The sequence below is a fragment of the Mycobacterium sp. D16Q13 genome, from assembly GCF_002013375.1.
GTDB lineage: Bacteria > Actinomycetota > Actinomycetes > Mycobacteriales > Mycobacteriaceae > Mycobacterium.
Map to the genome: position 1 here is coordinate 1 of NZ_MAEW01000019.1, position 57,671 is coordinate 57,671.

Sequence of the window (57,671 nt, forward strand, 5' to 3'; positions counted from 1 at the left end):
CGGCAGGTGAGGCCGGTGCGCTCGGGGCCGACGTTGCACTCGAACCACCGGACAGTGGGGCTCCGCCGCCGGTTCCGGGCATTCCGCCCATCGCAAATGCCTGCTGCTGAGGCGAATTGCGCGCGATCTGTGCCATTTCCTGTGCCGGTTCCTCGCCGGGTACATCGGCGTCGACTGGAACAGGGTTGACAAGCTGGGCCAGCCCGACCAGTAGCAGAGGGAGCCACAGTGGTGCGGACAACATGATGCCCCAGGCGGTGAAGCCGAAGGGGATGAAAAACGCCTCGTACGCGATGAAGAACAACAGCGGACCCCAGGCCACGAGTGCCTCGAGGGGATTGCGCATGAAGTCCTGCAAGATCCGTTGCAAGGTACCGAGTGGGTCGGTGAAGAACTCCTGAATCTGTCGCATGAGCTTCTCGAAGAAGCTCTCGCTGTCATCCAGCGCGGTGCCGGATTCTGCCGCCTGTGCCTGCGCGGCCATCCCGGACATGTCGGCGGCCATGCGCGACATTTCGCCGCCCGGCGCCATGATCATCGGCGCGGGCTGCGTTGGCGCGACCGACATCACCGCGGCGGTGGAAACACCTTGGTAGATGCCCATGGTGGTGGCGGCCTGGACCCACATCCGGATGTAGTCGGCCTCGTTGAACGCGATCGGAATGGTGTTGATACCAAAGAAATTGGTGGCCAGCAGCACGCCGTGGATCAGGTGGTTGGCGGCCAGCTCGGCCAGCGTGGGCATGGCGGCCAGCGCCGTGGTGTACGCAGCAGCGCTGGTTTCATGCAGCACGGCATTGGTGGCGCTCATCGCGCTCTGCTGAGTCAGCCAGGCCAGGTAGGGCGTATGGCTGACGACATACTGGGTGGCGCTGGGCCCCTGCCATGATCCGGCGCTGGTGGCTGCGAGCAGCTGCGTCAACTCCGTTGCCGCAGTGGTGTATTGCGCGGAGAGCGCCTGCCACTGGGCGGCTGCCGCCAACAGTGCTCCCGGCCCGGGCCCAGCGCTCAACAGCGCCGAGTGCACCTCGGGGGGGAAAGCCATCCAGATGGGGGCGCTCACCGAGTTAGCCTCGCGCGATCATGTATGTGACGGCGGCTTGCATATCTCCGGTGGTGTAACTGGCCGCGGACTCCGAGACGCCCAGCCCGGCCCGGCCCAATTCCTCGACGGCCAGGGCCGCCACACCGGAGTGCTCAATGCCGCGGGCGCTGAAGCCTGCCGCGGTCTCCAGTGACACCGGGTCGGCGGCGGGCGGGACCACGGCACCGATCACCGGTGCGGCCGCCGCATGTGCGGCGGCCAGGCGCGCGGTCAGCGCCTCGATGGCCGCGCTCGTGGCGGTCAGACCTTCCGGAACGACGTTGAGATTCATCGCGGGTACTCCCTTCCTTGAGCAGCATGCTCACTGACGAGTGGATTGACGGTCTGTACATATGTCGGAACATCGTTATCTGACAACAGGACTCCGCGACCCGCGGGCAGACGCTCGAAACGATGTCCACGGATACGGCCCCCGTCCTGCGGGCTGCCGCTCAGCATCAGGGTGTTGGCCTGCAGCTCGTGGAAGCGACGCAACATGGGGTTGGTCATCAGTATGTGACCCGAACCGGTGGCCCGCGCGGTAATGATCACCCGCAGGCCGAGCTCACGTGCCTCGGCGAGCAGACCCGAGATCGGATTCCAGGGTCGCTGCCCGATGTACGGACCGCTGACGGCCGGTGCATCGGGAATCTGGTCGACATCGTCGATGATGAGGTAGTGCCGCTGTGCCGTCACTCCGCGTGACACCCAGTTGTGCAGCTCCTCGGACGACAATCCGGCGGGTGGCCGACGCTTTTCCAGGAGGGCACCCAGGCCCAGCATCGCCGGGGTGATCCGATCGATATTGGGGGTGTACTCGTTGTCGGGGAACAGCGGTTCGTCGACGAGATGTAGACGCCGGTCCAGAACCGTGAACGCCACCTCGTCGGATGTCGAGTGTTCCCGGACGGTGCGGATGATGTGTCGCAGAAGCGTCGTCTTGCCGGAGCCGGTATCGCCCAACACCATCAGGAGCGGGTTGTGGGCGAAATCGAGCGCCACCGGCGCGAGATCTTGCTCGCGCTGGCCGATGACTACCTGTTCGCGTCCCGGGTACAGCGGACCGATGGCGTTCGGTGCCAGGTCTGCCGGCAGTAGGCGGACGGTGGGAGCCTTCGCACCGGGGTACTCGGCGTTGACCGACTCCACTGTCTTGGCATCGGAGGCCGCGAACAGGAAGTGCTCTGCCTGCATGGTCAGGCCGCGGCCCGGCTGATCGTGCGGCACGCTCTCGGCGGGGCGGCGCAGTGCGCCGGGTACCCGCACATTGCTGTCCGCCGAGTCGTGCAGCTTGAGTTCGAGGCGCAGCCCGAGAGCATCGCGCATCGCCAGCGGCACCTCGATCCAGTTCGGTGTCGTGATCACGACGTGGATGCCGTACGACAGCCCGGCATTGGCCAGCTCGGTAAGCCTGGCCAGCAACGGGTTTCGGGTGTTGAACTGGTCGGTGTTGTCGCGACTGAACGCATACAGGTTGTCCACGAGAAGGAACGTCTCGCCGTAACCGTCGTCCAGCGAGCGGTCGCCGTCGCGCAGTGCGCGCAGCTGACTTACCGAGGCGATGCCGCGGTCACGGAACAGACGCTGGCGATAGGCCAGGAGTTGCTCCAGCTCACCGAAGGTGCGTCGGATGCGCTCGGGCTCCAAGGCGCTGGCCACACTGCCGACATGCGCCAACCCTTCGAGCGCGTGCAGTTGTCCGCCGCCGTAGTCGATGCAGTAGAACGTGACGTCGCGCGGGGAGTGCGACGCAGCGGCCGACAGCATGAACGTCTGCAGAGCCGTCGACTTTCCGGACTTCGGGCCGCCGTGAATGATCACGTTTCCGGCCGCCGATGTCGCATCGAAGATCAGCGGATCGCGGCGCATCTGGAACGGCTTGTCGATCTCACCGAGCGGCCAGCGCAGCTGGCGTGCCGGGATCCCGGTCTGGCTCAGCACATCCGCCAGCGGGATCGCGGTGTCTAGCGGCGGCAGCCAGAGCTGCGGTGCGCGCGGACCGACCTTGGCCAGCTGGTCGCCGACGGTCGTGACCAGCTTGCGCGCCGGCTGCTGTGGCCGGTCGGATCCACCCTTGACGATCACGGTGGTGGGATCGGAGGCCACCGGCAGCGCGGTGAACTGCCTGGGCTGCGGGGTGGCGTGGATCTCCACGGTGGTGGTCGTTGACGGCGGCTGGTAGACACCGTCGACATAGGTGCTGCGGAACTTGATGGGTACGGCGCCCGGTGCGGGAACCAGGAACCCCACGCCCTTGTGGTCCTTGCCTGATTCGATGTGGTACGCGTCCTCGGTCCCGATGATCTGCCGGGATGCGCTGGGACTGGCCACCTTCAGGCCGATGCGGTATGAGGTGTTCTTGTCGATGTCCTTGATCTTGCCGACGTCCAGGGTCTGCGACGCGAACAGGATGTGGATGCGGAACGAGCGGCCCTTGCGTGCGACGTAGTCGAACAGTTCGGCGTACTCGGGGTGGTCCTGGAGCATCAGGGTGAACTCGTCGGCCACCACGAACAACGTGGGGATGGGCGGCAGGTCGTGACCGGCGGCGATCGCTTCCTCATACTCGCGGACCGAGTTGAAGGCGCTGCCCTGCACATCGCGACCGGCCTGCTTCAGCAGGTTCTCGCGCCGGGCGACCTCGCCACGCAAGGTATCGGCAAAACGATCTGCCAAGGAACGCTTCTCGGCCATGTTCGAGATCACGGCGACAACCTGCGGGAAGTCGCGGAAGATATCGGCCCCGGCCTCACCCTTGAAGTCCGCGTAGATCACGATTAGGCGATCGGCGGAATGGGTCGTCAAGAGCGACAACAGGATCGACATCAGGCTCTGCGACTTACCGGAGCCGGTCATACCGATCATCAGGCCGTGCGGACCCATGCCGCCCTCGGCCTCGTCCTTGAGGTCGAACATCAACGGCTCGCCGGAGGCGGTCACGCCAATCGGCACGCGCAGCTCCTCGTCACGCGCACGCGGCGACCACAGGGCGGGAACATCCAGCTGGGATGCATCCTCGATACCGAGCAGCGAGGTGAACGTCGCACCACCGGTTGCCGCAGACCGCAGGCCCGGATGTGTTGGGTTCGAGTCCCAGCGGGAGAGCCGGCGGGACAGGTGCGAGGCGGTTCCGACCGTGAGCTGATCGGCCTCGTCGATGTACGGCTGCCAATCGTTGCCATTCCAACGGGCGACGCGTGCACTCACGCCGTTCCGACTAACCCGCAGCACAGGGCGCTCTGGGTTCAGGTAGTCCGGAAGCTTGGCGGAGCCGTCGGTTCCGTCGAGCCGCTGGATAACGGTGACGCCGTCCAGTCCGGTTGCCGGGATGGGCGAATTCACGCCGTTCAGGTCGTACGTCGGGTCATCGAGAATGATCAGCAGGTGCTTGTGCGCACCGGACTCGGCCCCGAACAGCGCACGCTCGGAGAGCACGGGCTTCAATGCTTCGAACAGTTCGGCACCCGTGCGGCGCAGGTAACGTGCCGGGCCGACACCGTCGACCTCGCCGCTGATGTCCACGTGGGGAAGCCATTTGAGCCAGGACCAGTCGGCGTCTTCGACACTGGGGCCGGCCATCGCCACGGTGAGGAGCGTTGGATCGTGGAAGGTGGCGGCCTGAGTCACCCACGACCGAATGGAGGCGCGGGCAACGTCATCATCACCGAGCACCGTGATCCGCGAAACCTTGTTCAGGTCGATGCCCGATGGGGCGCTGCGCACCGTGCGCTGGGTGTCCAGTAGCCCACGTAAAGCGCTGTGGCTCACCGGTTCCAGATCGATCTCATCAGCGATGTCCTTGACCCGTACGACACTGGCCAGCGGAACGTCATGGCGTCCGGCGCGTACCACCAGGTAGTCGTCATCGCCGGGGTCTCGCTCCCACTGGCGGCGCGTGCCGGGAACCGTGGTCAGCTCCTCGGGATCGGGGTGCGACCATTCCAGGGCCTTGCGCTGCTGGGTGGCGTGGGTGCGCAGATTCTCGCGGACCACTGACAGGTAACGCAGGTAGTCGGCTCGTTCGGCGTCGACCTCCTCGGTGCGGACCTTATCGCCATTGCCGCGATACAGCGCGGTAGCGGCCAGCAGCAGCACAAAGGGGAAGAACAGGGTCTGCGGGGAGATGAGGCGGATGCCCGAGGCGACCAGTGCCACCACCATGCCGACAATCAGAATGACGATCACGACCGGCATGGCCCGCCGCAGGAATGACGGCGGCACCACGCGGGGCAGCTGCGGAGGCGCCTCGACGGTCACCGTGGCATCGGGTATCGCCGGAGGCGCTACACGCCGATGGGGTTCGAAGATGAGACGGCTCAACGGGACTCCTGTGCCTGAGCAGATGGGTTGTCGGTCTGGATGCGCGTGGCTTGCCGATCGCTCGGGGCCAGGCCGTCACGCGCCAGTAGGGCGTCGGCGCGTGAGAGCGACGGCCCGGACGCGAACAGATCCAGAATCGACGAAGGGATGGTGAGTGCGGGCTTGTGCAGGCCGAGTGCCTCAAGAGTCTTGTCACCCTCGGCCTCGGTGTCGATGCCGTAACGCACACCGGTATCGGATATCCACTGGTATCCGCCGCGGCCGTCCGGTTGCACCAGGTAACCGATTCCGGGAGTGATGGCGACCCGGGTTGCGGCGGGGGAGACCAGCTGCACGGCGTGCACCGAGTCAGAAAGCGGCAGTACCGAACCCGCGAGCAAGGACCACGAATCCGAGGCAGCGTCGGCCGTCTTGGTGAACCGTGTGCACAGCACCGGGTCCTCGTTGGTGGCCAGCGGCTTGATGGCCGCATTCGGGAACACCCTGGTATCGATCGCCGATGACGTCGGCAGGTGCGCGATCTGATCGGCCGTCAGTCGTGGCGGTTGCTCCAGACCGTAGGAGTTCGCGTTGCGCAGCGCGGAGGCGATTACCGGTGAAACCTGTTGTACGCCATCGGCGAGCACCGCGTAGTACACCGGTGTGTTGTCGGTGGACGAGCTCACCAGCACCGAGCCGATGGGCGCGGCGACGGGCAACGGGTAGGCAGTGGGTGTCCCGGCTCCCTGGATGGCGGGAACCACAAGTGCCGGAGTCTCGGGAATCGCATTGAGCAGGCTGGCCGTCACGGGGCGCACGGCGGGCGGGGCGGTGAGGCCCAGGGCGCTCGTGACGGCGATATCCCCGAGGTTGAGCGCACTGCGGTGCCCGTCCCAGAGCAGCCAGGTGCCCGAGTCGGAGGACACCACGACAGCGCGGTCACGGGTGAGCTCGGTGGCCTTGTCGCCGCCGGTCTCCAGGGCCCCGGCGATCACGGTGACGACGCGGGTATCGGCGGACTCGCACACCGCCCAGGCGGCGTCGGTGCTCTTGGCCTGCACCATGCGCTCCGGCGCGCCCGGAATGCCGATCAGGTTTCCGCGCGGAAACTGGTCAAGCTGAGTGCTTTTGACCATCGTCGGGTCCACAGCCTTGCCGGCGATGAGACGGGCCGAGGTGAGGTTGAGCACCGGGTGCAGATTGTCGCCCACCCGAACATAGAGCGCGGCGGTTGACCGGTCGGCGAGCACCGGGTCGGTGCCGGCGATGCCGGAGGGCCGCAGCAGGCTGAAGACGAAGCATCCGACCAGGCCGGTCACGACGATGACGGCACCCATGCTGAATGCCCGGGACTGACTGCGCAGCGGATCCACCAGCATCCGGGCGTCGTGTAGTGCCACGCCGGATGCGATCCGCCGCATGACAAATCGCCATCCGGTGACCTGGTGCCCGGTGACGAATCCGCGGCGGTACTTCAGCGGTTCGGGATTCTCGCTGGCCGGGGTGCGTGACGCGAAGGCCCGGCGCTCGGAGTTTGCGTTGTTCTCTCGGTTATCGCTCATTTCGTGACCGACGCCCCCGGAGCCGACAGTCCGAGGCCCGCGACAATGGCCTCCACTGATGCCTGCACGTCCTCGACGGTGACGGTCATGAGGTCGTCATCGCTGAACTCTTCGACGCCTGAGTTATCAAGGCGGTGTTCACGTTCCTCCTCGGAGCGTTCGACGACGTTACGGACGAAGCGACCGTTACCGGCGACGTCGATGCTGCGGCGTGCGATACCACGAGTATCGGGAGCCTCTGCGGCACACATCGCGGAGAAGGCGGTGAGCAGCGCGGTGGCAGCGCCCTCGTCGAACTTGCTGTCGCGCACGGATGCCATCGCCGCCGCGATCTCGACGAGTTCGGGCGGTGCGTACGAAGGAAATTCGATGGACCGAGTAAAACGGGAGCGCAGACCCTCATTGGTATCGAGGAACTGGTCCAGCTCGGCGCGGTACCCGGCGACGATCACGACCAAACGGTCACGGTCGTTTTCCATCCGGGCCAGCAGGGTGTCGATGGCAACCAGACCGAAGTCGTTCTTGGCGCCGGTGGACACCAACGCGTAGGCCTCGTCGAGGAACAGCACGCCGTCGAGCGCGCTGTCGATGACGGCGTTGGTCTTGGCCTCGGTCTCACCGATGTGCTGACCGATGAGGTCGGCACGGTGCACCTCGCGGACGTTCTCACGCTTGAGAAGTCCCAAGCCGCAATAGATCTTGGCGACGACACGGGCGATGGTGGTCTTACCGGTACCGGGCGGGCCCGCGAACACCAGGTGGTGAGTGCGGTGGCCCACGGCGAGTCCGCGGTCCTGGCGCCGCAATGCCATGGCTACGGAGCTCTTAAGCCGTGAGACCTGGTCCTTCACCTGCTCCAGGCCGATGAACTCGCTGAGCTGCTGCTCGGCCTCGGCCAGCAGGATCGCCTTGCGCTCATGAGCCTCAGGATCGATGAAATCCTCTTCGGTGGGCTCGGTTTCGGGGTCCCAGGGATCGGTGCGGGCGGCGATACGCGCGGAGGTCGTGGTGTGCAGACCAACGCTCGGATCGGTCAGCGCATGCTCGATCTCGGCGTTCTCCGGATTGCCCGCGTACAGATCCTGGAGCACCTCGGTGGCGGTCTCTTCGTCACCATGGTGACGAAGGTTCAGCGCCTTGGCGAGTGCGCCGTCGGTGGCAGCCACTTCGATTGGCCCACTGGGGTCTTCGAGGTAAGACAGGGCGGGATTGACCATGCCTAGCTTGGCGAGCGCGATGCCGAGGGTTATCCGCACGGCGTGAGACGTGGTGGCATCCAGCGACGTATCGGTGACAACTGGGGTCAGCAGCGAGACGACATCGGACCAGCGTTCGGCCCGGTTCTGCATGGCGACGGCGCCCCAGCGGGCGTTGAACCATCCGGGGCGTCGCTCGGTCACGTCGGCGATCAGCCCGGCAGCCTTGACGTAGTCGCCCTTGTCCACGAGGGCCGCGGCGTAGGCGAGGTGATAGTCATCGGGCCCGCTGGCGCGGAACTCGAGATAGAGCCCGGAGTCGTACGTGAAGGTGAGATCACCCGGGTGCAGGTTCACCGCATGCTGAAGGTGTCCGGCGGTGGCCGAGGTCTCCGAGATGGCTTCCAGGACGTCGATGGTGGCGCCCCCGGAGGCCGCCAGACCGACCCAGACATCACAGTGATCTTGAGCGGTCCGGCACAGCGAAGTGAAGCCGTAACGCGCCGCTGGCAAATCTGCGGGACGTCGCCTGTCATTGACGGAGAGACCAAGAGCCCGGCAACAGGTTGCGAATCGGCTCTCTAATTCGGGATCTATGCGCGGCACTGGGGCCGTTGCCGTGGCCACACGCTCTAGCTGGCCCACTCGTTCACGAATATCCACTTACAGTTACAGCCCTTCGCCCGATCGATATGCTCGCTGATTGGAGTAGTCGGCTCGCGAACTTGATTGGTTCCTGACAATGCTCTGTTGCCGAGCCAGCGAATCTGTCATAGGTCGCCCGCATCGCCTCGACTGCTCCCCGATGCGGAGCGCAGGGCTAAACCGGCGTGGCGGTCAACGGCGCGGCGTCTGGGTGTGACTACCGACACATCCGGGCATCCGAGTTGATCGACTCGTTCGCGAGTACTCATCTACCGCCTTTATTCCTGGCACCGTTGCTTGCTCGGCAAGAGATTAGCATTCCCTTACCTAAGTGTCGATAGCTAACCCTAGCCTTATGCAGGTCAAGATGTTTAGGCTAGCCTAAACTAAAAGCGCACTCAGCGAATCGAGGAGGGTGTAATGCCGAGCACAGTGACGCAACCGACACGCGGATGGCAGGGCACGGTTCTCAAATTGTTCCGCGCCGGCGACTATCAGCTAACACTGACCGGTCGGCAGGAGCTGACCGATCACTATTTGAGGCTCAGCTTCTCGGCAGGTGGTCTGCTGCACGGTCGTGACGTTCATCCGACCATGTGGATCCGGCTGTGGTTCTCGGATGGGGAGAAGCTGCACCAGCGTGGATACACACTGGTCAATCCCGACCCGCAGGCCGATACCGTCGATATCGAGTTCGCGCTGCACGACGGGCTGGCCGCGCGCTGGGCACAGTCTGCCCAGGTCGGCGACACCATCGAGGCGACGGTGCTGGGCAGTCATTTCGAGCTCCCCGATCCGGCCCCCCGTGGATACGTCATCGTCGGTGACACCGCGTCCGTGCCGGCGATCAACTCCCTGCTGGCGGCGATCGGCGACAGTCCGGCCACGGTGTTTCTGGAGGCCGCACACGAGAGCGACAAAACACTGCCGGTCGGCGCCGATGCGGTCTGGGTGGATCGCGATGGCGAACGCTCGCTCGCCGACGTCGTGCGTGAGGGAGCCTTCGATGCCCCCGAGTTCTTCGGGTGGGTGGCATGCGACACGCGGACCACACGCGAGGTCTCGCACGTCCTCAAGGGCCACTACGGCATCGCGCGCAGGTCGATCAAGGCCCAGGCTTACTGGATGGCGTAAAGGGAAACGGCCTGATGGAACGGTCGATGCCGGCTACGAGGCGAGCCGCAGCCTCGGCATCTGCCTACCCGCCGCGTCCAGGATGGTGGTGACGGTGCCGAACCGGTCCGTGGCACGTCGGCAGAGTTCGCGCAGCTGACGCGGATCGGTGGCATCAGCGGCGATGGCCATCACCTGATCCGCCCCGTAGCCGTGGAGCGTCCTCGTCAGATCGGTGGCATGTCTGCCGCAGACGACGACCCGATGCCCGTTGCGCACCAGAATCCGGACGATCTCACGCCCGCTGGGGTCATCGGCATTGAGGACGACGACAACATCGGGTTCCGAGTCGTCGGTGCCGGAGGTTGGGTTCTGGTGCATGTCCCTATTGAGCCAGCGATTCCTGGGGCCCGGATGTGAGCGCCATGTGGATTGCTTGGATGACCTCCACTGTTGGTTCCATTCATGCCGAGTCGGCGGGTCAGGCCCTCGTGCGCTGCCGATATGACCGCGCCGCCTTTTCCAGGCCCTCCGCAGACTCCTCGCCCCAGGACCGCAGCATCGCGCGGTTGGCCAGCACTACATCGCGTGTGGCCTGGATCCGCTGGGCCTCATAGGCTGCCAAGCCGAGTGCGAAATCGCCGGACGACTCCGACAGTGCGTGCGCCAACACCCGGGCGTCGACGACGGACTGTGATCCACCGTTGGCCCCTAGCGGATACATGGGATGTGCGGCATCGCCCAGCAGCGTGACTCGGCCGCGGCCCCACGAGGGCAGCGGGTCGCGGTCCACCATCGGGTACTCGACGATGCGTCGGGTGCCGCGCACCATTGCGCCCACATCCAGCCACCCGAAATCCCAGCCGGGGAAGTGGCCCAGCACCTCATCGGCGTTGACGGGGTCATTCCACCGTGCGCTGTCGGGTAGCTCCCCGGGGGGATTGGTGCGTGCGAGTGCCACCCAGTTCACGGTGTGTGCGCTGATCGGGTAGGCGATGAGTTCGTGATCGGTGTCGTCGTGCGCGGCGACCATGGCCTTCCCGGTGAGGAAGCGGCCGATATCGGCCACCCCGCGCCACATTCGCACACCCGACCAGCGCAATGGATCCACCGGATGAAGTTGTGCGCGTGTCGCCGAATTCACGCCGTCGGCGCCTACCAGAACGGCTGCCGCAATATCGCCGTCGGCTGTACGTACGCGGACACCCGCATCGTTGCCCTCGAATCCGAGAACCCGGCAGTCCGTCCGAATTGCTTGTGGACCAAGGCGTTCCCGCACCGCATGGAGCAGCATGAGTTGTAGACGACCGCGGTGCACCGAGATTTGTGGGTACGGGTAGTCACCCGCGCGTCCCCGCGGCTCGCTGTACAGGACGGTGCCGTGCTTATCGCAGAATCGAATCTCTGTGGTAGCGATGCCCATGCCGGCAAGCTCGTCGCCCAGTCCGAGTTCGGTGAGGACGCCCACGGCATGCGGAAGCATGTTGATACCGACGCCCAGCGGCTTGACCTCGCGTGCGCTCTCCAGCACCGCGGCGTCGAAGCCCGCGGCATGCAGGGTCAGGGCTGCGGTAAGCCCACCGATGCCGGCACCGGCAATCACGATTTTTGTCGTGTTCTCACTCATAGCATTCAGCATCGGCCGACGGCATTCAGAAGTCCAAGATCTATCTATTCACGGTTCTATAATTAGTACTTATGGAGATGCACCAGCTCCGGTACCTGCTGGCGGTGGCGGACGCGGCGAGTTTCACCAGAGCTGCGGCTTCTCTCCGCGTCGCGCAACCGGGGGTGAGTGCCCAAATCCGCCTTCTGGAACGTGAACTGGGGCAGGAACTGTTCGACCGATCGGGCCGCCAGGTCCGACTTACCGACGCGGGCAAAGCGGTGATTCCCTATGCGCGAGCCGCTCTGGCCGCGGTCGACGGAATCCGCGAGGTGGCCGATGAGATCGGGGGACTGCTGCGCGGACATATCGCATTCGGCACCGTCACCTCGCATGGCGCTGATCTGCCCGCGCTCCTCTCGGCGTTCCATCGCGACCACCCCGCGATCAGCATCAGCCTTGCCGAAGCGCGGTCGGACAAGCTCATCGCAGGGCTGCGTGAGGGTCGGCTGGACGGCGCCATTCTCGCCCTGGGGGCCGGGGAACCGCAGGAGCTGGGGTTGCGCATCATCGATGACCAACCTCTGGTCGCCGCGGTTGCGGCCTCCGATCCGTGGGCGAAACGGCGCACGGTGACACTGGAGATGCTCTGTGAGCGCATCCTGATCTGCCTACCCACGGGCAGCGGTATTCGTTCGATTCTGGAATCCGCGTGCCAGGCCGCGGGCCTCACTCCGAATGTGGCGTTCGAAGCGAGCTCACCGCGGTCGTTACTGGTCCTCGTCGAACAGGGGCTTGGTGTGGCGGTGGTGCCCGCTCCATATCTACGGACCCGGCCAGGCGTGGTTGCACTGGATATCCAACCCGCATTACGAGGTCGGCTCGCGCTGGCGTGGCGCCTCGGCGGCCCGACGGGGCCGGCGGCGCGCACCTTCCTGGAGCGGGCCCGCACCGTCCTCTGACCCGCCGTTCCGATCACCTTGAATCCAATCCCGGCCGTCGCGCGGCGGTGGCGCAATGGTGTGCATCCGACGGTGCGTAGCAGGTAGGAGTGGGGTAGCGACCGGCGCAATGAAGCAGACCTGACAGATATCGATTTCATTCGCCGGATGGCCGTTGAGCTGGCCTTTAGCGTGTTGGCGAGGTTGTCTCACGTCAGGAGAACTCGTGGCCGCTGTCGAGCCCACACCATTACGCCGTCCGCGCGCCGATCAGGCGCGGCTGGTCGCGGATGTGCTGCGCCACCAAATCCACGCCGGGGGATACACCGACGGCGGCCTGCCGAGCGAACAGGAACTGGCCGCGGAGTTCTTTGTGTCCCGCAATACGGTCCGGGAGGCGCTGACGACGCTGAAGGAAGAAGGCCTCATCGAGCGTGGACCTCGTACCGGCACTCACGTTGCGTTGCGCAAGTACGAGCACGGATTGGACGCGCTGCTCGGGCTCAAGGAGACCTTCAAGGGATACGGCGAGGTCTGGAATGAGGTCCGCGTCATCCAGGAGGTGAATGCACCGCCGGCGGTGGCGCACAGGTTGCGACTTGAGCCCGGCGCGCGCGTCATCTTCATCGAGCGGCTGCGCTACCTCGGCGATCTGCCACTGAGCCTGGACAAGACCTATCTCACCGCCGATGTGGGGGAGGCGGTCATCGAGCACCAGCTCGAGACCAACGACGTATTCGCCCTGATCGAGCGTGTGACTGGACGCAGGTTGGGATCGGCCAATCTGGCGCTGGAAGCCGTTGCGGCGGATTCACATTCGGCGGCGACATTGCAAGTGCCCGACAGTGCGCCGCTGCTGCTGCTGGAGCGACTGACCCACCTCGATGACGGGACCCCCGTCGACCTCGAGTACATCCGGATGCGCGGTGATCGAATCACGTTGCGCAGCAATCTATTAAGGGATATCTGAGGACTCTCATGGCATTGGTCAACAACCGTATCGACGTTCCGGTCACCATCGACGAATCGCTGTGCATCGAAGGCTGCACGCTGTGTGTGGACATCTGCCCACTGGATTCGCTGGCGATCAATCCAGAAAACGGCAAGGCCTTCATGCACGTCGACGAGTGCTGGTACTGCGGCCCGTGCGCGGCTCGCTGTCCTACCGGTGCCGTCACCGTCAACATGCCCTATCTACTCCGTTAAGTCAGGACACCTCATGAAGAGAACAGCCCTTCTCTCCGCTTTGCTTCTTACCCTCGTCGCCGGCTGCTCCCTGGACTCCGGGTCCGGCTCGGCGAACGAGGTGACCGTCGTTGTGGGGTATCAATCGAAGACCATCAACACGGTGACCGCAGGCACGCTGCTGCGCTCTCAGGGATACCTGGAGAAGCGGCTCGCGGAGGCCGGTTCGCGCACCGGAAACAAGTACACCGTGCAGTGGCAGGACTACGACACCGGAGCGCCGATCACCGCACAGATGCTCGCCGAGAAGATCGACATCGGCTCGATGGGCGACTATCCGTTGCTGATCAATGGATCTAAGACTCAGGCCAACGAGAAGGCTCGCACCGAGCTGGTATCGATCACCGGGTACAACGCCAAGGGCGCGCTCAACATGGTGGTGGTACCACCGAACTCGCCAATAACCACACTTCCCGAATTGAAGGACAAGAAGGTGTCCGCGAGTGTGGGCTCGGCCGGGCATGGCACGTTGGTGCGCGCGCTGCGCAACGACGGCCTGGACCCGGCCAAGGATATCGAGGTGCTGAACCAGCAGCCGCAGGTTGGTGCCTCGGCCCTGGAATCCGGTCAGGTGCAAGCGCTGTCACAGTTCGTGGCCTGGCCGGGCCTGCTGGTCTTCCAGAAGAAGGCCAAGCTCCTCTATGACGGTGCCGAGCTAAATGTTCCGACCTTTCACGGCGTGGTGGTGCGCCGCGACTATGCCAAGCGGCATCCGGAGGTGCTCGACGCGTTCTTGCAGGCTCAGTTGGACGCCACCGATTTCATCCACGAAAAGTCTCTCGAGGCGGCTCGCATCGTGGCCGAGGGCAGCGGCCTGCCCCAGGAAGTGGTGTACCTCTACAACGGGCCGGGCGGCACGTCGTTCGACGCCACGCTCAAGCCGTCACTCATCGAGGCGTTCACAAGCGATGTGCCCTACCTGAAATCAATCGGAGACTTCGCTGATCTCAACATCAACGAGTTTGTGCAGGATGGTCCGCTGCGTCAGGCTTACGCGACACGTGCGAAGAATTACGAAGCCGAGTTGGCCGCTAAGGTCAATCCGCTGGTGCTGCACCCTGCCGACGGGGCTGACCCGGGTCGTGCCGCCGAGATCTGGTTCGACGGTAAGGATTCCACGCAGGTGTACCCGACCGCGCAGGAGCTGCTAAAGGCCGTCAACGCAGCCAACGCGGCCGGTCAAAAGGTCCGTGCCGCCTACGTCGCCGATGCCGAACTAGGCACCCGGTGGTTCGCCGACCATGCCTGGTGGGTCCGGGATTCGGCTGGGTTGCACCCGTTCACGACGAGTGCGGGCGCTAGCCGGTACATCGCCAGTCATCCCGATGCCGCTTCCCTGGATTACACGCAGGCACTGGCGGCCGCATCGTGAGCAGCCTGCCGATCCTGGAAGCCAGACCGCGAACGGTCGGGGTTGCCGCCGCCGAGGGGCAGGTCCACGTGGCTGCGAATCCTCGGCGACAGGGTTCGCGGTATCTCGCCTGGGGTATCCGGGCGTCGTCCGTGGCCGCTGCCGTGTTGCTCTGGCAGCTCTTGACCGCCAACAAAGTGCGGTTCGGGCTTCGATTCGACACCCTTCCCACAGTCACCGAGATCGTCTCCGCGCTCGCCAAGCGCATTGGTACCGAGCAATACTGGCTAGATCTCGGCCAATCCACCATCCGGATCCTCACCGGGTTCGGCCTCGCCGCGGTGCTCGGTGTCATCACCGGTATCTGGCTGGGACGTTCTCCGCTGTTCGCGAACATCTTTGGCCCGCTCACTGAATTGGCCCGCCCGATTCCCGCGATCGCGATTGTGCCGGTTGCCATCCTGTTGTTTCCCAGCGATGAGGCCGGGATCGTGTTCATCACCTTCCTGGCGGCGTATTTCCCCATCATGGTGAGTACGCGCCACGCGGTGCGCGCACTGCCCACGCTGTGGGAAGAATCGGTCCGCACACTGGGCGGCGGTCGCTGGGATGTGCTGTTGCGAGTGGTGTTGCCCGGCAGCCTCCCCGGTGTGTTCGGTGGGCTGTCCGTCGGCATCGGTGTGGCCTGGATATGTGTGATCTCCGCCGAAATGATCTCGGGCCGTTTGGGAGTCGGATATCGGACCTGGCAGTCGTACACGGTGTTGGCCTATCCGGATGTGTTCGTGGGGATTATCACCATCGGGGTTCTCGGTTTTCTGACGTCGGCAGCCGTCGAGCTGATCGGGCGCCGGGTGACACGGTGGCTGCCCCGCGCTGAGGAGGCACGTTCATGAGTGCCTCAACCCTCGTGCTGGATGGGGTCACCCTCGGCTATGGCGGACGTACAGTGGTGGACCGCCTCAGCCTGACCGTGCGCCCCGCTGAGATCCTGGTCCTCACCGGGCCCTCGGGCTGTGGAAAGTCCACCGTGCTGCGCGCACTGGCCGGGCTGCTCCCGCCAGATTCCGGCACCATCCGCGCCGACGGCGAAAGGGTTGTCACCACCTCACGCCATCGGGCCATGGTGTTCCAGGACAATGCTTTATTGCCTTGGCGCACTGTGCAATCAAATGTCGAGCTGGCACTCAAGCTGGGCGGTGTGCCTCGTGCGGGGCGGCGTGCGGCGGCGCAGACCTGGATCGATGATGTAGGCCTGACGGGCTTCGAGGATTACCTGCCCAAGAGTCTCTCGGGCGGCATGCGCCAACGTGTCCAGTTGGCCCGCGGCCTGGCGGGTGCTCCGCGCGCGGTCATGATGGACGAGCCCTTCGGAGCGCTCGATGCCCAGACTCGAGCCAGCATGCAGCGCCTCTTGATCGATACCTGGCGCAGTCATCCCACCACGGTGGTGTTCGTGACCCACGATGTCGACGAGGCCTTGCTACTCGGAGACAGAATCGCGGTCCTGGGCCGCGCCGGCCACCCGCTGCGCGCACTGCTGGATGTTCCCAGTCCTCGCGAGCCACTGAGCGATCGGAGCGCTTTACGCACCGAAATTCTTGCCGCACTGAATCATACGGAGCTTGTTGCCTGATGCAGATCCCTGAACTCGATAGCACCATCCGGCTGGACTGTGATGTCCTGGTGATCGGTGGCGGAACCGCCGGGACCATGGCGGCACTGACGGCGGCTGAGAACGGTGCCCAGGTGATACTTCTGGAGAAGGCGCATGTGCGGCACTCCGGTGCGCTGGCAATGGGTATGGACGGTGTGAACAACGCAGTCATCCCCGGCAAGGCCGAACCGGAGGACTACGTCGCGGAGATCACCCGCGCCAACGACGGGATCGTGAATCAGCGCACTGTCTATCAAACCGCGACACGCGGATTCGCGATGGTACAGCGACTGGAACGCTACGGGGTCAAGTTCGAGAAGGACGAGCACGGCGAGTACGCGGTGCGACGCGTGCATCGATCGGGCGCCTATGTGTTGCCGATGCCCGAGGGCAAGGACGTCAAGAAGGCGCTGTACCGCGTGCTGCGGCAGAAGTCGATGCGCGAGAAGATTCGCATCGAAAACCGGGTCATGCCCGTGCGGATCCTCACCGAAGACCTGGGTGCGGGAACCGACGGGATATCAAGGCGCCGTGCGATTGGCGCCGCGGGTTTCAACACCCGCACTGGTGAGTTCGTCACGGTCGGCGCGAAGGCGGTGATTCTGGCGACCGGGCCATGTGGTCGCCTGGGTCTGCCGGCATCCGGGTATCTGTATGGCACCTACGAGAATCCGACGAACGCGGGGGACGGGTACGCCATGGCGTACCACGCCGGGGCCGAACTGTCGGGGATCGAGTGCTTCCAGATCAACCCGCTGATCAAGGATTACAACGGTCCGGCGTGCGCGTATGTGGCCAACCCCTTCGGCGGCTACCAGGTGAATGCGCAGGGGGAGCGTTTCGTCGACTCCGACTACTGGTCCGGCCAGATGATGGCGGAGGTCAAGAACGAAATCGAGTCCGCGCGCGGTCCCATCTATCTCAAGGTGACCCACTTGCCGGATGAGACGTTGACGGCGCTGGAGAGCATTCTGCACACTACCGAGCGCCCCACCCGTGGCACGTTCCACGCCAATCGCGGGCATGATTACCGTACCCACGATATCGAGATGCATATCTCGGAGATCGGCTTGTGCAGTGGTCATTCCGCATCAGGGGTGTGGGTGGACGAGCATGCGCGCACCACGGTGCCGGGCTTGTACGCGGCCGGAGACCTGGCGTGCGTGCCGCACAACTACATGATCGGCGCCTTTGTGTACGGCGATCTGGCCGGGGAGCACGCGGCCTCGACACTCTCGAAAACACCCGCACCGCTGGAGTTCCCCGTTGACCAGGTCAAGGAGGCGCACGAGCTGATCTACCGCCCGCTGCGCCATCCGGACGGCCCGCCGCAGCCTCAGGTCGAGTACAAGCTTCGCCGGTTCGTCAACGACTATGTGGCCCCGCCGAAGACGGCGGCCAAGTTATCGCTGGCCGTGCAGACATTCGAGCGGATGGCCGACGAGGTGAGCCAGATCGGTGCGCGTACCCCCCATGAGTTGATGCGGGCTGCCGAGGTGTCGTTCATCAGAGACTGTGCCGAGATGGCGGCGCGTTCGTCATTGACTCGCACCGAATCGAGGTGGGGTCTCTACCACGACAGGGCGGACCTCCCGGATCGTGACGACGTGAATTGGCGTTATCACTTGAACCTGCGCAAGACCGTCGACGGCGGCATGGACTTCGTGAAACGGCCCGTGGCACCGTATTTCGTTCCGGTTCCCGGTCTCGACGACCTGCCGTCAGGGGAGACCGATCCGATCCCGGTGCATCAGCCCGAACTGATGGGCGGGAAAGCGCCGGCCGCCCGGATCTCGAATGTCGTCGCCGCGGAAGCCGAACAGCCGCCGTCCCCGCGGATCGCCGCGGTGCTGTCGCTGGAGGCTCCCACCGTCGAGGAACTGCTGCAGTACCTCACCGATGATGATCCGGGGGTGCGCCGCACCGCGATCGCAGCGCTCACCGAGCACATACCCGCGGGTTACGAGGATGCCTTGTTGAATGCGCTGGGGGACAGCGATGCGTCCGTGCGTCGTACTGCGGCCGATGGCGTACGGGAGCTCGTCGAGGTTCTCGAGGATCCTGCAGCGATCCGTGATCACGTCAGCGCGCCCGACCCCCTGGTGCGCAGTACCGCGCTGTATGTGGCGAGTGCCCGGAAGGTCGGTGATCCTGCCGCTTATGTGGCGGCCGTGCGCGACTCCGATCATCGAGTCCGCATCGAAGCCGTACGCGCACTGGTGTCGGTGGACGATGCGGTGTCCATTGCCACCGCCGCCGCCGATGAGAACCGCGAGGTACGCATCGCCGTAGCCAATGGGCTAGCGAAGTTGGCAGCCGGCGCTTCGGCGGTTCGGGTGCTGGTGCGTGATCGTGATCCGCTGGTGCGGGCAGCGGCGTTGACGGCCGTGGGTGCGCTGGGGGTCGACGACCAGATCCTCGATGCCGTCGAGGAGGCACTGAAGGCTCCGGCCTGGCAGATCCGTCAGGGTGCGGTACGCGCCTTGGCCGGAGCGCGTCCGGGGCAGGCTGTACCGCCGCTGGCGCGGGCGCTGGACGATCCGCATCTGGATGTCCGCAAGTCGGCCGTGTTGAGTCTGAGCCAATGGGCCTCGACGGAGCCCTCCGTTCGTGACGCACTGACCGGCGCGCTGCAAGATGGTGATGCGGATGTGAGAGCCTATGCGCGACAGGCACTTGCGGCCGGCTGACAGGAACGCCGAAGCACACTAGATGGGGCCTGGCAACGTGGCGGAGGTCATGTTACGGGCGGGTACCAGGGCCACTTAGCATAGGCTAGGCTTACTCAGGTGTCGAAGATGAGTACGGTCGTAGATCCCGATACCGGCGCCCAGACCTGGGTTTCTGTGCAGGAGGGGCTGCCGGACGGTTTTGCGCCGGCCGACCTCGCCAGTGTTCTCGCGCAGGAAATCCCCGAGCGCAGCGGCGATGAATACCTGATTTACGAACGTGACGGCGAATGGGTGCTCGCCATCGGCGCCCGCGCCTCCGTCGAACTCGACAGCGACGGACTGCGCATCATCCGCGACGGAGCTGTGGAGAAACGCGGTTGGTCCGGGCACCCCGGCGCCGCCCTCGAACGAGCGGTGAACGAGATCTCCGACGGCGTGCATCGCGCCTTCGGCTGGGTCGCCTTTGAGTTCGGCACGTACCGCTTTGGCCTGCAGCACCGGCTGACCCCGGGTACTCCGATGGCGCGGGTTTTCGTCCCCCGGGCGGAGGTCGTGATTACCGCCGACGGAGTGTCGGTCTGCGAAGAGAGCTATGTCGACGAGATTAGGCGGGTGCTCGATCAGGGTGCCCCCGCGGTGCCGGTACCGGCGTCGATCGACCTGGCTCCGGACCCATCCGACTACCGCGGCCGCGTGGGCATCGCCACCGCCGAGATCCGATCGGGTCTGTACCACAAGGTGATTCTGTCGCGGCGCGTGGAAGTGCCGTTCGCCATGGACTTTCCGTCCACCTACCGCCTGGGCCGCCAGAACAACACGCCGGTCCGCTCGTTCCTGTTGCGGCTCGGTGGCATTCGTGCCCTCGGCTACAGCCCCGAACTTGTCGCGGCCGTCGAGGCCGACGGAACCGTCATCACGCAGCCGTTGGCTGGAACCCGCGCGTTCGGCCGGGGTGAGGACGCAGACCGGGTGGCGCGCGACGATCTGGAGTCGAATGCCAAAGAGATTGTGGAGCATGCGATTTCCGTGCGCAGCTCACTCGCCGAGCTTGCCGAGGTGGCCGAATCGGGCAGCACGAAGGTGACCGACTTCATGACCGTGCGTGAGCGCGGCAGCGTGCAACATCTGGGATCGACCGTCAGTGGAGAGCTGAGCGCCGGGATGACGAGGATGGATGCGCTGGAGGCGCTCTTCCCCGCGGTGACCGCCTCGGGTATCCCCAAGGCCGAGGGCGTTGACGCCATCCTTCGGCTCGACGATCACCCACGCGGTCTCTACTCGGGCGCGGTGGTGATGATGTCCCCGGATGGCGGACTGGACGCGGCGCTGACACTGCGTTCGGCCTACGAGCAGGATGGGCACACCTGGCTGCGCGCGGGCGCGGGCATCATCGAGGCGTCGACACCCGATCGGGAGTTCGAGGAGACCTGCGAGAAGCTTGGCAGTATCGCCCCGTACGTGATCAAACGCGAGGCATAACCTCCGCGCTGCCAACACATGGCGTTAACCGGGGCCCCTTAGGGGCCCCGGTTTTTGCGATTCGGCTCAGGGCCGAACGTGTCGAGGCTTAGCTCGTCAAGGAGGTCATCAGGGCGCGTTTGTCGATCTTGCCCACCGCGGTGAGGGGAAGTGACGGAACCGCCACCAGCTTGTCCACGCGCGAGTGTGTCGCGGCGCCGCGCTCCTGAAGGTGTTGGTTGAGCTCCGCGGCCGTCACCGGTTTGCCATTGAAAACGATTGCTGCACAGACAATCTCGCCCAAGTACTGATCGGGCAGGCCGATTGCGGCGGCTGCGTAGACGGCGGGATGTGTTTGTAGGTGCGATTCGAGATCCAGTGCGGCGATGGATTCGCCGCCGCGCAGGATGACGTCCTTGATGCGGCCGGTGACTTCCAGATAGCCATCGGGCAGCGCGCGCACGCGATCACCGCTGCGGTAGAAACCGTCGCCGGTGAAGGACCGCATGTTGTCCGCCTCGGCGCGGTAGTACCCGTTCAGTGTGTACGGTCCACGCACCAGCAATTCGCCCGCTTCACCGGCGGCGACCTCGGCGCCGTCCTCGCCCACAATGCGAACCTCGTCGGCCTCGCATATGGGCCGGCCCTGGGTGTTGTCGAGGATGTCCGCCGGATCGCCTGGGCGCGTGAGGCATAACAGGCCCTCGGCCATGCCGAATACCTGCTGCAGGCCCGGGGTGAGTGATTCCCTTACCGCGCGTGCGTCCTGGGCTCCGAGCTTCGCGCCGCCGACCTGGAGCAGTCGTAGTGATTCCGGCAGCACAGGTTCCCATGCTGTGGCCTGTGCCCACAGCTGGGCAAGTGAGGGCACGAGCGCTGTTACCGACACGCGATGCCGGGCGATGGTCTCAAATGCCGACTCTGGGCTTGGGTCTGAAAGGAAAACCGTGGTGGCACCCGTGCTGATGGCGCCGATGAGACCCGGGCAGGCCAGTGGGAAGTTGTGGCCGGCGGGCAGCGCGACGAGATAGACATCGTCCTCGGTGAGGCCGCACACCTGTGCCGCCCGGGTGGCGTTGTAGACGTAGTCCTCGTGGGTGCGGGGGATGAGTTTGGGTGCCGCGGTGGTGCCCCCTGAGACCAGTAGTAGCGCGGGGGTGTCGGTGTGTGCGGCCGGTAGGTCACCTTGAACCTCAACGGTTTCCAGCAGAGTTGACCATGCGGCAAAGCGCTCCGAGTCGCCCGAAGGAATCTCGCCGTCGATCACGATGTGGCGCAGGCACGCGTGCTGTGCGGACAGCTCGACGGCCAGTGCGCGGTAGTCGAACCCGCCGGCGGAATCGGCGATCACCAACGCGACGGCACCGGACACGTCGATGAAATGAGACAGCTCCGCGGCCCGGTGTCCCGGCAGGCACATGATCGGTATCGCACCCGCACGCATCAAGCCGAAGAACGCGACGGCGAAGGATGCCCGGTTGGGAAGCTGAAGCAGTACGCGGTCGCCGGGGGCAATGCCGAGCCGGACGAGTGCATGTGCGGCACGGTCGGCGGCCATGTCGAGCTCGCGGTACGTCATCGCACCGTGTTCGTCGATGACGGCGGGATGATCGGCTCGTCTGGCGGCGGCCGTTCGGAGCAGGGACTCCACTGTCCTTCCGGTCCAGTACCCGGCCGTGCGGTACGCATCGGCGCGCGCCGTGGGGAAAGGGACAAAACCTTCCACTGGGCTCTTCGTAGCCGAAGCGGTAGGGGTTGTTGTGGCCTGTGTCATCGCAGCTCCTCGTGGGTGACCCCTCGCAGTCTAGATAGGGTAGCCTCCTCACAGTTAGGGCAGCCTGTACTAAGAGTGAAAACGCGAGGTGAGATCGAGTTGCGCACCGTGAGCGAGGGCGACGTCGAGGTGGGCGTCACCAGCGAAAGGGCGTCGGTAGGCCTCGATTCTGATGCCGCGCCGGCGCTGTCCGCGGGGCAGCACCGCATCTGGTTCGCCCATGGGGTGACGCCCGCACTGATGAATCTGTGCCGGTCGTACCGGCTCAGCGGTGAGGTGGACATCGAGAGGCTGCGCGCCGCGGTGACCGCGGTGGTGGCCCGCCACGAGATTTTGCGCACGACGTTTCGCGCCGGTACCGACGGTGATCCGGTCGCCGTGTTGCACGATGACCTGCCTGCCCGATGGGTCGAGCACGATGTGTCCGAGCTAGCGGGCACCGCGCAACAGCTCCGGCTAGGCGTACTGGCACAGCGCGAATTCGGAACCCCTTTCGACCTCACCGTGGAATCGCCGCTGCGTCTCACGGTCATCCGCACGGGCGCAGCCGAACACATCATGCTCGTCGTCGCGCACCGCATCGCGTGGGACGACGACTCGTGGTCGGTCTTCCTTGCCGACCTGACCACCGCCTACGTGCACAGCGCGATCACGGCGCCGCCGCCGGGCCGACCACCACTGGGTGGGACCGATGGGGCCGATCTCGACTACTGGCGCGAGGAGCTGTCCAATCCTCCTGAACCGCTGGAGCTTCCGGGGGCCAACGGTTCGGTTGTGACGACCGACTGGAAGGCCGCACGCGCTACCGCGCGCCTTTCCGCGTCGGTCATGAGTCGTGTCGAGCAACTGGCTCACGAGGCCAACACCACACCGTATGTGGTGTTGTTAGCCGCGTATTCGGCACTGCTGCATCGGTATACGCACGCCGAGGACTTCTTGGTGGCCGCGCCCGTGCCCACCCGCGACGCTGATACGCAGGGCGGGATCGGACACTTTGGGCACACCATCGCCCTGCGGATGCGACCGCGCAGTGATGAAAGCTTCCGCGACCTTCTGGAGCACGCCCGTCTGACCACTCTGAAGGGGTTCGCGCATCAGCGAGTCAGCCTTGACCGCGTGATCCCGCGCGTAGGTTTCGCGATGGGCGCCGACTCTGCTTCCCGGTTCTGTCCGCCCGGAATCCACTGTGAACGTGCCTCGTGGGAAGGTCAGGTGGCGTACGTGCCACTCGGCCTGAGGATCGAGACCGCCCCCGAGGGGGCCGATGTCGTGGCCGAGTATCTGGTCGACGTGCTGGACGAGCGGTTGACCGTGCAGCTACTTCGCCACTTCGCCAACCTGCTCGACTCTGCTCTCGCCGATCCGGACCGCCCGCTGGGCGGCCTGGATCTCATGGACGGGCGGGAAGCCCAGTGGCTGTGGGAGGTGTCCTCCGGGGAACAGTTCGAGGCGGAGCCGACTACCCTCGGCGAGCTCGTAGCCGCCCGTGCGGCCGCGCAGCCGGATGCCACCGCGCTCGTCTACGAGGGCCGACACTACTCCTACCGGGAAACCAATGAGCTGGCGAATCGGTTGGCGCACTGGATCATGGGACAGGGGATCGGTACCGAAGATCGCGTCGCGGTGCTCCTGGACAAGTCACCGGAGTTGATCATCACCGCGCTCGCGATCGCCAAGGCTGGCGCGGTGTATCTGCCTGTCGACCCCGCGTATCCCGCCGATCGCATCGCGCACATTCTCAGCGATGCGCAGCCGAGGCTGGTCATCAGGGAGCCGGTGACGGGTATCGGGCAGTTCGATGCCCGTGAGCCGGTCGACGCCGATCGGGTACGGCCGCTGACCGCCGACAATGCTGCCTATCTCATCTACACATCGGGCTCGACGGGCCTGCCCAAGGGTGTGACGGTCACGCATCGTCCGCTGACCGAGTACTTCAACTGGTTCCGTGCCGAGTATCGGGTCAGTGGATCCGATCGGGTGCTGCAGGTGGCCTCGCCGAGCTTCGACGTATCGGTGGGCGAGATTTTCGGCATCCTCAGTTGTGGTGGCCGGCTGGTTATTCCGCGTCCTGGCGGACTCGGTGACGTCGCGTACCTGACTGAACTGTTGAACAACGAGGCAGTGACCTCGATGCATATGGTGCCCTCGTTGCTCGGTCTAGTCCTGTCGCTGCCGGGAGTCACGCAGTGGAAGTCGCTACGTCGGGTGCCGGTGGGCGGCGAGGCGTTGCCGGGGCCGGTCGCGGACAAGTTCCACGCCACCTTCGATGCATCGCTGCACAATTTCTACGGTCCCACCGAGACCGTTATCAACGCCTCGCGGTACAAGGTTCGCGGAATCCAGGGGACGCGGACAGTGCCGATCGGTACTCCGAAGATCAATACGCAGATGCACATTCTGGATGAGGCGCTGCGACCGGTGCCGGTGGGAGTCATCGGCGAGATCTATATCGGCGGAACGCATGTGGCGCGTGGATATCATCGGGCCGCCGGCCTTACCGCGCAGCGCTTCATCGCCGACCCCTTCGTTCCCGGGCGGCGGATGTACCGGTCCGGCGACCTTGCGCGGCGCAACGCGAACGGCGACATCGAGTTCGTGGGTCGCGCCGACGAACAGGTGAAGATCCGTGGGTTCCGCATCGAACTCGGCGAGATTGCCTCGGCCATCGAGGTGGACCCGAGCGTCGGTCAGGCGCTCGTGGTGGTTGATGAGCCGCCGCACGTCGGCAAGCGTCTCGTTGCCTACCTGACGCCAGTGGGCGGACATGTGGTCGACATCGACCGAATCCGCGCCAGGATTTCAGCGGCCTTGCCCGACTTCATGATTCCCGCGGCGTATGTCGTGCTCGACGAGATGCCCATCACGCCGCACGGCAAGATCAACAAGGATGCCCTGCCTGCACCGGAGATCGGCTCCGTCACCGCGCGCCGCGAGCCGGAAACCGCAACCCAGCGACAGGTGGCCGCCCTCTTCACACGGCTGCTCGGCATCGCGAGCGTGGGAGCGGACGACTCATTCGTCGACCTTGGCGGCCATTCGCTGCTGGCGAGCAAGCTCTCGGCGGCGATCCTGACCGAGTGCGGAGTCGGGATCGACATCCGCGAGATCTTGGAGCGGGGCACTGTCGCCGGTCTGGCCCAGTTGGTCGATCAGCGCCGTAGCGGCATCATCGCGGATGACGAGGACCGCGAAGGGGAGCCGATTCCGTTGCTTCCCAGCGGACGCCGTCTGTATGAGCATGGAAACCCGCGCAGGCTCGCCGAAACCCACGTCTTCTGGTTGCCCGAGGGCATTACCCGATCCGCACTGGAGGAGCTTCTCGGTGCCGTGGTCACGGAGCACGAGGTGCTGCGCAGTCGGCTCGACCGCGAGCGCCTGGAGCTGGTACCGCGCGCCCGGCAGTCCCTCCGTTTGGTCGAGATCCTCACGGAGGATCCATCTGACGCGGCCGGCGCCGAGATTGGCCGTGCGGTGGATCGACTCGATCCCGAACAGGGCTGGATGCTTTCGGCGGTGTGGCTGCACCCCGAAGGCGGTCCCGGAGTTCTCATCCTCGCGGTGCATCATCTCGCCGCCGACCCCACTTCCTGGCGAGTCATCATGCAGGAGCTGGAATCTCGATGGCAGTCGCTGGTGGCAGGCGCTGTGCCGCCCGAGACCCAGGCCGGCGGCGGCTACCGCCGGTGGGCCAACTCGTTGGCCGCCGAGGCTCGGGACGTGGGCAGCCTGCCGTTCTGGATCGCCCAGCTCGACGGTGAGGATCCCGAAATTGGCGCGCGCCGCATAGATCCGGAAATCGATAGGGAAGCCGAGCTGGCAGTCACTGTCGAGTCCGCGCCGGCCGATGTCAGCACGGTACTGCTGAACTCGGGAATCCCGATGGAGCAACTGCTGGTGGCTGCAGCCGCACGCACCGTGGCCCAGTGGCGCCGCCGCCGCGGACAAGCCGCGGTCGAGACACTGCTGGCGGTACAGGTGCCCGGGCGGGGCGACACGACTGCCGAAACCGTGGGTCTGCTCGGTACGGCGTATCCGCTGCGCGTTGGTGGCACCGATCCTCTGGGAATCGGGCCCCGCGGTTTGGTGGAGCGGGTTGCGCGGCAGCACAGCGCGATGCCGGGGCGGACCATCGACTACGGGCTGTTGCGATACCTGCGTGCCGATACCAGCGCGGTGCTGCGGCAATACCGCGATCCACAGATCCTGTTGAACTACCTCGGGCACGATCGCGGATTCGAGGGTGACCTCCTGCGTCGCGACGGATTGCTTTCGGTATCGGGTTCACCTGTGCCCGAGCCCGATTCGGCGGTACGTCACGAGCTCACCATCGCGGTGCTGATCATGGAGACCACCGAGGGGCCGTCCATCGGAACGCTGTGGCGGGCGATCCCTGAGGTGCTCGATCGCTCGGAGGTTGCAGAGCTGCAATCGATTTGGCACGAACAGCTGGGGATTCTGGCGAAGGAGCTATGGTGACGTCCACATTGGCAGTGATAGGCGCGGGCGCCAAGGCGGTGGCGGTTGCCGCGAAGGCGGCCGTGTTGCGTGAATGCGGTGTCGACGTACCCGATGTGGTGGCGATCGAACGTCAGCAGGTCGGTGCGAACTGGCAGGCGTGTGGTGGCTGGACGGATGGACAGCACCGGCTGGGGACGAGCCCCGAAAAGGACGTGGGTTTCCCGTACCGGTCCGCCGTGGTCCCGGGGCGCAACGCCGAGATCGATGCCCGGATGATGCGTCTGAGCTGGCAGTCCTATCTCATCGCCACCGGCCAGTTCGCCGAGTGGGTTGACCGCGATAAGCCCGCGCCGACGCACAAGCGCTGGGCTGACTACCTGATGTGGGTGGCCAATACGGTCGACATGAAGGTGGTTCAGGGCGAGGTAACCGGCCTGTCCATCGATGACGACAGATGGGTGGTGGGTACTAACGACTGTTCCATCGCCGCGGACGCGGTGATGGTGACGGGGCCCGGACAGCCGGAACGTTCGGTACTGCCCGAGCATCCGAATGTCCTGTCGATCGCCGAATTCTGGCGTCGCTGTGCCGGCTCAACACGTCTCACCGCCGAACGCGTCGCCGTGATCGGCGGGGGCGAGACAGCCGCCTCAGTGCTCAACGAGCTTTTCGGACATCGAGTTTCGACGATCACCGTCATCTCTCCCGGGGTCACACTGTTTACCCGCGGTGAAGGGTATTTCGAGAACGCACTGTTCAGTGATCCGACCGGGTGGCTGCACCACACCATGGAGGAACGACGCGACGCGTTGAACCGTACCGATCGCGGAGTGTTCTCGGCCCGTGTCCAGGAGTCGCTGCTGGCTGACGACCGTATCCGCCATCTGCGCGGACGCGTCGCCCATGCCGTCGCCCTGGAAGATCGGATCAGGTTGACGCTGCGCAGCGACCGTGCGGGGGAGCCTTCCGAGACCGTTCATGGCTTCGATCTGGTCATCGACGGCGCGGGGGCCGACGCGCTGTGGTTCTTGCCGCTGTTCGACCAGAGTGCCCTCGATCTCATGGAGCTCAAGCTGGGTGCCCCCGTGGACGGAAACGTGTTGCAGGAATCTCTCGGCCATGACTTGTCGGTCAACGGCCTGACTCCCAAGCTCATCCTTCCGACGCTCTCGGGTCTGACCCAGGGCCCGGGGTTCCCCAATCTCAGCTGTCTCGGATTGCTGTCCGATCGAGTGCTCGGTGGGCACAGCAGCACCGAGTCGGCGCGTCGTGAAAGGAAAACAAGTGAGTACCAACCCATTTGATGACGAGAGTGGCGCCTTCTACGTACTGGTCAACGACGAGGAGCAGCACAGTCTGTGGCCGACGGCCATCGGGGTCCCGGCGCAGTGGCGTGTGGCCTTTGGCGAGGCCTCGCGTGCGGACTGTGTGGAATACGTCGAGGCCCATTGGACCGATATGCGCCCCAAGAGCCTGCGCGACGCGATGGCGGGCGGCTAGCGGCAGCTGGTAGGAAGATCTGGTGGGCCCCGATAGCTTCAGCACCGGCCAACCCGATCACACCGCCGTGCGCACCGCACTCTGGCGGGCCTTGCATGTGGAACTGGATCCGCCGCCGCATGTGCTGACCGATCGGATCGGCCTGCACCTGGTGGCACCGCCGGAGGATTGGCGCGGGCGCCCCGACATGGACCCGCGGGGTTCCACGGTGTCCCGATTGGGCATGGTGGCGCGGGCTCGTTTCGTCGAGGATCTCGTTGAGCAGCGGGTGGCAGAGGGCTTAGCGCAATATGTCATCTTGGGGGCCGGGCTGGACACCTTCGTGCAGCGCCATCCCGGGGCGGGGGAGCGGCTCACCGTTTTCGAGGTGGACCAGCCCGACACTCAAGCGTGGAAACGAAATCGGCTGACCGAGCTGGGATTCGAGATTCCTGACTGGCTGAGGCTGGTTCCAGTTGACTTCGAGATGGGCGGGTCCTGGCGAGATCAATTGCTGATCGCGGGGTTCGACCCCGGCAAACCTGCGGTGGTGGCATCCACGGGCGTCAGTATGTATCTGAGTCGCGATGCCATAGTCGGGACACTACGTCAATGTGCCTTGCTGGCACCGGGTTCGACATTGGCCATGACGTTCCTGCTGCCGTTGGAGCTGCTCGAAGCGGGGGAGCGCCCGATCAGGCAGATGATCATGACCAAGGCGGCCGAATCCGGCACGCCGTGGGTGAGCTTCTTCTCTGCGGACCAGCTACTCTCCCTGGCGCACGACTGCGGCTTCGCCGACGCGTCGTACGTGTCCGGGCGCGAACTGATCGACCGCTATGTGCCCGGCACCGGGTTGTCTGCCGAGGAGTTTCTGGTGGCCACCACCTAGTTGGCGGCCGCGGCGATCCGCCACCCGGAGGTGGACTCCTGCTGGCGCCAGAACTCTGCGAAACGTCCTCCCAGAGCACTGAGTTCAGCGATCGAACCCTGCTCCACGATGCGGCCCTCGTCGATGAACAGCACATGATCCGCGTTGCGGATGGCACTGAGCCGGTGGGCGATCATCACCCGGGTGCGAAGACGCGGATCATTCCCGATGGCCTCGGTGACCGCGGTTTCATTCTCGGTGTCCAGGGCACTGGTGGCTTCGTCGATGAGCAGGACGGGGGCGGGCTTCACGAGCGCGCGGGCAATGCTGACCCGTTGGCGTTCACCACCGGACAATGCCGTGCCGGCCTCGCCGACACGAGACTGCTCGGCGTCGGGCAGGCGCTCGATGATCTCGTCGACCCGAGCCAGTGCCATGGCCCGGCGCGCCTCCACGTCTGTCGCCGTGGGATGTCCGACGAGAACATTGTCGCGGATCGGCCCATCGAATAGATAGGGATGCTGGAACACCATGCTCACCAGAGCCCGGCGGGCGGCAGTGTCCAATGTCGCGACATCGGTTCCGTCGACCAGGATTTGGCCGCTCTCTGGCTGCTGCAGCCCGGCGATAAGCGAGAGTATGGTGCTCTTCCCGGACCCGGATGGTCCAACGATCGCAGTCGTGGTTCCCGGTTCCAGCGTGAAGTCAACGCCCTTGAGTACGTGTTCCCGAGCGCCGTCATAGCGGAAGTCGACCCCGCGGAATTCGATACGTGGGGCCGGGGTATCGGCGGATGCGACGGCATCCCCAGGCTGGTCGGCGGCCTCGGTGGTGATGATCGTGTGGAGGCGTTCGAACACGCCGCGTGAGTTTTCGACGGCACCGGCCAGGCCCGCCAGCACGGTGAACGGTTCCAGGAAGCGCACCACAACCACCATGAGCGCGACCGCCTCGGGGGCTCCGATCTCACCGCGTAGCGCCAGCACCGTGGCGGTGCCTGCCAACAGGATCAGGGCGATCTGGCTGACGATGGTGAACAGCAGCTGGCCGGGGATCTGGAACAGCAAGAGCCGCATGGTTGCACCGCGCGCGACGGCCACTGCTTCGCCGGCCTGGCTGCGGGCAGGACTGACGCGACGGCTCGCCCGCAGTGCGGCCTGGGTGCGTGCGAACTCCAGGATCCGTTCGGTAAGGGCGCTGTGCGCCTGGGCATCTGCTTCATCGGCGGCCCGCACGATGCGGATACTGGCCAGCAACGCACCGAGCAGCAGCGGCAGGGTGATGGCGGCCGCGACACCCAGTTTCCAGGAGATGAAGAACAGTCCGAGGGTGATGGCTGCCGGCAGTAATACCGCGCCCACCAGTGGCGTGAGGAGGTTGGCGATGAACCCGACGAGGTCCGGGCCTCCGGACGAGATCGCCTGGCGCGCCATCGCGGTGCGATCCGCGGTGAACCATCCCAGCGGGATATGGGTGAGTCGATCGGCCACGCGGTGCTGAGAGTCGTTCAGCAGGGCGAATCCGATGCGGTAGCCGATGCGGGCCTGCACGGTGTCCACGATCCATCCCGCCACGGTGACCGCGGTCAGCACACCGAGCCATGGCAGCGCGGTGGAAGGGGTGCTCCCGAAAAGGGCACCGAGCAGCGGCACCAACAGCAGACAGCCCGCCGCGCGCAGGGCGACGGACAGCACCGACAGCACGGCATAGGCGTAGAGCGGGCCGCGATGCCCGGGCGGAATCAGTCGAATCAGGTTGGAAAGCATCAGATATTCTCCCCGGCGAGTACCGTCGACGGCTCGTGAAGGCGGCCCTCCCAGAGCCTTCGGTACCGGCCCTCGGTGGCCAGCAGCTGGGTGTGGGTGCCGGTTTCCACGACGTGGCCCTGGTCCAGGACCACGATCTGGTCGGCATCGGCGATGGTGTGCAGTCGGTGTGCGATGACCAGCACGGTCCGATTGTGAACCAGCCTGCCGAGTGCCTGCTGCACCAAGTACTCCGATTCGGGATCGGCGAATGCGGTGGCCTCGTCCAGGATCAGGATGGGGGTGTCAGCCAGGAGGGCGCGGGCGATGGTCAGCCGCTGCTTCTCGCCCCCGGACAGCTGAGTGTTGGTATCCAGGACCGTGTCATAACCATTGGGGAGACGCAGGATTCGCTCGTGGATCTGCGCGTCGCGGGCCGCCGCCACAATGTCGGTGTCGGTGGCCTCGGGCCGGGCAAGTGCGATGTTCTCGCGGACGGTGCCCGCCACCAGCTGCACATCCTGGAAAACGAACCCGACCTTGGTGTACAGCGCGTCAGCCGAGAGGGTGCGGATGTCTGTGCCGTTGATGCGAATGGCGCCGTTATCGACGTCGTGGAACCGCGCCAGCAGGGATGCGAGCGTCGACTTTCCGGACCCGGACGGGCCGACGAGGGCCGTGACCGTTCCGGGCCGCAGCGTCAGGGTGACGTCGTGGATGACGGGCGCTCCCGGCCGGTACCCGAAGGTCACCGCGTCGAAGGACACGGAGGTCTCGCCGGAACGGCCCTCGGAGGCCCGCTCGGTCAGTTCGGTCTCGCTGAGGGCAACCGCGATATGCCGTGCCGCCTCCACGCCGCCGCGAATACCGCCGAGACCATAGGCGATTCCCAGCAGGCGGGTGCCAAAGGTGGTGCCGAGCATCAGGAATGGCAGCAGGGTGATGGGTTCCATGGTCCCGGCAACGACGAACAACGTGCCGGCCGCTGCGATGAGCCAGAGGAAGGTTGTCGGCCGAGTCGCCAGATCCATGAAGGTCTTCTTCCCGATGAAGGGCCGCTGCCATTCGTTGAGGAAGGAGAGGTATCCATCCAGCTTGCGCTTGAATGAGGACGCGGCTGCGCCACCGAAAATTCGGATCACCGGCTGGCCTTCAAGATAGGCGGCTGATTCTCCGCTCATCCGTTCGCTCCAGCGAGAGGCCTCGATGATTTTCGGGCCGCTCTGGAACATCATGGTCGCCGTCGTGACGATGTGGACCAGGATGGGGATCAGAAGCACGAGTGCCAAGCGCCAGTCGACGACAAATAGGTAGATGAGCACAGCGACCGGTCCGACGACGGCGGCCACGGCATCGGGGATCGCGTGGGTGATCAAGTAGTGCAGCGACAGGGTGTCGTCCTGAATGAGCTTCTTGACCGATCCGGAACCACGCTGCGTGAACCACCCCAACGGAACCCGGGATAGTTTGGCCAGGAGCCGTCGCCGAATACCGGCGCTGAACCGTATGTCGACGACATGCAGCCAGAGAGTCAGGGCCGCGCCCAGGGCGGCACCCAGAACCAGCAGCGTCAGGAAGATCGTTCCGGTGTGCCACAAGCGGGATTCGTCGGCACCGGCGAGCAGTAATCGTGTCAGCTCCACGAGAACCACGAAGGGTGCCAGCTCGATCATGGTGATGACCGCCTGCAGCACACCGCTCGCGATCATCTGCTTCTTGACCGGTGCCAGCAGTTCCCCGGCGGCCTGCGAACGCCATCGGCCTTGGGGGACTACGGGTACCGCGGGGGTTACCGGCGTGTCGGCGGCGGACTTGGCCCCGGAAAGATCCGGTGCAGCGGTCTTCGGCGCCGGTGCCTGATGTGTGTCAGTGTCTCCGCGGCGGCTTCCCATCGCGCGACCGAAGGTCCAATACGCCGCGGCGTGCACGTCGGCCTTCGGGAATCCGAACTGCTCCTTGAGGCGCTTGCGGAGATGCTTGAGCGAGCCTGCCTCCGGACCGGCCCACGCGTACCAGTTGGACCAATCGCGAATCTCGATGGCTGCGGCCAGCGAGGTCTCGTCCGCCCGGTCCACCCAATGCAGCTGTCGCCGTGGATGATCCCGCAGGGGAATAAGCTCATCGTTGGGGTCGTGACGTTCCAGGTATACCTCGACGTCCACGTCGGCGGGCAAGGCAGCCAGGATTGAGTTGATCGCAGGGATGGACGCGGTATCGCCGATGAGGAGGAATCCGGCCGGGAGATCCTCGGGGATCTCGAAACGTGAGGAACCGAAGGACACCACCGGAATCGTCATACCGGGTTGCGCCGCTGTCGCCCACTGACAGGCGGGACCGGCGGGCTCGTGGATCACGACGTCGATCGCGAACTCACCCGCATCGGCATCCGTCGAAACGATCGTGTACGCCCGCTGATGTTCGGTGGCGTTGCCTGCCGGGTCGGGAAACCAGAATCGGAGCCACTCGGTGGGGGCGTGCAAGAGGTCGTCGAAGAGTGTCGGCGCCGACATGGTGACGCGCACGCAGTTCGGCGCGACCTGTGCCGTGCCGACCACGGTGGCTAGGTGATCGCGCGCCCCGAGTCCGCGCAGCACCGCACCCTGGAAGCCTCTACCCATGCTGATGTGACCTTTGTTTGTGCTCGATGTGGCACCGGCTGACACATCCGGGCCGTTACTTAGCCCATCCTAACCTAAGCGGCGCTGACGGGGTCAGGCATGAAGGGTGGCGCCGTCGGGCGGGGCTGTTCCGGCCTCGTCGGAATCTGCGCAGGGGATGTCCGTTCCGGCGATCGAGGCTCCGGCCGTCTCGATAAGGAACGGTAGGGCGCACAACCCGACGACACAGGCCAGCATGAGATAAGCGGCGGGGAACAGATCCCATCCGGTCCTGTCCACCATGAGGTCGTTCACCAGAGGCGCGGTGCCGCCGAACGCGGCGGTGGACAAGTTGTAAGAGATCGCGAATCCCGCATAGCGCACGTGGGTGGGAAACATACACGGGAAGGTCGCGGTAATGGTAGACAGCTGCGGTATGTACAGCAATCCGAGAGTGGCGAAACCCACTATCGCCCAACAGAATCCCTGCCCCATGAGCCAGAACATCGGCAGTGAGAACAGCAGTAGACCGGTCAACGAGAATGCCCACATGGGTTTGCGCCCCACGCGGTCCGACAGTGCTCCGCAGAAGGGCAGGAATGCCATCATGGCGACCTCGCCGATGAGGATGACGATCTGGCCCTGCGTCTCAGTCATGCCGAGCCGCGTCTTCAGGTAGGTCGGCTGATAGCTAAGCAGGGTGTAGTTGGTGATGTTCAGCGCGATCACCAGCAGCATCATCACGATCATGGGTCGCTTGTAGTCGCGCACCAGATCTCTGAGCCGTTCGAACGCATTCCCCTGACCCTCCGGCTCCTGTTCCTGCATCTCTTTGAACAAGGGCGGGTCATCCAGGCGGCTCCGTAGATACCAGCCGATAAGACCCATCGGAAGTGCGACGAGGAATGGAATACGCCAGCCCCAGGAGTGCATAGCTTCGGTGCTCAGGCTGGCATCGAGGATCAGGACGAAGGCGGCGCCGGTGACAAAGCCGCCCAAGGTGCCGAACTCGAGGAAGGAACCGTACTTGCCGCGCTTCTTATCGGGCGCGAACTCGGCCATGAATGTCGCCGCACCGCCGTATTCGCCGCCGGTGGAGAAACCCTGCACCACGCGCAGCAGAATCAACAACGCGGGCGCGGCCGCTCCGATGGTCGCCCACGTCGGCAACACGCCAATGAGTGTGGTGGACAACGCCATCAGCACGATGGTGATGGCCATGACGCTCTTGCGGCCCAATCTGTCGCCAAGTGGTCCCCAGATCATTCCGCCGAGAGGACGCAGCAGGAATGAGATCGCGTATCCCAGCATCGTGAACGCGGTGCCCAGGGTGGGGAAGAAGGCCTGTGTCAGGAAGATGGTCGTGGCGGCGTAGACGCCATAGTCGTACCACTCGGTGGCGTTGCCCATCGCCGATGCCGCGATGGCCCGGTGCAGGATCCGCCGGCCCTCGGGTGACTGGAAGTCCGGGCCGGCGGCCGTCATCAGCGCGTGCCCGGAGATTGGCTATTCAGCGGGGTAAAGGTCCGCGCCGCGATGTACTCCGGACGCGGCTCCGACCCGGCGAAGGGCCGCTCCGGTGTGTTCTGGACCGAGTTGAACACGAGGAACACATTCGACCGCGGGTAGGGGCTGATGTTCGACCCCGACCCGTGCATGAGGTTGCAGTCGAACCACAGCGCGTCCCCCGGCTGCCCGAGGAACAGCTCGATACCGCTGGTGAGGGCGGCCTCCGCGAGGGTCTGCGTGGAGGGAACGCCAATCTCCTGCTCCACCAAAGATTTCCGATGGTTCTCGTGCGGGGTCGTGCCGACGCACGGGTAGAAGGTGCGATGCGTACCCGGCATGACCTGCAGCGTCCCGTTGTAGGCGACGTTGACGGTCAACGCGATCGAGCAGGACACGGTGCGCATCTGGGGGAGCCCGTCCTCGGTGTGCCAGGTCTCGAAGTCCGAATGCCAATAAAAGCCGCGCCCCCTGAACGCGGGCATCGCATTGATACGGGACTGATGTAGGTAGACCGGCCCGCCCAAGAGCTGCTCGGCGACGTCGAGTACCCCCGGCGAGCATGCGACGTCCATGACCACGGAGCTCAGGATGTGTGCCTCGAAGATGGATCGCACCTCCTGCGATCCGGCCTCTTTGACGATCCTGGGATCATCGCCCAGTTGTGATGGCACTCTGTCGATCTCGTTACGCAAGGTCGAGACCGTCATATCATCGACGGTGCTCGGCCGGATCAGGAATCCCTGATCCGACATCTGCGTGAGCGCCGGTGGGGCGAGCGGTCCCTGGTCCGCGGTGCCCCAGACGACAGGCTCCGTCCTGACGATGGGAGGCTGCTCGGTCTCGAGGCGGCTAGGGTAGCGATCCGTGATCGCAGGGGCGCTCATGAGAGTGCGGGCGCGGCCGGGTATGCGCCGGACTCGTCGTGGACCTCCTGCCCGGTGACAGGAGGATTGAACACGCACATCATGCGCATCTCAGTATCGGCGGAAAGTTGGTGCCGCTCATTGCCGTCGAGCAAATACATGCTGCCCGGCGCGAGCGTGAAGGCGTCGCCGTTTTCCAGGTTTGTCAGCGTGCCGGTACCGGCAGTGAGCCATACCGCTTCGATGTGGTGCCGGTAGTGGAAGACGTGCACGGTTCCCGCGTCGATGGTGGTCTCGTGGAAGGAGAACCCGACTCCGTCATCCGCCAGCACGATCCGTTTGCTATGCCAGCCTTCGCCGCTGACGTCGCGTTCGGTACCCGTAATCTGTTGGGTAGTACGGACGATCACAGTAATTCCTCTCTTGTTGGATTCGGCTTCTAGGCGGACTCGGCGATGGATTCACGCAGGGTGGCAATGCCGATATCAAGCTGCTCGTCGGTTGTGGTCAGCGCGGGCAGCAGTTTGACGACCTCGTCCTTGGGGCCGGAGGTCTCCACGAGCAGGCCGCGCCGGAACGCGGCCTTGCTGACGCGCGAGCCCCGCTCGGTGTCGGCGAATGCGATGCCCTGGACCATGCCGCGGCCACGCACGGTCACCGAATCGTCATCGGCCACCAATGCGGACAGCTCGGTATGGAGGCGGTCGCCCTTACGGCGCACGTCCTCGCTGAACGTGCCATCGCGCCAATACTTTTGCAGTGTCGCGGTGGCTGTCACGAAGGCCGGGTTGTTTCCGCGGAAGGTGCCGTTGTGCTCACCCGGGGCCCACTGATCCAGATCGGGACGGATCAGTGTCAGCGCCATCGGCAGGCCGTATCCGCTGATCGACTTGGACAACGTCACGATATCGGGACGGATTCCCGCGTCTTCGAAGGAGAAGAAGGCGCCAGTACGGCCGCAACCCATTTGGACGTCGTCGACGATCAGGATGATCTCGCGCTTGCGGCACAGATCTGACAGTGCGCGCAGCCATTCGGCGCGGGCGACGTTGACCCCGCCCTCACCCTGCACGGTCTCGACGATCACCGCGGCGGGCTTGTTGAGACCGCCGCCTTCGTCGTCGAGCACCTTCTCGAACCATTGGAAATCCTCGGTGACTCCGCCGAAGTAGTTGTCGTACGGCATCGGGGTGGAGTGCACAAGGGGCACACCCGCACCGGCGCGCTTCATCGAATTACCGGTCACAGCCAGCGATCCCAGTGTCATTCCATGAAATGCGTTGGTGAAGCTGATGATCGACTCGCGCCCCGTGATATTTCGTGCCAGCTTGAGTGCGGCCTCCACGGCATTGGTCCCGGTGGGCCCGGGGAACTGCACCTTGTAGTCCATACCGCGTGGTTGCAGGATGGTCCCCTCGAATTCCTCGAGGAACTGCTGTTTGGCGACCGTGGCCATGTCCAGGCCGTGGACTATGCCATCGGTCGTCAGGTAGTCGATGAGGGCCGTCTTGAGATCCGGGTTGTTATGCCCATAGTTGAGTGCGCCCGCACCGGCGAAGAAGTCGAGGTAACGCTCACCGGTGGTGTCGGTCAACCACGATCCGGAGGCAGAGGCGAAGGTGGTGGGCCAACTCCGGCAATAACTTCGCACCTCGGATTCACGTTCGTTGATGACCCTCGGTAGCCCGGCTTCCTGAGCGGGCAAAGTGGCGGTCATTTCTGTATCCCCTTTCGGCCCAGTGCCTTTAGGCACTGTTACTGGGCGCTTTATGTAGGTCGTGCGGAGTGAGTCGCAGCAGCGGCTCTGCCTCATGTGCATCGGGAAACAGATCCACGCCGAATCCAGCGGATTCGGTGAGTTCCATATCCCGCCGGCGGGCAAATCCGGCGAATAGTGCACGTGAAGCGGTATTTGACCGTGTAACAGTGGTTTCCATAACCAGGGGCTCGCCCTGCAACGTCGCGAGAGAGTCTGCGAGCCAGGCCAGCATGCTGGCGGCCAGACCCTTTCCGCGGTACGCCTCGTCGACTCCGACCTGCCAGATCATCAGTGATCCAGAGGGTCTGAGGTATCCGGTCACGAATCCGACGGGTTTTCCCTCGACGCGTGCGACGGCGGCAGTGGAGGGAAAGTCAGTGCACCACAACAGGTATGCATAAGAAGAGTTGACGTCCAGCACGCCGGAGTCGCGTGCGATGCGCCACATGTGACGCGCGTCCGACTGCGTCGGGTGGCTCATAGACCACACAGGGGTGCAACGTTTTTCAGCCTGCAATTCAGTATCGACCACTAAAAATCACCATCACCACAACATGTTTCGTATCAACTTGGGTTTCGTATCGGCTTTCGTACCGTCCGACCGTAACCACATCGGCACCCGGATGGCCAGGACCGGCGGTGGCGATCCGGGTCAAGTCACGCCGTTTGCCGAGGGTATCCGCCTGTTGTGACCCTCGTCACATTATTGCGTGACGATGAGAACTTGACGGGATCTTGACGAATGTGCATCGAGGTTGCCGGGCAACATTCAGCCATTGCTACTGAAGCAGCGCTCCCAGCGGTCGGGATCGGCGAGCATCTCGCCGGGGGGAGTGGCCCAGCATGCGGCCACCAGGTCGTAACCGTGGTGAATGAGTGCGGCATGCGCCGGCCAGTACGACTGCAGCCATCCGGGTTCGTTGTGTGCGCTGTCCACGCCGGCCCGAATGGCGCCCTCGAGTTCGAAGGACAGGTCTCGGGCCTCTGCGTATGCGGCGTCGTGAGCGGGCTGCACCCGGGCGCTCGCGACCAGCGCCAGCGCCGCTCGCCGGATCCGGGCCTCGGTGAATGCGAAGGTCTGACGATGGGCATGAGGCGCGATCAGGTACATCGACGCCATGGCGACGGCGACGCCGACCAATGTCTCCGCCAGGCGATCGCGCACGATTGATGTGACGGATCCCTGCAGGGTGACCACGCCCGCCGACAGCAGCGCGATGGGCGTCACGAACATGACGGCGACGGCGTAGTTGCGCGGCAGGAACAGCTCGGTGCAGAACTGCAACGTCGCGATGGCGGCGATGAGCGCGTACCCGGTGAGGGACAGCTGGTACAGCACCGCGAAGAGAACAAGCCCGATCACTGTTCCGGCGAAGCGCTGGAGTCCGCGCACCGTTCCGTGCAGCCGATCGGGACCGAGATGGACGATCACGAGGGCGCTCAGGATCGCCCATTGCGGCCGTGTCAGCCCGATCGCCGCACTGATGGCTCCGGCACCGAGGCAGGCGATGCCGACGCGTCCGGCGGTGATCGTGGCGTGCGAACGGAACCGCACCGAACGGCGCAGCCGATACCAGATGCTGGGGCGAACCACCAGGACGTGGTCGCCCGGGATGACGTGATCAAGCACCATCTTGGCGCCGACAGCGGTTTCGGTGAACCGGCGATGGGTATCGAGCATCGTTGTCACCAGGGGTGAATCTGACTGCGTGGAGTATCCCGCGTCGTGCAGCGCGGTCCATGCCGAGGAGATCGCCAGTCCTGCGGCGTGGCGTGCGTCGACCGTCGCGTTGCCTGGCTGGGCATACCCGTCGACTGCTTCGACTGCCCGCTGTACCGCGACGCGTTCGGGCTTGTGGCGATCGATCGCGGCGCCCGCCATCGAAACGATGACCGCCGCGACCGCTCCCAAGCTCGCGCAGGCGAGAATCCGAAATGGGTCAACGCCCCATTCCGTAGCGCCGAGTGCACCACCGCATACCAGGACGAAGAACAGTGCGCCCGGAGGGCCGAGCCGCAGGGCGTCCACCGTGTAGACGACCGGGACCGCGACCGCTGTCAGGGTGAGGATGATTGCCACCTTGTTGGCGACACCGCCGGGGGCATGGGCCCCGACGAGGGCGCCGAGCGTCGCGACGAGCAGCAGCGCGATGCCTGCGGTGGCCACCACGGCGGCGCGCACCCGGTAGGGGCGCCCTTCGCCGTAGAGAACGGCGAAGGCCCCGTAGGTCACATAAAGCGCCGCATTCGGGTATCCAGCGGCGACAACGAGCACCCCGGGAATGGCGACGGCGGCGCCGGCGCGCAGTCCGATGCTCCACCGCCGACCCGCCGGTGGGGCGGAGAACAAGATGGAGCGGGCCCGGGCGATCTGCGGAAGCGGATCCGGCGATTCAGGCGCGGGCGGGGTCACACGTCATTTCATACCGTGCCGCTGCCGGTAGGCGCGTTGTTTACAGGCAGGGGAGCAGTAGCGCTGTGGCCGTCCCTTCCCGTGGGTGATCAGTTCGGAGTCGCAAAACCGGCAACGTCCGCGCAGTTCGGCGGCTATTTCGTCACGCGCGGGAGAGGATTCGTCACAGGCGCCGCGTGCTGCGGACACCAGATTCGTGCCGGCGGCCCGGCCGCGGGGGGTGCGGATGCGGAGCTCCCCATCGAGGTAGGGGCAATCGACGATGTCCTCGTTCTGGCACGACAGCAGGTGGTTGAGGTAGTCGCGTGCGCGATGGAGCTGCTCGATGCGGGCGGAGATGTCCGCGACCTGCTCGGTGACCGCGCTGCGCCAGGTATCGGGTTGTGCCGAATGTGATGTCACGACGGCGGCCTGGCGCAGCGGCATCATTCCGGTGATGCAGCACAGGTACGCGATGCCGATGCGACGCAGATCTCGCTCGGTGTAGGTGCGACGGCCGCTGTGCTGTGTCGGCGAATTCAGGACGCCCTGCTTCTCCCACCATCGCAGGGTCGACGGGGCCAGGCCGTAGAGGGCAGCCGCCTCGCCGATGTTCACCGTGGGTTCCGCGGGGGCGGGTCTTGACATCAAGCTCACTTCACCATTGAAACTTAGGTGACCCTAACTTGCAAGGAGTATCTATGGCCGTGGCGGCCTAGGGGCGCCTACTAGCCCACGAGTGACCGGCCGAGATAGGCGCCCTCGGCGGTGCCCGGCGGCATGACGAAGACGGCGGATCCGACCGCGGTGTTCCACTGATTGAACTCGTCCCGTTCGGCCAGCCGTCGTTGTGCCGGGACGAACTGCGTGGCGATATCGCGTTGGTAGGCGGCGAAAATCAGACCGGAGTTCGACGATGTGCCCGGTAACGGTGCGTCGTCGAAGTTGTACGGGCGGCGCAGGAATTTCTCGTGCGGATTGCGGTGGCGGGCCAGCGCGATATGCGCGGTCGCCGGGATGACCGGGATACCGCCGCGGGTCATCTCGAGGTCGGGTTCGTCGGACTCCTTCTCGCCCGTCAGCGGCGCGCCGTTGTCCGTTCTTCTGCCCATCACCAGGTCGCGGAGCTTGGTGTCCAGCTGGTCCCATCCGTCCAGATCCATCGTGATCCGGCGGAGGACCAGAAGCGTTCCGCCCCTGAGCCACTCATGATCTTCACCCTGGTGCCACAGCAGGCTGTCGAGCTCGGGCAAGCTGGGGTTCACCGTCCCATCGACCTGTCCCATGAGATTGCGCATGGTGCCTCCCGAGGGATCTTCCGCGCGCGGCGTGCGGAATCCGGTCTGGCGCCACCGTTCGGTGGCCAGGGAGCGCACATTCTTGAGGAGAACTCGGGCAGCATGCGCCACCACGAGCATGTCGTCGGCGCATATCTGCAGTAGGAGATCGCCTCCGCACCAGCGCTTATCGAGTTTGTCAGTGGAGAATGCCGGGAAGTCGCGTGCCGAGGCCGGGCATTTGTCGGCCAGGCCCGTCTTGGTGAACGCCGACGGCCCCAGGCCCGCCGTGATCGTCAATCGTGCTGTGGTCGTGGCCAATTCCGGCTCGGTGTCGGCGAGTGCGGGCAGGCCTTGAGTCAGCCTGGCGGCGTCGGTGGTCCACAGACGCAGGATGGACCGCAGGTTTTCGCGGGCTGCGCGTTCATCTGTGCTGCTGCCGGGTAGCAGATCCAGTGCGAGGAACAGCGCGTGTGACTGCGGTGCGGTGGTGATCCCCGCCTGGTGCTCGCCGTAGAAAGGTTCGACAGCGGGAACGCCTTGCGGTCGCGCCGCTTGCGATTGCGCCGACCACGCCGACAGTCCGGCGCCCGCAGTGAGGGCGGCCGCGGCACCGCCGCCGACAATGAGTCCCCGTCGGGACAAAGAACGACGCGTCATGCTCAGGGCTGGTAGTTCTCGTTGCCGCCTGCGAAGTCGCGGATCTGGGCGGTGAGGGGCTTGGTCGAGCCGTCCTGGAAGGCCAGCGTGATGACGACGTCCTGACCTGGGCGCAGGGGAGTGGTCAGCCCCATGAGCATGACGTGATCGCCGCCCGGGGACAGCTTGTGCTCACCGTTGGCGGGAATGACGACCCCGCCCTCCTTGGGGCGCATGAGTCCGCCGGGAGTCACCTCGTGGAGCTCGACCGACGTCGCGGCCGGTGAGGTGGCGGACACAATGCGTGCCTCGCTGGAGCCGTTGTTGTGCACGGTGCCGAATACCGAAGTCATGGAGCCGTCAGGGGCGGACTTGGCCCATTGATCGGTGATGGTGACCTCGGAAGCCTGCTCGGCAGGAGTGGATTCATGCGCCGAACAACCGGCGAGCAATGACAGCGCGACAGCTGCCGGGATGACGATCTTCACGTTCAGCTAGTCGTGTGGATGGTGACGAAAGTTCCGGCTGGACGGCATTCGACTCAGGCTCAGCTCCGTGAAGAGCTTCTCGGTGGCGGACGTGGCGGCCTCGACATCGCCGGCGATGACACCCTCGACGAGCGTGGTGTGTTCGTTCTCGAACGAGCACTCCGCGCCGATCGGGTTTCCGCGCATGTAGTGGTCCATCAAACCGAGCAGCGAGTCATAAAGTTCCAGGTAAAGGGCATTATGACTCGCCGCGACCACTGCTCGGTGGACGGCGATGTCGGTGGCGATGGCGTCCTCGACATTCTGGGGTGCGACATGCCGGGGCGCCCACAGCTCGTTGCGCCGCTGCAACAGGGCGCGCAGCTGCTCGATGTCATCCTCGTCACGTCGCTGCGCGGCGAGCCCGGCGGCGGTCACTTCGAGGGTCTGCCGCAGCTCGATCAGATCGCGGTCGTTGGCGGCGGCGAAGTAGTCGGCGATGGCCGAGCCACTGCCGCCGACGGAGAGCACGTAGGTGCCGGAGCCCTGACGCCGTTCCAGCATCCCGGCGTGTACCAGGGCCTGGACTGCCTCTCTAATTGTGTTGCGGGAGGTTCCGGTGAGCTCGCACAATTCAGGCTCAGTGGGAATGCGTGCACCGATGGCCCAGCGTCCCGACTGAATCTCCTCGCGGAGTTGCTCGGTGACCTGGCCAATCAGTGTTTGGCGACGGACCGGCTGCATGACGGCTCATCGTAGCGTGCGGCGGAAATCACCTTGAAGATATTCATCCATTCATCCTATGATTTGCCGGGGCTTAGAGGAGGATGAATGTTGACCGCGACCGCGCAGGACACCGGAACCGCTACGCACGATTCGATGCGGGCCGTATCGGCAGCCGCGTTGCGCCATGGGCGCCTCATGGTGCTGGTCGCGATCCTGCTGTTCGCGTTGTGCCTTCGTTCCGCGGTCACCTCGCTGACCCCGCTGCTGACTCAGATCTCTCACGAGGTCGGGTTCGGTTCCGCGGTGATCGGCGTGTTCGGGATGCTGCCGACGGCCATGTTCGCCGTCGCCGGGCTGGTGACACCCGCACTCACCGAGCGATTCGGTCTGGAGCGCACGACGCTGGCCGCGGTGATGGCCACTGTTATCGGTATGGCGGCCCGGCCCGCGATGAACTCAACCGGCGGGCTGCTGGTGCTGTCCTGCGTGGCGCTGCTCGGTATGGGCATTGGCAACGTGGTGATCCCACCGTTGGTCAAGCGGTACTTCTCGCATCGCGTCGCGCTGATGAGCGCTTCCTACCTCACGGTGTTGCAGATCGGTACCACGGTTCCTGCACTGACGGCGGTGCCGCTGGCCGATGCCTACGGATGGCGATTCTCGCTGGCGGCGTGGGTGCTTGTTCCGATCGCCGCGCTATTGCCGTGGATCGGTGTGGTCATCGCGCGCCGCGGCCATGATGTTGTCGACCATTCGGCCGAGCCGCATGCGGATTCGTCTGCGGTGGGCCAGGTTTGGCGCTCACCGCTGGCATGGGGCATGGCCGGCATGTTCGGCATGACGTCCCTCGTGACGTATTCGATGTTTACCTGGATTCCGGCGATCCTGACCTCCGCTGGTGGCAGCGCCGGGTTGGGCGGCGTGATGGTGGCCGTCTTCTCGGCAGTGGGATTCGTTGGCACGCTGACCATCCCGCCGTTGGCCGCGCGCATGCGCAATCCGTTCCCGCTGGTGGTGGCGTGCCTGGTGTGCTTCCTGGTCGGGTTCGCCGGGCTGTTGTGGATGCCGATGACCGCGACGGCCGTGTGGGTGGTCGCACTGGGATTCGGTCCGTCCACCTTCCCGCTGGGATTGACGCTGGTGAATCTGCGTACCCGCACTCCGGCTGGTTCCGCGGCGTTGTCCGGCTTTACCCAGGGGGTTGGCTATGCCGTTGCGTGTTTGGGACCCTTGCTTTTTGGCGTGCTGCACGACCTGAGCGGCAGTTGGTATGCGCCGTTTGGCCTTTTGCTCGTCGCGATCACCGTGCTCGGCATCGGTGCCTTCCAGGCGTGCAAGCCGCGCATGCTGGAAGACACCTGGAGTCGCTGAGTCAAGCAGGATCAGGCTGGGTGGTGGATGAGCAGTGGCAGTACCGCGAGCGCTCCGGCCTTCCGCAGATGCGCGGCGGCAACGGTGACAGGCCATCGGGTAGACGTCGAGTCTGTGACTAGCAGCACGCACCGGCCATTGATCATGTCCCGGAGCGCGTCGTCTGTACTGATCGCATCACGCCAGTAGGCGGCTTCCTCACCGCCGGATGAATCACGGCCAGGAGCCGTACCCGCAACCGCTGGCATCACTGCGTGCGGTAGGCGACCGACCGTGGCAATGCTGTCGGTCACCGGCCGCACCGGATTGGGGGTACCGGTCAGCTGTAGCGACACCGCGATTTCGGGGCGGGCGACCCATTCGTCGCGCCATCGAGCGAGAGTGGAAACCGCGGCCTGGGCCAGGACCTCGATCGCCTCGGGCTCGCCCCCGACCGCGGCGGTGATTACCCCGCTCCACTCTGGCGCGTCGGCATGGACCAGCACGCGGCCCGGCTCGGCGAGCAGGTCCGATGGAATCTTGCCGCGTGTACCAAACTCACCGCCAGGCCACATCTTTCGGGGTTCAAGCACCGTGGAGTCGGTGCGCAGGGTGGCGGCGACCGTCTGCATGAGCTCGGCGGACGCGGGCAGTCCAAGCCCATCGGGTGTGTGACCGAGGCATACCGAGCAGTGTCCGCACGATGCGGCCTGCGGATCGTCGAGCGATTCTGTGAGCAGCTGCATGAGGCAGCGTTCTCCACGTGTATAAGCCTTCATGATGTCGGCCTCACGGCGCCGAGTGGCAATGATGCCTTCGTAGTGTTCCGCATCGAAACGCCAAGGGCTACCGGTAGATCGCCAGCCGCCGTCGACCCGCTCCACCGCGCCGTCGACGGCGAGTTGTTTGACCATGAGCTCGATTCGGGTGCGCCGAATACCTGTCTTGGCCTCGAGCGCGTTTACCGATACCGATCCCTCACCCTCGTGTGTCTCACCGGCCAGAGCGGTGAGCACCGTGTCCATCTGCTTGGGATCGGGAATCGAAGCGGTGGTGAAGTAGTCCCAGATACCGGCGTCCGATTCCGACGGAAGCAGCACGACTGCCGCATGATCGATGGCGCGGCCGGCGCGTCCCACCTGCTGGTAGTAGCCGACCGGTGATGGCGGTGAGCCGATGTGGACGACGAACCCGAGGTCCGGCTTGTCGAAGCCCATCCCCAGGGCAGAGGTGGCGATCAGCGCTTTGATCCGGTTCTCACGTAGCGCGTCCTCCAGCCGGGCGCGCGTGTCCGCATCGAGTTGACCGGTGTACGCGGCGACTTTCGCCTGTGGGTGTACCGCGTGGATGGCGTTCACTAGCCGTTGCGCATCGGCGACGGTAAGTACGTAGACGATGCCCGACCCTGGTAACTCGTCCACATGCTGAGCGACCCAGGCATAGCGTGCCAGCGGCGACATCGGTGGCAACACGTTGAGCTGCAACGAGCGACGGGCCAGCGGTCCCCGGAGAACCAGGGTGGCATCGCCCAGCTGGCTGGCTACGTCATCGGTGACCCGCGCGTTCGCGGTGGCAGTGGTGGCCAGTACCGGTGTATCCGGATTTATCCGCGTGAGCACATCGGACACCCGGCGGTAGTCGGGACGAAAATCGTGCCCCCAGTCCGACACCGCGTGCGCCTCGTCGATGACCAACAGCCCCATAGAGCCTTCGAGCGCCGACAGCACCCTACGGCCAAACGATGGGTTGGCCAGCCGCTCAGGGGACACCAGAAGCACGTCGATATCGCCGGCCACAAGCCGCGCCTCGATCGCACTCCAGTCGTCGAAGTTCGACGAGTTGAGCGTCGCGGCTCGCAGCCCCGCCCGAGCGGCGGCAGCGACTTGATCGCGCATCAGGGACAGCAGCGGCGAGACGATCAGTGCCGGACCGGCGCCCTCGGAACGTCGGATCGCTGTCGCGACCCAATACACCGCGGATTTACCCCAACCGGTGGCTTGCACCACCAGCACCCGAGCGGCGGGCTCCAAGAGAGCTGCCACTGCGGTCTCTTGATCTCCCCGCAGGACCGCACCGGGACCGGCCAGCGCCTCGATCACTTTTCGGGCCTGATCTGCCCTGGCGCCATTCAGTTGGCCCATGACTCACGTCCCCCTCGCGTCCGACTACCGGTTGAACGCAACCTACAAGGCCGCTCCGACTTCTCGCGGTGGGGTGGGTTCGCTCCTCCTACTTGTCCCGTCCGCCCGATGGGTCGTCGAGCATGGGAGTGTGCGCTATCACCGGGTAGGCGCCGGTGTATCCGATGCGCTCACGCGCGAGCTCCAGGACGCGGCCACGGCAGAGATACCACCCTGTGGTGAGCACGGGGATGAGTACCGCGATCGCGATCAGGTTCCACGCGTTCTCGTAACACATCAGCACCACCACGGCTGCCAGGAACGCCAGCGTCAGGTACCCGGTGTACGGCGCTCCGGGCATCCGGAAACTGCCCCGCCGCAGGATGCCTCGCTGCGACCACCGGTACAGCTGGATCTGGCAGATCACGATGGTGGCCCATGACGAGATGATTCCCAGTGCCGCCAGATCGAGCGCGGTTTCGAAGGCTTCGGCGGGAATGACCAGGTTCATGAATATGCCGACAAGTGTGAGGGCACCGGTGACGGCGATGCCCATGAACGGCACTCCGCCGGAGGTCATACGTGACAACACTTTTGGTGCACTGCCATTCATCGCCAGAGATCGCAGAATCCGCCCCGTGCTGTACAGGCCCGCGTTCAGGCTGGACAGTGCGGCCGTCAGCACCACAAAGTTCATGACATCGCCGGCGTACGGCACGCCTATCCGGGAGAAGAAGGTGACGAAGGGGCTCTCGCCGGCTTTGTAGGTTCCATAGGGCAGCAGCAGTGCCAGCAGGATGAGCGAACCCACGTAGAAGACCGCGACCCGGAACACGACTGAGTTGATGGCCCGGGGCATCACCTTTTCCGGGTTCTCGGTCTCGCCGGCGGCTATGCCGACCAGTTCGACAGCGGAGTACGCGAAGACTACTCCCGAGGTGACGATGACCAGAGCCATCAGGCCGGCGGGCAGCAGGCCGCCGTTATCCACGATCACCGATGGTCCTGTGCTGGCGCCCTCGACCGTGAAGCGGCCCGCCAGGAAGACCGTTCCGATGACCAGGAACCCCATGATGGCAACCACTTTGATCAGAGCGGCCCAGAATTCCATCTCCCCGAACAGTTTGACGCTGATGGTGTTCATGGTGAGCACGATGACCAGAGCAATGAGTGCGATGGACCACTGCGGGATGGCCTTGAAGGCGCTCCAGTAGTGCATGTACAGCGCGATGGCTGTGACGTCGACGATGGCGGTGGCGGCCCAGTTGAAGAAGTACATCCAGCCCGCGACGTATGCCGCCTTCTCGCCGAGGAATTCGCGGGCGTACGACACGAAGGACCCTGAGGACGGTCGGTGCAAGATCAGCTCGCCCAACGCACGCAGGATGAAGAACACGAACACGCCGCAGACCGCATAAACCAAGAACAAGCCCGGTCCTGCGCTGTGCAACCGGCCACCGGCTCCCATGAACAGCCCCGTGCCGATGGCACCCCCGATGCCGATCATTTGGACTTGCCGATTCTTCAGCCCCTTGTGGTATCCCTGTTCTTCGGGGGCGGGAGCTGAGGTGTCATATGTTGCCGGGGACGTCATCGTGCGACCGTATCGACCGGAAAGTTGCTGACTGGAACAACGATGTTACGAACATGCTGCGCGATTCGGCCTGATGCTTGATCAGTAGACCGGATCGCGCCTCAGGGGCAAAGCTGTGGCAGGCCCTTGATGATCGCCGCAGTCAGCGCCTTGGCCGTAATCGCGGCTGTACCCGGTATGGCCATGTCGAAGCGGATTGTGTAATTCAGTCGCGTTCCGCCATCGGGAAGAGCGTTAGCTCCTGACGACCCGAATGCCGCTTGAGTGGCGAACCTTTGATGATTTTGTATTCGATCAAGGTAGGTCGTTCGGCGGTTATGGTCGCCTCCCAGAACTCTGGTAGCAGGCCGACCTTGAGCCCGCGGGCCGACCCGACGCCGTAGCGCCCGGTGTCGCCGTCTCGCACTTGGGTTACCTTCAGCCCGAACAACTCGTAGCTCTCATGTTGGACGAGCTTGTCAAACACCACCTCCGGGGCTGACGTGAAGGTGTGTACGACCTGCACACGAACGGGAGCCGCCGGAATGGTGCCGTCGATAGTCATAGGTTCCTTTCAAGAGCGACGAGCTCGTCGCCATACGACCTGCGGTACGCCGTCTACGTAGACCGTTCGGTGTATGCGCTGATTCGGCGAGGCTACCTGCTCTGTCACGAGAGGCAATACCTAGGCGCGGAATCATTCAGTGATTCGGGTAGCCGACGCAGCGCCTGGTGCACGACGCTCTTCCCCGGGACTGACCTCAGGCATCCGGCTTCAGGGGTGAAGTTCGGCTCGTCCAGGACGAACTGGTGGTCATGCTGACGCGCTATCTCACCGGCTAGAACGGTGGTGGATTGGCCTCGGCGTGTGCGGCTTGTGCGTGCTTGCGTTGGAGTCGTCGCTGTTGGTTGAGGTTTCGTTCGGCGGCGAGGCGCCGTTGGCGGTCTTGAGCGCGGGTGCGCGCTCGCGTTAGGTTGTTGAACAGGAGCCCTCCGGCGGGGGTGGTGAGGTAGGTGTGGCCGGTGGGTGCTTTCCAGATGATGGTGCCGTCGGGCTCCTGGATTTCGCGCCATCCGCAGAAGGTCTTGAGTAGGTGGTGCTTGCGGCACAACGCTTTCAGATTGTCTGCCGCAGTGCGACCGCCGTCGGCGTACGCCACGCTGTGGTCTAGGTCGGCGGTCTCGGCCGGGTGTGAGCAGCCAGGGAAGCGGCACAGCTGATCGCGGCAGCGCACGTAGGTGTCGAGGGCGCGGGTGGGTCGGTATCGGTCGGTGTCCTTCGCGCGCAGGGTGCGGATCCGGGTGCCGGGCTGGGCCGCGATCTGGCGTGCCTGCGACGCGGTGATGACGCCAAATCCGGATACCGTAACGGGCTCAAGGCATTCGGAGTCTTCGATGGTGTTCTGGTTGGCGACTAGGTGCACGATGACCTGCGTATCAGCGATGCTGCGCCCAGCGCAGCCGGCATCATCGCAGGTGCATCGCATCCGATCCAGGCCCTGAGTCAGGGCGCCGATGGCGTCGGCACGTAACTGCGTTTTGGTGCGCGGGTCGGCGGGGCAGACGGTGGTCACCAGCTGCTCGAGTCGCTTGTCGAGTGCGACTGCGTGTGGAGTCTGCAGCACACCCCAGATCTCGGCCAGTGGGTCGCCGCTATCGAGGGGGCGGATCTCAAGATGCCGGTCATCGGTAGCGGTTTTGGTGCGGCGCACCGCATCACGATCATGGCGGTAGATCAATGCGTCCAGGGCTGCCGTGACCCGTTTGATCGACCAGCGTTCCCAGCGGGGCAGTGCGGCCACGATCGCCGCATCCACGGCGGTGACCACGGCCCCATCTTCGAGGAGTTCGGTGCGCCCGATGATCAACGCGACGGTGCGAAAGTCGATGTCTCCGGCGGCGAATCGCTCGGCCACGGCCCCCAGGCGGTGCCGCAGCACGTAGGCGTAACGCATCTGACTGGATGCCAGCGCGTGCGTTATGCCCTGCGCGGCGGCCACTTGTGCGGCCACCTCATCCCAGCGGTCCACCGCGAACCGATCACGAGGATCCTCTCTGTGTGGATCGGCATGTCGATCCACCAGTGCGGCGATCGCCGAGAGCCGACGCGAGGCCGCCTGAGCCTCGGCGCGCTGGGATGAGGTGATCACGTCGATCAAGTCCCTTCCCGCATTACTATCGAACATACGTTCGATAGTAATGCGGGAATGTCTCCGGTGCAATGAATTCCGCAAAATGGAAGTCATTCTGGAGAAACGGCGTCCTTCACCTTCGCTGGCGTCGATTCGGTGCCCGTTCCCGGCTGCCCTCTCCCCGAGTAGTGTCGAAATAATATGCACGCACCTATGATTGAGCATGGAGTACGATCGTGCCGCGTCGTCTATTCTGATGCTCGTGGCGCAAAAGAACCCAGGTGGCCGGCCCGACCTCGCGGCACTGATGGTCCCGCTCAGCCGATCGTTGATGCGTGCGGAGCTGCCGCTGCTGGAGGCGCACGGTGTGACGATGTGGGCGTACGCCGTACTGACAGCGCTGCGAGATAACGAGGCAAGCAGCCAGGCCAGTCTGGCCGACGCCATCGGCGCCGACCGCACACGCATCATCGCCGTGCTCGACGACCTACAGGATCGGAAGATGATCAACCGTCAGCCCGACCCCGGTGACCGGCGCAGCAATCTATTGTCATTGACTGCCATCGGCCGCAAAACGGTTACCGCAGTGCAGAAAGCGATCCAAGACAATGAGAAGCGGATCCTCGCCGGGGTGTCCGCGGCCGATCGCGACACCTTCCTTCGAGTCCTCATGCACCTGGCATCGCTTGCTGATGCGCAGATCGAGCCCAAGAGTTAGGCGGCCGAGGACACGGCCTTCGATTTCGCAGTACCGAATCGCATGTTCTCGTCCATTCGATCACGGTGGAAAGCAAGCAGATCCAGCACATAGTTGTGCCGGATTGCCCACGGGCCCTTTACCCCGGAACGCGGCATATGGTCCTCGCCGCGACTTACGTAGCCAGATGACAGGTTGAAGAACGGCCGGGCTTCGAGTTCCTCACCGTGCCGATCTGGATACGCGTGGGTGTAACCGAGGCGATCCATATAGTCGAGAAGCCGTACGACGGCCCGTGCGCTCAGATCAGCACGAAGCGTCCACGACGCGTTGGTGTAACCGACGCTCCATGCGGCGTTCGGCACTCCTTCGATCAGATATCCCTTGTAGATGAACCTATTCGGGGAATCGATGGGGGAGCCGTCCACGCTCAGCGCGATACCGCCGAATATCTGGAGGTTGAGGCCGGTCGCCGTGATGATGACATCGGCGCGCAGTTCCTCACCTGACCCCAGCCGGACGCCAGACGGCGTGAAGGAGTCGATGGTGTCGGTGACCATGCGGACACCGCCGGCACTGATGGCCTCGAAGAGATCCCCATCGGTGTCGGCGCACACCCGTTGATCCCACGGGTTGTAGCGCGGCTTGAAGTGAACGTCCACCGGGTAATCGGTGGGCAGCCGTTTGGAAATCCGCCGCCTGATGAACCATTTCGCGAATCCTGGCGCTCGACGGCACACGTGATACATGACCCAGCTGAACCCGCCTAGCCAGATCCGAGCGAAATGCTGAACAAGGTTGGGCGGAAGCACTTTTCGAACCACTCCGACAACGCGATCGGCTCGATCGATGGGGTAGACGTAGCTGGGTGAGCGCTGCAGCATGCTCACCTTCGCGCCCGCGCGCGCCAATGAAGGCACCAGCGTGACCGCCGTCGCGCCGCTGCCGATGACCGTCACCTCCTTGCCGGAGCAGTCCAGATCCTCCGGCCAATGCTGGGGATGGATCAGCTGTCCGGCGAAATCGGCGATGCCCGGAAATTCCGGTGTGTAGCCGTCGTCGTAGTTGTAGTAGCCCGTGCACAGATAGAGGAATCGGGCCCGGTAGGTCGTCGGGCCCGTGGGTGTGTCCACGCGCACCGTCCACGTATCGGTATCGGTGCCGAAGTCGGCTCCAGTCACCTTGGCGGAGAAGGTGATGTGTTGGTCAATGCCGTAGTCCCGGGCAGCGTTTTCGAGGTAGTCGCGGATGTCGGCACCATCGGCGATGGTGTTGCGCTCGTGCCATGGGTGGTATCCGAAGCTGAGTGTGTAGATATCACTATCCGAGCGAATTCCCGGGTACCGGAAGAGGTCCCAGGTTCCCCCGATACGTTCTCGGCGCTCGACGATATGAAAGCTGCGGCCCGCCGCGCTCAATCGGACAGCGGCGTTGATGCCGGATATTCCGGCGCCCACGATGAGAACGTCTATCAAGTCGTGCTCCGAGATGTCGGCCATGATGCTCCTGATCGTCTTTGACTAGACAACACCAGTGGTAACGCTACCCCGTGACGGGAGCGCGATACCCCGAGAGTGTTTGCAACACCGGAGCGGCGGCCCGAGCGGCCATGACCGCGTACGCCTCCTCGGTCTGCATAGCGAAATCTCGCGGGTCGCGAGAGCCTCGTTCGATGCGATCACGCACGAACGCCAGCTCTACGACCTGCGCCGCGAAGTTCTTCACCGCGGCGCCGCTCGGAGCCCCGCCGATTCGTTTGGCCTCGGCGATGGCGTGCTTGCGATCCTTGATCGAGCCCAGCCACGTGGATTCGTTGGGGGTGACCAATCCGGCCGCCACCATTCCGGGCAGCTTCGCGGCGACGACATGCTGTTCCTTGCGTCGGCTACGCACTCCGACCACGATCATCAGCACAAAGATCGGGACCATCCACAGCACGTATACGGCGAGGTAGCCCTCGAACCCGAGGAATGACGAGCCGTTCCAGAGGCCATGCATGAGCACGGCCGCGAGGTAGCCGACCAGGATGCAGAAAAATTTCGCGACGGCGCTACGTTGCCGCATCGAGTAGTAGACGCCGATTCCCGTCATGGTGGTGAACAACGAGTGAGCGAAGGGACCCAGCCCCAGCCGCAGGATGGCGGTGAGCACCGACTCGCCGACGGTGTTGCCGCTGCCGATGTAGGCGATGTCTTCGAGCCACGCGAACCCGGCGGCGGTAATGCCCGCATACACGAGGCAATCGGTCAGCGAGTTGACCTCGTGGCGACGGCGGCCAGTCAGCATCAGGAGCAGAAAGGCACCCTTGGCGGCCTCTTCGATGAAGGGTGCGCGAATGGCGACTGCCCCGAAGGTGGTGGCGCCGTCCGGGTCAAAAACCGATCCAAAGGCCAGTTCCAGGATCATCGAGACCACGACGGCCAGCGACGCACCCCAGACGAAGGCCAGCACAAGGAGCCGTGAGGGCTCCGGCTCCCACCTGTCCAGCCACAGATAACACAGGACAACGATCCCGATCGCGATGCTCGACAGGACCAGCCCGATCATCGCGCCGGCCGGATTGGAGACCAGCAATCCGGTAAGGATCAGCCCCGTTACCAGCGCAAGCGCGATAATGACGCCAATAGGCGCCCCGACCTTCTTGATCCGCTGAGGAAATCCGGGCAGGGGCGGCATGGGTGCGGGCGCGGGCGCGTAGGACACCACCGAAGAGTAGCTGCGAGCTCATTTATGGGTGCGGTAACCGCCATGCGCCCGCGACCGGTGAGTGGACCGGGTTTGTCCTGGTGGAGGGCAGTCGAGTAAGGTGATGTGCATCTCTGCCGCACGCGCGGAGGTCAAAGCACGCCCACAGCTGAAGCTAGCTGCAGGCAGAACTGTCCCTACTACACAACCTGTCCGGAGCAACCCAACACATGCCAAGTCCCACCGTCACCTCGCCGCAAGTAGCCGTCAACGACATCGGCTCGGCCGAGGATTTTCTCGCCGCTATCGACAAGACGATCAAGTACTTCAACGATGGCGACATCGTCGAAGGGACCATCGTCAAGGTTGACCGCGACGAAGTTCTTCTTGACATCGGTTACAAGACCGAAGGTGTCATCCCGTCCCGCGAACTGTCGATCAAGCACGATGTCGACCCCAACGAGGTCGTTTCCGTGGGCGACGAGGTCGAGGCCCTGGTCCTCACCAAGGAGGACAAGGAAGGTCGCCTGATCCTGTCCAAGAAGCGCGCTCAGTACGAGCGGGCTTGGGGCACGATCGAGGAGCTCAAGGAGAAGGACGAGGCCGTTAAGGGCACCGTCATCGAGGTCGTCAAGGGCGGCCTGATCCTCGACATCGGCCTGCGCGGGTTCCTGCCCGCGTCGCTGGTCGAGATGCGTCGTGTCCGCGATCTGCAGCCGTACATCGGCAAGGAGATCGAGGCCAAGATCATCGAGCTCGATCGCAACCGCAACAACGTGGTGCTGAGCCGCCGCGCCTGGCTGGAGCAGACCCAGTCCGAGGTGCGCAGCGAGTTCCTCAACCAGCTCACCAAGGGCGCCATCCGCAAGGGTGTCGTGTCCTCGATCGTCAACTTCGGCGCGTTCGTCGATCTCGGAGGGGTTGACGGCCTGGTTCACGTGTCCGAGCTGTCGTGGAAGCACATCGACCACCCGTCCGAGGTGGTGCAGGTGGGCGACGAGGTCACCGTCGAGGTTCTCGACGTCGACATGGACCGCGAGCGGGTTTCGTTGTCGCTCAAGGCAACCCAGGAAGACCCGTGGCGCCACTTCGCTCGCACTCACGCCATCGGCCAGATCGTTCCCGGTAAGGTCACCAAGCTGGTGCCGTTCGGTGCGTTCGTCCGTGTCGAGGAGGGCATCGAAGGCCTGGTGCACATCTCCGAGCTGTCCGAGCGTCACGTAGAGGTGCCGGATCAGGTTGTGGGTGTCGGTGACGACGCGATGGTCAAGGTCATCGACATCGACCTGGAGCGTCGCCGCATCTCGCTGAGCCTCAAGCAGGCCAACGAGGACTACACCGAGGAGTTCGATCCCTCGAAGTACGGCATGGCCGACAGCTACGACGAGGCCGGCAACTACATCTTCCCGGAGGGCTTCGACTCCGAGACGAACGAGTGGCTCGAGGGCTTCGACAAGCAGCGTGAAGAGTGGGAGGCCCGGTACGCCGAGGCCGAGCGTCGTCACAAGATGCACACCGTTCAGATGGAGAAGTCCGCAGCCGCCGCCGAGGCGGAGGCCGCTGCCGTGGCGAACGGCTCTTCCAGCTCGTCGCGGTCCGATGATTCGGCCTCGCAGGGTGGTTCGCTCGCCAATGACGAGCAGCTCGCCGCACTGCGCGAGAAGCTGGCAGGCAACGCCTAAGCACGTGTTCTGAAGGAGGGCCCCGGTCATCATGACCGGGGCCCTCTTTTTGTTGACGGTGAGCTCAGCGCGACGATATCTGGACAATCCGAGAGGGCAACGCCCCCAACGCATAGTGAACGCGCCGAGGGTGACAGACTGCGGGCATGTTGCGGATCGGCCTGACCGGAGGAATCGGAGCGGGGAAGTCCACGGTGTCACGGACGCTCGCAGAATGTGGTGCGTTCATCGTGGACAGCGATGTCATCGCGCGTGAAGTGGTCGAACCCGGAACACCTGGCCTGGCTGCGCTCGTGGAGGCCTTCGGTGATTCGATTCTGCGGCCCGACGGCGCTCTGGATCGCCCCGCACTGGCCGCCATCGCATTCCAGGATGACACGCACCGTGCCACTCTCAACGGTATCGTGCATCCGCTGGTCGGAGCCCGCCGAGCCGAATTGATGGCCGCTGCGGGCGAGGATTCCGTTGTGGTGGAAGATATTCCATTGCTCACCGAGAACTCGTTGGCCCCCTTCTACCACCTGGTGCTGGTGGTGCACGCAGAAATCGAGACTCGGGTGGCGCGACTCATCGCGCATCGGGGCATGGACGAACAGGACGCCCGCGCACGTGTGGCCGCGCAGGCCAGCGATGAACAACGCCGCGCGATTGCCGATGTGTGGCTGGATAACTCAGGCGACACCGAAGCACTCGCACAGACAGTTCGTGATCTCTGGGCTACTCGCCTGTCGCCCTACGCGCATAACCTGCGTACCCGGCGACGGGCACCGTGGGCGCCGGTGCTGGTGCCCGCCGATCCCACCTGGCCTGAACAAGCGCAGCGCGCGGTAAACCGGATCGCGGTGGCGTGCGGGCCGAAGGCACTGCGGATCGACCACATCGGCTCCACCGCGGTACCTGGGCTCGACGCCAAGGACGTGATCGATATCCAGGTAACTGTCGAGTCACTCGAGGTGGCAGATGCCCTGGCCGATCCGCTGGCGGGGATCGGGCTGCCCCCGATCCCCGGCATCACCTCAGACGACCCGCACGACACCGACAAGGCCAAATGGGGCAAGCGAATTCACGCCGCCGGCGATCCAGGGCGGGCGGTTCTGGTACATCTGCGGGTCGACGGGTGGCCAGGACAGCGGTTCGCTCTGGTCTTCAGGGATTGGCTGCGTTCCGATCGGCAGGCGCGAGACGAATACCTTGCCGTAAAACACGCGGCCGAGCGCGCGGCCACTGCGTCGGGTGGCGATCCGGCCGCCTATGTGGATGCCAAGGAACCCTGGTTTGCGCAGGCCTATCCGCGCGCACTGGCGTGGGCAGATAAGACCGGGTGGACGCTCTCGACGCGCTGAACTCAGTGCGTGTTCGCGACGATACCGACACAGGTTGCCGTCAGCAGCCGTGTCAATGCCGGCTCGAAGTCGAGACTCCAGTCAGGCGGGACACCCGGTTCATTCTGATAGTCGTGGTCAAGGCCCTCGGGTGGGTGCGCGACCTGCCACAGCATGGCTGCCAGCGAGAACGCTGCCACCAAGATGTCCAGTGAACCCTTGCGGCCGATCTCGGGGAGCGTTTGTTCGATCGATTCGGCGATCGCCATCACGGCGGCGTTACTGATCTGCTTGACCTCAGCGACGCGCTCGACGTCGACCTCGTGTTCCAGGTGAAGATGCTGGTTCGCCAGGAGGTCGCAAAACAGCGGATCGTCGACGAGCCCGTGTACCAGAGCCTCGGCCACGCGAGCGGGGGAGTCGGGGCCGGGCTTGGCCAGCGCGGCGCACACCGTGTCCGACCAGCGGGTCCAACCCTCGGCGGCCAGGTGCAACAACACTTCCTTATGCGAGCTGAAGTAGCGCCGAACCGCGGAGTAGTGCACCCCGGCGCGATTGGCGACCGCAGTCAGCGTCACCGAGGTGACACCCGATTCCACAGCGAGCGACCGTGCGGCTTCCACGATCGCTGCCGCCCGCTGACGCTTCTTTTCGTCGGTGCGGGCGCGTTGGAATGTCAGTTGCGCCACGTGCCGAGGATAACGCACGGCGTGTGATTTGCGAGG

General features: G+C 64.7%; 44 protein-coding genes. 17 read left to right on the forward strand and 27 right to left on the reverse strand.

From position 1 onward, the window contains the following. The 5 genes from B4400_RS19580 to eccA form a co-directional block, all read right to left on the reverse strand. On the reverse strand, window positions 1–1,063 hold a 1,063-nt coding region (locus B4400_RS19580; protein ID WP_078312350.1), incomplete at its 3' end, for a PPE family protein. A 4-nt stretch (window positions 1,064–1,067) separates the two neighbouring features. Beyond that, entirely contained in the window at window positions 1,068–1,376 is a 309-nt protein-coding gene (locus tag B4400_RS19585) for a PE family protein (protein WP_078312250.1), read from the reverse strand. Next, window positions 1,373–5,404 (reverse strand): type VII secretion protein EccCa, encoded by a 4,032-nt coding sequence (eccCa, locus tag B4400_RS19590; protein WP_078312251.1) that lies wholly within the window; start codon window positions 5,402–5,404, stop codon window positions 1,373–1,375. The genes B4400_RS19585 and eccCa overlap by 4 nt, the downstream gene beginning before the upstream one ends. Then, the gene (eccB, locus tag B4400_RS19595) at window positions 5,401–6,945 is read right to left on the reverse strand and encodes a type VII secretion protein EccB (RefSeq protein WP_078312252.1); all 1,545 of its coding nucleotides are present in this window, start codon (window positions 6,943–6,945) and stop codon (window positions 5,401–5,403) included. The genes eccCa and eccB overlap by 4 nt, the downstream gene beginning before the upstream one ends. Beyond that, window positions 6,942–8,804, reverse strand: coding sequence for a type VII secretion AAA-ATPase EccA (eccA, locus tag B4400_RS19600; protein WP_078312253.1), 1,863 nt, complete (start codon window positions 8,802–8,804; stop codon window positions 6,942–6,944). Before eccA ends, eccB begins: the two co-directional genes overlap by 4 nt. Window positions 8,805–9,206: 402 nt before the next feature. On the opposite strand from eccA, the gene B4400_RS19605 reads away from it, so the two are divergent. Then, window positions 9,207–9,920 carry a siderophore-interacting protein gene (locus B4400_RS19605; protein WP_078312254.1) on the forward strand — a complete coding sequence of 238 codons (714 nt, stop codon included), beginning with the start codon at window positions 9,207–9,209 and terminating at the stop codon, window positions 9,918–9,920. A gap of 33 nt (window positions 9,921–9,953) precedes the next feature. On the opposite strand, the gene B4400_RS19610 is transcribed toward B4400_RS19605, so the two are convergent. Beyond that, window positions 9,954–10,280, reverse strand: coding sequence for an SDR family NAD(P)-dependent oxidoreductase (locus B4400_RS19610; RefSeq protein WP_078312255.1), 327 nt, complete (start codon window positions 10,278–10,280; stop codon window positions 9,954–9,956). A 100-nt stretch (window positions 10,281–10,380) separates the two neighbouring features. After that, window positions 10,381–11,538: an FAD-dependent monooxygenase gene (locus tag B4400_RS19615; RefSeq protein ID WP_078312256.1), complete on the reverse strand. Its 1,158-nt coding sequence runs from the start codon at window positions 11,536–11,538 to the stop codon at window positions 10,381–10,383. 59 nt (window positions 11,539–11,597) lie between these two features. Here B4400_RS19615 and B4400_RS19620 point away from each other — a divergent pair, with 59 nt between their 5' ends. The 8 genes from B4400_RS19620 to B4400_RS19655 all read left to right on the forward strand — a co-directional run bounded on the left by B4400_RS19620 (window position 11,598) and on the right by B4400_RS19655 (window position 20,850). Next, the gene (locus B4400_RS19620) at window positions 11,598–12,467 is read left to right on the forward strand and encodes a LysR family transcriptional regulator (RefSeq protein WP_078312257.1); all 870 of its coding nucleotides are present in this window, start codon (window positions 11,598–11,600) and stop codon (window positions 12,465–12,467) included. A 205-nt stretch (window positions 12,468–12,672) separates the two neighbouring features. After that, window positions 12,673–13,416 (forward strand): GntR family transcriptional regulator, encoded by a 744-nt coding sequence (locus tag B4400_RS19625; RefSeq protein WP_078312258.1) that lies wholly within the window; start codon window positions 12,673–12,675, stop codon window positions 13,414–13,416. Between the two features lie 8 nt (window positions 13,417–13,424). Further along, the gene (locus tag B4400_RS19630) at window positions 13,425–13,652 is read left to right on the forward strand and encodes a 4Fe-4S dicluster domain-containing protein (RefSeq protein WP_078312259.1); all 228 of its coding nucleotides are present in this window, start codon (window positions 13,425–13,427) and stop codon (window positions 13,650–13,652) included. 13 nt (window positions 13,653–13,665) lie between these two features. Then, a complete protein-coding gene (locus B4400_RS19635) occupies window positions 13,666–15,063 on the forward strand; it encodes an ABC transporter substrate-binding protein (RefSeq protein ID WP_078312260.1) in 1,398 nt (465 codons plus the stop codon). 14 nt (window positions 15,064–15,077) lie between these two features. Then, entirely contained in the window at window positions 15,078–15,938 is an 861-nt protein-coding gene (locus tag B4400_RS19640) for an ABC transporter permease (protein WP_502688418.1), read from the forward strand. Beyond that, window positions 15,935–16,678: an ABC transporter ATP-binding protein gene (locus tag B4400_RS19645; RefSeq protein WP_078312261.1), complete on the forward strand. Its 744-nt coding sequence runs from the start codon at window positions 15,935–15,937 to the stop codon at window positions 16,676–16,678. Before B4400_RS19640 ends, B4400_RS19645 begins: the two co-directional genes overlap by 4 nt. Beyond that, the gene (locus B4400_RS19650; protein ID WP_078312262.1) at window positions 16,678–19,389 is read left to right on the forward strand and encodes a fumarate reductase/succinate dehydrogenase flavoprotein subunit; all 2,712 of its coding nucleotides are present in this window, start codon (window positions 16,678–16,680) and stop codon (window positions 19,387–19,389) included. Before B4400_RS19645 ends, B4400_RS19650 begins: the two co-directional genes overlap by 1 nt. 108 nt (window positions 19,390–19,497) lie before the next feature. Further along, window positions 19,498–20,850, forward strand: a complete 1,353-nt coding sequence (locus B4400_RS19655) for a salicylate synthase (protein ID WP_502688417.1) — start codon at window positions 19,498–19,500, stop codon at window positions 20,848–20,850. A gap of 88 nt (window positions 20,851–20,938) precedes the next feature. On the opposite strand, the gene B4400_RS19660 is transcribed toward B4400_RS19655, so the two are convergent. Beyond that, complete coding sequence (locus B4400_RS19660; protein ID WP_078312264.1) at window positions 20,939–22,603, reverse strand: (2,3-dihydroxybenzoyl)adenylate synthase; 1,665 nt, start codon at window positions 22,601–22,603, stop codon at window positions 20,939–20,941. Window positions 22,604–22,702: 99 nt separating this feature from the next. On the opposite strand from B4400_RS19660, the gene B4400_RS19665 reads away from it, so the two are divergent. The 4 genes from B4400_RS19665 (at window position 22,703) to B4400_RS19680 (ending at window position 29,432) form a co-directional block, all read left to right on the forward strand. Further along, window positions 22,703–27,079, forward strand: a complete 4,377-nt coding sequence (locus B4400_RS19665; RefSeq protein ID WP_078312265.1) for a non-ribosomal peptide synthetase — start codon at window positions 22,703–22,705, stop codon at window positions 27,077–27,079. Continuing rightward, a complete protein-coding gene (gene mbtG / locus B4400_RS19670) occupies window positions 27,076–28,365 on the forward strand; it encodes an NADPH-dependent L-lysine N(6)-monooxygenase MbtG (protein WP_078312352.1) in 1,290 nt (429 codons plus the stop codon). Before B4400_RS19665 ends, mbtG begins: the two co-directional genes overlap by 4 nt. After that, window positions 28,346–28,561, forward strand: a complete 216-nt coding sequence (locus B4400_RS19675) for an MbtH family protein (protein ID WP_078312266.1) — start codon at window positions 28,346–28,348, stop codon at window positions 28,559–28,561. The genes mbtG and B4400_RS19675 overlap by 20 nt, the downstream gene beginning before the upstream one ends. Before the next feature lie 67 nt (window positions 28,562–28,628). After that, entirely contained in the window at window positions 28,629–29,432 is an 804-nt protein-coding gene (locus B4400_RS19680; RefSeq protein WP_286151399.1) for a class I SAM-dependent methyltransferase, read from the forward strand. Here B4400_RS19680 and B4400_RS19685 read toward each other — a convergent pair. From B4400_RS19685 to B4400_RS19740, 12 genes are all read right to left on the reverse strand, one after another. Continuing rightward, complete coding sequence (locus B4400_RS19685) at window positions 29,429–31,177, reverse strand: ABC transporter ATP-binding protein (RefSeq protein ID WP_078312268.1); 1,749 nt, start codon at window positions 31,175–31,177, stop codon at window positions 29,429–29,431. The genes B4400_RS19680 and B4400_RS19685 overlap by 4 nt on opposite strands. Next, the gene (locus tag B4400_RS19690) at window positions 31,177–33,774 is read right to left on the reverse strand and encodes an ABC transporter ATP-binding protein/permease (RefSeq protein WP_078312269.1); all 2,598 of its coding nucleotides are present in this window, start codon (window positions 33,772–33,774) and stop codon (window positions 31,177–31,179) included. Before B4400_RS19690 ends, B4400_RS19685 begins: the two co-directional genes overlap by 1 nt. A 93-nt stretch (window positions 33,775–33,867) precedes the next feature. Then, a complete protein-coding gene (locus B4400_RS19695; protein WP_078312353.1) occupies window positions 33,868–35,163 on the reverse strand; it encodes an MFS transporter in 1,296 nt (431 codons plus the stop codon). A 74-nt stretch (window positions 35,164–35,237) separates the two neighbouring features. Further along, window positions 35,238–36,146 carry an ectoine hydroxylase gene (gene thpD, locus B4400_RS19700; RefSeq protein WP_078312270.1) on the reverse strand — a complete coding sequence of 303 codons (909 nt, stop codon included), beginning with the start codon at window positions 36,144–36,146 and terminating at the stop codon, window positions 35,238–35,240. Beyond that, a complete protein-coding gene (locus B4400_RS19705; RefSeq protein ID WP_078312271.1) occupies window positions 36,143–36,535 on the reverse strand; it encodes an ectoine synthase in 393 nt (130 codons plus the stop codon). Before B4400_RS19705 ends, thpD begins: the two co-directional genes overlap by 4 nt. Window positions 36,536–36,564: 29 nt before the next feature. Next, on the reverse strand, window positions 36,565–37,842 hold the full coding sequence (ectB, locus tag B4400_RS19710) for a diaminobutyrate--2-oxoglutarate transaminase (RefSeq protein WP_078312272.1): 1,278 nt from the start codon (window positions 37,840–37,842) through the stop codon (window positions 36,565–36,567). Window positions 37,843–37,870: 28 nt separating this feature from the next. After that, window positions 37,871–38,332 carry a diaminobutyrate acetyltransferase gene (ectA, locus tag B4400_RS19715; RefSeq protein WP_286142348.1) on the reverse strand — a complete coding sequence of 154 codons (462 nt, stop codon included), beginning with the start codon at window positions 38,330–38,332 and terminating at the stop codon, window positions 37,871–37,873. Between the two features lie 321 nt (window positions 38,333–38,653). After that, a complete protein-coding gene (locus B4400_RS19720) occupies window positions 38,654–40,297 on the reverse strand; it encodes an FUSC family protein (protein WP_078312274.1) in 1,644 nt (547 codons plus the stop codon). A 3-nt stretch (window positions 40,298–40,300) separates the two neighbouring features. Next, window positions 40,301–40,924: a MerR family transcriptional regulator gene (locus B4400_RS19725; protein ID WP_078312275.1), complete on the reverse strand. Its 624-nt coding sequence runs from the start codon at window positions 40,922–40,924 to the stop codon at window positions 40,301–40,303. 80 nt (window positions 40,925–41,004) lie between these two features. Then, a complete protein-coding gene (locus B4400_RS19730; RefSeq protein WP_078312276.1) occupies window positions 41,005–42,213 on the reverse strand; it encodes a Dyp-type peroxidase in 1,209 nt (402 codons plus the stop codon). A gap of 2 nt (window positions 42,214–42,215) precedes the next feature. Continuing rightward, the gene (locus B4400_RS19735) at window positions 42,216–42,680 is read right to left on the reverse strand and encodes a copper chaperone PCu(A)C (protein WP_078312277.1); all 465 of its coding nucleotides are present in this window, start codon (window positions 42,678–42,680) and stop codon (window positions 42,216–42,218) included. 6 nt (window positions 42,681–42,686) lie between these two features. After that, window positions 42,687–43,403 carry a FadR/GntR family transcriptional regulator gene (locus B4400_RS19740; RefSeq protein ID WP_078312278.1) on the reverse strand — a complete coding sequence of 239 codons (717 nt, stop codon included), beginning with the start codon at window positions 43,401–43,403 and terminating at the stop codon, window positions 42,687–42,689. 135 nt (window positions 43,404–43,538) lie between these two features. Here B4400_RS19740 and B4400_RS19745 point away from each other — a divergent pair, with 135 nt between their 5' ends. After that, entirely contained in the window at window positions 43,539–44,756 is a 1,218-nt protein-coding gene (locus B4400_RS19745; RefSeq protein WP_139361502.1) for an MFS transporter, read from the forward strand. Between the two features lie 11 nt (window positions 44,757–44,767). On the opposite strand, the gene B4400_RS19750 is transcribed toward B4400_RS19745, so the two are convergent. From B4400_RS19750 to B4400_RS19765, 4 genes are all read right to left on the reverse strand, one after another. Continuing rightward, on the reverse strand, window positions 44,768–46,876 hold the full coding sequence (locus B4400_RS19750) for a RecQ family ATP-dependent DNA helicase (RefSeq protein WP_078312279.1): 2,109 nt from the start codon (window positions 46,874–46,876) through the stop codon (window positions 44,768–44,770). 88 nt (window positions 46,877–46,964) lie between these two features. Continuing rightward, entirely contained in the window at window positions 46,965–48,449 is a 1,485-nt protein-coding gene (locus B4400_RS19755) for an amino acid permease (protein WP_078312280.1), read from the reverse strand. Window positions 48,450–48,654: 205 nt separating this feature from the next. Continuing rightward, the gene (locus B4400_RS19760; protein ID WP_212566663.1) at window positions 48,655–48,993 is read right to left on the reverse strand and encodes a hypothetical protein; all 339 of its coding nucleotides are present in this window, start codon (window positions 48,991–48,993) and stop codon (window positions 48,655–48,657) included. A gap of 274 nt (window positions 48,994–49,267) precedes the next feature. Then, window positions 49,268–50,614 carry an HNH endonuclease signature motif containing protein gene (locus B4400_RS19765; RefSeq protein WP_078312281.1) on the reverse strand — a complete coding sequence of 449 codons (1,347 nt, stop codon included), beginning with the start codon at window positions 50,612–50,614 and terminating at the stop codon, window positions 49,268–49,270. Window positions 50,615–50,822: 208 nt separating this feature from the next. Here B4400_RS19765 and B4400_RS19770 point away from each other — a divergent pair, with 208 nt between their 5' ends. Continuing rightward, window positions 50,823–51,278, forward strand: a complete 456-nt coding sequence (locus B4400_RS19770; RefSeq protein ID WP_139361497.1) for a MarR family winged helix-turn-helix transcriptional regulator — start codon at window positions 50,823–50,825, stop codon at window positions 51,276–51,278. Here the strand turns inward: B4400_RS19770 and B4400_RS19775 are convergent. Both B4400_RS19775 and B4400_RS19780 read right to left on the reverse strand, forming a co-directional pair. Next, entirely contained in the window at window positions 51,275–52,756 is a 1,482-nt protein-coding gene (locus B4400_RS19775) for a flavin-containing monooxygenase (RefSeq protein WP_078312282.1), read from the reverse strand. The genes B4400_RS19770 and B4400_RS19775 overlap by 4 nt on opposite strands. A gap of 43 nt (window positions 52,757–52,799) precedes the next feature. Further along, the gene (locus B4400_RS19780) at window positions 52,800–53,933 is read right to left on the reverse strand and encodes a PrsW family intramembrane metalloprotease (protein ID WP_139361503.1); all 1,134 of its coding nucleotides are present in this window, start codon (window positions 53,931–53,933) and stop codon (window positions 52,800–52,802) included. A gap of 239 nt (window positions 53,934–54,172) precedes the next feature. Between B4400_RS19780 and rpsA the strand changes: the two genes are divergently transcribed. Both rpsA and coaE read left to right on the forward strand, forming a co-directional pair. Continuing rightward, window positions 54,173–55,624 carry a 30S ribosomal protein S1 gene (gene rpsA, locus B4400_RS19785; RefSeq protein ID WP_078292702.1) on the forward strand — a complete coding sequence of 484 codons (1,452 nt, stop codon included), beginning with the start codon at window positions 54,173–54,175 and terminating at the stop codon, window positions 55,622–55,624. A gap of 146 nt (window positions 55,625–55,770) precedes the next feature. Continuing rightward, window positions 55,771–56,967: a dephospho-CoA kinase gene (coaE, locus tag B4400_RS19790; protein ID WP_078312284.1), complete on the forward strand. Its 1,197-nt coding sequence runs from the start codon at window positions 55,771–55,773 to the stop codon at window positions 56,965–56,967. Window positions 56,968–56,969: 2 nt separating this feature from the next. Here the strand turns inward: coaE and B4400_RS19795 are convergent, their stop codons facing one another. Next, entirely contained in the window at window positions 56,970–57,635 is a 666-nt protein-coding gene (locus B4400_RS19795) for a TetR/AcrR family transcriptional regulator (RefSeq protein WP_078312285.1), read from the reverse strand. Window positions 57,636–57,671: the final 36 nt, after the last annotated feature.

Coding starts and splice junctions, on each gene's coding strand:
- B4400_RS19605 (WP_078312254.1), top strand. CDS start 9,207: ATGCCGAGCACAGTGACGCAACCGACACGCGGATGGCAGGGCACGGTT.
- B4400_RS19780 (WP_139361503.1), bottom strand. CDS start 53,933: ATGCCGCCCCTGCCCGGATTTCCTCAGCGGATCAAGAAGGTCGGGGCG.
- B4400_RS19760 (WP_212566663.1), bottom strand. CDS start 48,993: ATGACTATCGACGGCACCATTCCGGCGGCTCCCGTTCGTGTGCAGGTC.
- thpD (WP_078312270.1), bottom strand. CDS start 36,146: ATGAGCGCCCCTGCGATCACGGATCGCTACCCTAGCCGCCTCGAGACC.
- B4400_RS19620 (WP_078312257.1), top strand. CDS start 11,598: ATGGAGATGCACCAGCTCCGGTACCTGCTGGCGGTGGCGGACGCGGCG.
- B4400_RS19695 (WP_078312353.1), bottom strand. CDS start 35,163: ATGGGCAACGCCACCGAGTGGTACGACTATGGCGTCTACGCCGCCACG.
- rpsA (WP_078292702.1), top strand. CDS start 54,173: ATGCCAAGTCCCACCGTCACCTCGCCGCAAGTAGCCGTCAACGACATC.
- ectA (WP_286142348.1), bottom strand. CDS start 38,332: ATGTGGCGCATCGCACGCGACTCCGGCGTGCTGGACGTCAACTCTTCT.
- B4400_RS19630 (WP_078312259.1), top strand. CDS start 13,425: ATGGCATTGGTCAACAACCGTATCGACGTTCCGGTCACCATCGACGAA.
- B4400_RS19660 (WP_078312264.1), bottom strand. CDS start 22,603: ATGACACAGGCCACAACAACCCCTACCGCTTCGGCTACGAAGAGCCCA.
- B4400_RS19765 (WP_078312281.1), bottom strand. CDS start 50,614: ATGTTCGATAGTAATGCGGGAAGGGACTTGATCGACGTGATCACCTCA.
- B4400_RS19745 (WP_139361502.1), top strand. CDS start 43,539: ATGCGGGCCGTATCGGCAGCCGCGTTGCGCCATGGGCGCCTCATGGTG.
- B4400_RS19730 (WP_078312276.1), bottom strand. CDS start 42,213: ATGACGCGTCGTTCTTTGTCCCGACGGGGACTCATTGTCGGCGGCGGT.
- B4400_RS19685 (WP_078312268.1), bottom strand. CDS start 31,177: ATGCTTTCCAACCTGATTCGACTGATTCCGCCCGGGCATCGCGGCCCG.
- B4400_RS19775 (WP_078312282.1), bottom strand. CDS start 52,756: ATGGCCGACATCTCGGAGCACGACTTGATAGACGTTCTCATCGTGGGC.
- B4400_RS19610 (WP_078312255.1), bottom strand. CDS start 10,280: ATGCACCAGAACCCAACCTCCGGCACCGACGACTCGGAACCCGATGTT.
- B4400_RS19650 (WP_078312262.1), top strand. CDS start 16,678: ATGCAGATCCCTGAACTCGATAGCACCATCCGGCTGGACTGTGATGTC.
- B4400_RS19725 (WP_078312275.1), bottom strand. CDS start 40,924: ATGTCAAGACCCGCCCCCGCGGAACCCACGGTGAACATCGGCGAGGCG.
- B4400_RS19655 (WP_502688417.1), top strand. CDS start 19,498: ATGAGTACGGTCGTAGATCCCGATACCGGCGCCCAGACCTGGGTTTCT.
- B4400_RS19585 (WP_078312250.1), bottom strand. CDS start 1,376: ATGAATCTCAACGTCGTTCCGGAAGGTCTGACCGCCACGAGCGCGGCC.
- coaE (WP_078312284.1), top strand. CDS start 55,771: ATGTTGCGGATCGGCCTGACCGGAGGAATCGGAGCGGGGAAGTCCACG.
- B4400_RS19635 (WP_078312260.1), top strand. CDS start 13,666: ATGAAGAGAACAGCCCTTCTCTCCGCTTTGCTTCTTACCCTCGTCGCC.
- B4400_RS19740 (WP_078312278.1), bottom strand. CDS start 43,403: ATGCAGCCGGTCCGTCGCCAAACACTGATTGGCCAGGTCACCGAGCAA.
- B4400_RS19615 (WP_078312256.1), bottom strand. CDS start 11,538: ATGCTGAATGCTATGAGTGAGAACACGACAAAAATCGTGATTGCCGGT.
- eccB (WP_078312252.1), bottom strand. CDS start 6,945: ATGAGCGATAACCGAGAGAACAACGCAAACTCCGAGCGCCGGGCCTTC.
- B4400_RS19755 (WP_078312280.1), bottom strand. CDS start 48,449: ATGACGTCCCCGGCAACATATGACACCTCAGCTCCCGCCCCCGAAGAA.
- B4400_RS19750 (WP_078312279.1), bottom strand. CDS start 46,876: ATGGGCCAACTGAATGGCGCCAGGGCAGATCAGGCCCGAAAAGTGATC.
- B4400_RS19645 (WP_078312261.1), top strand. CDS start 15,935: ATGAGTGCCTCAACCCTCGTGCTGGATGGGGTCACCCTCGGCTATGGC.
- ectB (WP_078312272.1), bottom strand. CDS start 37,842: ATGACCGCCACTTTGCCCGCTCAGGAAGCCGGGCTACCGAGGGTCATC.
- B4400_RS19690 (WP_078312269.1), bottom strand. CDS start 33,774: ATGGGTAGAGGCTTCCAGGGTGCGGTGCTGCGCGGACTCGGGGCGCGC.